This is a genomic window from Bacillus sp. 05T21 (assembly GCF_056396785.1).
Genome location: NZ_JBFTMD010000018.1, coordinates 55,842 through 96,697, shown reverse-complemented (window position 1 = coordinate 96,697; position 40,856 = coordinate 55,842). Strand labels below are relative to the sequence as shown.

Here is a 40,856-nt window from a genome sequence, read left to right as displayed (position 1 = left end):
AGAATTTTGCTGTTTGTCTTGAGAAGTATCATCTTGCTTAGAATTTTGCTGTTTGTCTTGAGAATTATCATCTTGCTTAGAATTTTGCTGTTTGTCTTGAGAAGTATCATCTTGCTTAGAGTTTTGATGCTTGTTTTGAGAAGTATCATCTTGCTTAGAACTTTGTTGTTTGTCTTGAGAAGTATCATCTTGCTTAGAATTTTGATGCTTGTTTTGAGAAGTATCATCTTGCTTAGAATTTTGCTGTTTGTCTTGAGAAGTATCATCTTGCTTAGAATTTTGCTGTTTGTCTTGAGAAGTATCATCTTGCTTAGAATTTTGCTGCTTGTTTTGAGAAGTATCATCTTGCTTAGAATTTTGCTGTTTGTCTTGAGAAGTATCATCAGTTTGTTCCGTACTTTTGGACTGGACATTCTTCTCTTTGTTATGTTCCTTTTGATCATCAGACTGTTGTTTCGAATCATCTGTCTCTTTTGTATTTGAGTTTTTTTTCTTACGTAACCAATTCCAAATCATATGTATGCCCTCTTTGATTGTGTAATATAGTGCTATTTTGTGGCTAATTTTGTATATTATTCATTTATTTATGAAAAGAAGGAGGAGATTGGTTTGCATAGAAAAAAACCTTTAGTAAGCAGTTCATAATATGACGGGAAGAAGGCGAGTCTGTGCAAATTGTAAAAAAGGAGAAGTTTGTTTTAACGGAGTTTGTGTTTGAAAATGGTAGGGAGATTCCTGTTCAAATGGGGTATGAGACGTACGGTACTTTAAATAGAGAAAGATCAAATGCGATTTTGGTTTGTCACTATTTTAGTGCAACAAGTCATGCGGCAGGAAAATATACAGAGCATGATGAGGGGGCTGGTTGGTGGGACGGATTAATTGGACCTGGGAAAGCAATTGATACAAATAAATATTTCATTATATGTACTGATAACCTTTGTAATGTACAAGTGAAGAACCCATATGTGATTACAACGGGGCCAAAATCGATAAATCCGATGACTGGTTTTGAGTATGCGATGGATTTTCCAGTTTTCACATTTTTAGATATAGCACGTATGCAATATGAGTTAATAAAAGATATGGGGATTGCTAGGTTACATGCTGTAATGGGGCCATCGGCAGGTGGGATGATTGCGCAGCAATGGACTGTCCACTATCCTCATATGGTGCAGCGAATGATTGGAGTTATTACGAATCCACAAAATCCAATTATAACGTCGGGAAATGTAGCGCAAAATGCGATTGAAGCAATTCAGCTTGATCCAAATTGGAAAGGTGGAAAGTACGGAGAGGAACAACCAACGAAGGGGCTTCATTTAGCGAATAAAATGATGTTTATGAACGCGTTCGATGAACATTTTTATGAAATGGCATTCCCGCGGAACAGTATAGAAATGGCACCTTATCAACAATTTTCTGCATTAACATCATTTGAGAAAGAAATAAATAAAGTGACATGTAAAAGTATAGATTTAGTAGATGCAAATTCATGGATGTATACTGCGAAAGCGGTCTTATTACATGATATTGCACATGGATTTTCTTCCTTAGAAGAGGCTCTTTCTAAGGTTGAAGCGAATGTACTCATGATTCCATGCAAACAAGATTTACTTCAGCCGCCTCGTTACAATTATAAAATGGTAGATATTTTGCAAAAGCAAGGGAAGTACGCAGAAGTATATGAGATAGAAAGTATAAATGGGCATATGGCAGGAGCGTTAGATGTTCATTTATTTGAAAAGAAAATTTATGAGTTTTTAAACCGGAAAGTATCTAGTTTTGTGTAGGAAATAATTAATGTGGAAAGGTGCATGATTTATAGTAGGCACCTTTTTTTACATGATTTGCAGACGGAAAATATATGAAGCGATTGATAAACCGAAGAAAGCTATACTAAGTAATAGAAATAAGAATGACATTTCTTGAGGGGATTTTATCTTTTTATTATTTTTCATACTAAGAGCAATAACTGCAAAAACTAAGAAAATGATGCCCATAATGAAAAGAAAAAGTGTCATTTTAACTGGCTCCTTTCATCAAACAAGTATATTGAGGATACAATGCGTCAGTTATGTTTGTAAAGAATAAGTTTTGCTGGAAAATTGAGAAATAAATGTTCCATTCTTTGCGTTCCTTCCTTCGCGTGCTAAAATTGATGAGAAATGATTGTTTAAAGAAGAAACTGAAGGTTTTATTGTATATAAGGAGGAACTACATATGACAGAAGTAAAAACAATTACTACAGAAGAAGTGCAAGAGCGTTTAGAAAATGGAGAAACATTATTTTTAGTAGATGTAAGGGAAGATGAAGAAGTAGCGGCAGGGAAAATTCCAGAAGCTGTACATATTAAAATGGGTGATATTCCAAATAAAGTAGATTTCTTTGAGAAAGAGAATGAATATATCTTTATTTGTCGTTCGGGAATGCGCAGTGAAAATGTATGCCATTATTTAAATGAACAAGGATTTAAAACAGTGAACATGGTTGGCGGTATGCTTCAATATGAAGGCGAAACTAAATAAGTAGCTGCAAAAACTTGAAACGAGTCTGTTTCAAGTTTTTTTCTTTTGCATACAGTATACAAAAGGGGGAGGGGTAAATGGGGATTAACATGCGTAAAGTAAAAATTATTAATAATACAGGGGCTGTTAATGTTGGCGACTGTTATAATATCGCACCTTTTGCTGTATCGAAAATATATGCGGGTGCTGGAGGATCGAGTGCGGCTGTTTTTTTAAATGGGAAACGACAGCCAGAAGCTGTGATTAGAACATCAGTGTTTCTTCCGCCATTAGCGACGAGTACACGTACATTAGGTTCATAAAGGAAAGGTAGAGTGTAAGTATGCCTGCACGTATTAAAGAATTTATTATCGTTAATAATACTGGGAATATATTTACAGGGGATAATTTGAGTGATACTTCATTTACTGCTTCGAAATCGTATAGTGGTTCAACGGGTTGCACTTGGATTGACGTTGTTACAGTAATAGGGACGGAGACGAAGCTTTGTTTACAACCGGGAGATTCGGTGACGACAACCTATACACGAGGTACCCCTGCTGGTACTGTAACGGGAACAAATATGGGGCAAGGTACAAATGTGTCGAGTATATCGCAAGCTGTCCCTAATACAGATAATATGGATTCAGTTGTTGGACTCCCTTAAGGAATTAAGGGAGTTTTTATTATTTAAAATAAAAATAGTCTTTGAGATTGTTTTTGTAAATACATATTAAGAAGAAGAGGTTTGTTTAAAGTAAAAAAGATGGTGTGTAGGTGGTGAAAGTGTGAAAGAGCGCGATAGACAAAATTCATTAAACTCTAATTTCAGAATTTCACCGAATCTTATTGGACCTACTTTTCCCCCCGTTCCAACGGGATTTACTGGCATTGGGATTACTGGTCCAACCGGTCCACAAGGCCCGACTGGCCCACAAGGACCAAGGGGATTTCAAGGTCCGATGGGGGCGATGGGCCCGACAGGACCTCAAGGAGTGCAAGGGATTCAAGGACCAGCTGGACAAATGGGTGCAACAGGACCAGAAGGACAGCAGGGACCACAAGGATTAAGGGGACCACAGGGAGAAACTGGAGCGACAGGACCTCAAGGAGTGCAAGGGTTACAAGGTCCAATTGGTCCAACCGGAGCGACTGGGGCACAAGGTATACAGGGGATACAGGGATTACAGGGGCCGATTGGAGCTACCGGGCCAGAGGGACCTCAAGGAATTCAAGGAGTGCAAGGGGTACCGGGTGCAACAGGTTCACAAGGAATACAAGGAGCTCAAGGGATACAAGGCCCACAAGGACCGAGTGGAAATACGGGAGCAACAGGAGCGACTGGTCAGGGGATTAGTGGTCCGACTGGAATAACAGGTCCAACAGGGATAACTGGCCCATCTGGAGGACCTCCAGGTCCGACTGGAGCAACTGGTGCGACAGGGCCAGGAGGTGGACCGAGTGGAAGTACAGGTGCGACGGGAGCGACTGGAAATACTGGAGTAACTGGAAGTGCGGGAGTGACTGGAAATACAGGTCCGAGTGGAAGTACAGGAGAAACAGGAGCACAGGGCCTGCAAGGAATACAAGGGGTTCAAGGGCCAATTGGACCAACGGGTCCAGAAGGTCCGCAAGGTATTCAAGGTATTCCTGGTCCGACGGGAGCAACTGGTGAGCAAGGAATCCAAGGGATTCAGGGAATTCAAGGGATAACGGGGGCAACAGGAGATCAAGGTCCGCAAGGTATACAAGGGGCCATAGGACCTCAAGGTATAACAGGAGCAACAGGAGATCAAGGCCCACAAGGAATACAAGGGGTACCTGGTCCAACCGGGGACACAGGCTCACAAGGAGTCCAAGGAATTCAAGGGCCAATGGGTGATATAGGACCAACAGGACCAGAAGGCCCAGAAGGACTTCAGGGTCCGCAAGGAATACAAGGAGTGCCAGGGCCAGCTGGAGCAACAGGTCCAGAGGGCCCACAAGGAATCCAAGGAATTCAAGGACCAATAGGAGTAACAGGTCCAGAAGGTCCACAAGGCATTCAGGGAATACAAGGGATTCAAGGTATAACAGGAGCAACCGGAGCACAAGGAGCAACTGGAGTTCAAGGTATTCAAGGGAATATAGGAGCAACAGGTCCAGAGGGCCCGCAAGGAGTGCAAGGTACTCAAGGGGATATAGGTCCAACAGGTCCAATGGGTCCACAGGGAGTTCAAGGAATACAAGGAATTCAAGGACCGACGGGTGCGCAAGGGGTGCAAGGCCCACAAGGAATTCAAGGAATCCAAGGGCCGACAGGAGTAACTGGAGATACGGGCACAACAGGGGCGACAGGGGAAGGGACTACAGGAGCAACTGGAGTAACGGGTCCATCAGGTGTAACGGGTCCATCAGGAGGCCCAGCCGGACCGACTGGCCCAACAGGTCCATCAGGTCCGACGGGAGTGACAGGTCCATCCGGTGGACCACCTGGCCCGACAGGAGCGACAGGTGTAACGGGAGGAATAGGAGATACGGGAGCAACAGGGGCGACGGGTGTGACCGGAGCAACTGGAGTAACTGGTGCAACCGGAGCAACGGGGCTGCAGGGTCCACAAGGAATACAAGGAGTACAAGGAGACATAGGCCCAACCGGTTCGCAAGGTGTTCAAGGTCCACAAGGGATCCAAGGTATAACGGGAGCAACGGGAGATCAAGGTCCGCAAGGAATTCAAGGCCCGCAAGGAATCCAAGGTCCAACAGGTCCTCAAGGAATCCAAGGAGGTCAAGGCCCACAAGGGATACAAGGGGCAACAGGTGCAACCGGAGCACAAGGCCCACAGGGAATTCAAGGGATACAAGGAGTGCAAGGTCCGACTGGTCCACAAGGCCCAACCGGAATACAAGGTGTGCAAGGAGAAATAGGTCCAACCGGTCCGCAAGGTGTGCAAGGTTTACAAGGTCCACAAGGCCCAACCGGGGACACGGGTCCAACAGGAGCGCAAGGCCCACAAGGAATTCAAGGTCCAACGGGAGCAACAGGGGCGACAGGTTCACAAGGAATTCAAGGTCCAACGGGAGCAACAGGGGCGACAGGTTCACAAGGAATTCAAGGTCCAACGGGGGCAACAGGAGCGACAGGTTCACAAGGAATTCAAGGTCCAACGGGGGCAACAGGAGCAACAGGAGCAACAGGAGCAACAGGTTCACAAGGAATTCAAGGTCCAACAGGAGCAACAGGAGCGACCGGGGTGACAGGAGTGACTGGAGTTAGTACAACTGCAACGTATGCATTTGCGAATAATACATCAGGAACCGCTATTTCCGTTTTATTAGGCGGTACGAATATCCCATTACCGAACAATCAAAATATTGGACCAGGAATAACCGTTAGTGGTGGAAATACTGTATTTACAGTTGCGAATGCAGGGAATTATTATATAGCCTATACAATTAATTTAACGGCAGGATTACTTGTCAGTTCTCGGATAACCGTAAATGGCAGTCCGCTTGCGGGAACGATAAACTCCCCGACAGTGGCTACTGGTTCATTTAGTGCACCAATAATTGCTAACTTGCCTGCTGGAGCTGCTATTAGTCTGCAGTTATTTGGATTAGTTGCAATAGCTACATTATCTACGACAACGCCAGGAGCTACTCTAACTATTATTAGATTAAGTTAATAAGCAAAAAAACCTTGGAACTTTTATGTTTCAAGGTTTTTTATCCCTCTATTTGTGGGCTAATAATCAGTGGGGATGGACAAAACCCCCACTGATTAAAGTTTCACTTTATTCACCTTAGCAAAAACATCGCGGTTCAAAAATATATTATAATAGAATGAAGAGAGGTATAAATTTGGCAGAAAGGGAGAGTGGCGATGCAGGAGAAGGTTAAAGATTTTTTCGGACGCCCACTTCAAGATTTACGCATCTCTGTCATTGATCGATGTAATTTACGGTGTACGTATTGTATGCCAGCGGAAGTGTTTGGTCCTGATTATGCTTTTTTGAAAGATGAGTTTTTACTGACATTTGATGAAATCGAGCGATTAGCAAAAGTATTTGTTAGCATCGGTGTACGGAAAATTAGACTTACTGGTGGTGAGCCCTTGCTCCGTAAGGATTTAACAAAACTTATCGAACGTCTCGTGAAAATTGACGGTTTAGTAGATATAGGATTAACGACAAATGCGATTCATTTAACGAAGCAAGCAAAGGCGTTAAAAGAAGCTGGGTTACACCGAGTAAATGTTAGTTTGGATGCGATAGATGATAATGTGTTCCGCGCAATTAATGGCCGGAATATGAATACGAAGCCGGTGTTAAAAGGGATTATGGCAGCGAAGGAAGCAGGCCTTGAAGTGAAAGTAAATATGGTTGTGAAAAAAGGGATGAACGATCATCAAGTACTTCCAGTTGCTGCGTATTTTAAAGAACAAGGAATCACGCTTAGGTTTATTGAGTTTATGGATGTTGGCAGTACGAATGGGTGGAATTTTGATCAAGTTATTACGAAAAGAGAATTAATTGATATGATTCATGGGGTGTATCCAATTGAGCCAGCTGAAGCTCATTATTTTGGTGAGGTTGCGAAGCGGTATCGATACGTTGGAACGAATGTAGAGGTTGGTTTTATTACCTCTGTTTCTGAGTCATTTTGTTCTTCTTGTACGAGAGCAAGAATTTCAGCAGATGGAAAGTTTTATACTTGCTTGTTTGCGACAGAAGGAATGGATTTAAGGAAACTTCTCAGGGAAAACCTTTCGGATAATGAGTTATTAAAAGCTATACAATATGTATGGAAGAATAGAAAAGATCGATATTCAGATGAACGGACAGAAGAAAGTGCGAAAAATCGTCCGAAAATTGAAATGTCTTATATAGGAGGATAAGAAAGGGGGATGTCGTATGCAAGAGCGATATTCAAGACAAATGTTATTTTCTGGTGTTGGGGAAGAAGGGCAACGGAAAATAAGAGGGAAGCATGTGCTCGTTATCGGTGCTGGTGCACTCGGAGCAGCGAATGCAGAAGCAATTGTTAGAGCAGGTGTTGGAAAAATAACAATTGCGGATCGTGATTATGTAGAATGGAGTAATTTACAAAGGCAACAATTATATACAGAAGAAGATGCAAAGCATTATAAACCGAAAGCAATAGCGGCAGCAGAACATTTAAAGGCAATTAATTCCGAAGTAGAAATTGTACCGGTTGTGACTGATGTAACGGTGCAAGAAATGGAAGAATTAATTAAAGGTGTAGATTTAATATTAGATGCGACAGATAATTTTGAAACGCGCCTTCTTATTAATGATATATCGCAGATGTATAACGTTCCGTGGATATACGGAGGATGCGTTGGAAGCTACGGAGTAACTTATACAATCTTGCCAGGAAAAACGCCGTGTTTTCGATGTTTAATGGAGCATCCAGCGAGCGGAGCGACATGTGATACGGCCGGTATTATACAGCCAGCAGTGCAATTAGTAGTTGCACATCAAATAACGGAAGCCTTGAAAATATTAGTAGAAGATTTTGAGGCACTTCGTGAAACGATGCTATCATTTGATCTTTGGAATAATCAGCAGATGGCATTTAAAGTGAATAGGCAGAAAAAGGATACATGTTTATCTTGTGGAAAGTTACGTACATATCCGAGTTTAACATTTGAAGCACAAACGAAAACAGAAGTATTATGTGGGCGAAATACAGTTCAAATCCGTCCAGGTGTGCGTCAGGGTTTTAATTTAGAAGAAATTAAAAAGCGCTTACAAAAAAGTGTGGATGTAAAAGCAACGCCGTATTTATTATCATTTCCAGTGGAAGAATATCGTTTTGTTTTATTTACAGATGGCAGGGCGTTTATTCATGGTACGAATGATATGAATGTTGCGAAACGACTATATGCAAGATATATAGGTTGAACCTAAAGGGGAGTCCTTTAGGTTCAAATGGAGAAGGTAGGATTAAGAATTTCTAATATAATCTCCATTTTTTCCGCCCGTTTTTTCAAGTAAGTACGTTTCGCCAATAATCATACCCTTATCAACGGCTTTACACATGTCATATACAGTAAGAGCGGTAGCGGAAGCAGCTGTTAAAGCTTCCATCTCAACGCCGGTACTACCTTCTGTTTTAACTTTTACTTCAATAAGTAGTCGATATTGTTCTTCTGATTGTTTCCAATTGAAAGAGACGTCAACACCTTTTAATAATAAAGGATGGCACATTGGGATAATATCAGAAGTACGTTTTGCAGCCATAATACCTGCGATTTGTGCGACGGCTAATACGTCACCTTTACCAATTTCGTTGCGTGAGATTTTATCAAAAATTTCTTTTGTAACGAGAATGCTAGAGCATGCTATTGCTGTTCGAACGGTTATTTTTTTGTCACTTATATCAACCATTTTAGCGCGCCCTTGGTCGTTGAAATGTGTGAATGAAGACATGGAATTCCTCCTTGAAGTAATTGCGATTTAATATATAAAGTGTAATCGAGATTAGATATTTTGCAAATATGAGGTGAGAAACAATGGTAGAAAAACGAATCCCGATTCAAGTTGCTGAGGCTGTAGAGCGGGTTATGAAATATGCTAAGCATGGTGAAGTAGAAGAAGTTTCTATTACAGAAAGTTACGGGAGGATTCTTGGAGAGGATGTTGTCTCAGATCACGACGTTCCTCACTTTGATCGTTCTCCTTACGATGGTTTCGCAATTCGAGCAGAAGACACGAAGGAAGCGGGTCAAGAGCATCCGATTGAATTTGAAGTAATAGGAGAGATCGGAGCAGGATCTGTTTTTGCAGAAGAAGTAGGGGCTTTTCAGGCGGTTCGTATTATGACAGGAGCAGCTATTCCAGAAGATTGCAATGCAGTCGTAATGCTAGAACTGACGGAAGGATTCGAGAGGAACGAAAGTACATATATGAAGTTAAAACGTCCTTTCCAAAACGGTGACAATGTGTCATTTAAAGGAGAAGATATAAAACAAAATCAAGTCCTCGTTAAGAAAGGTTTTGTAATCAATCCAGGTGTTGCCGCATTATTAGCGACGTTTGGATATAGCACTGTGAAAGTTGTAAAACAGCCTGTTGTCGGTATTGTAACGACGGGCAGCGAATTACTAGAAGTGCATGAGGCGTTAGAACCAGGAAAAATTAGAAATAGTAACTCTTACATGATTGCCGCTCAAATTATGAAAGCTGGCGGAAAAGTGCGTTACTATGGACAACTTGCTGATGAGTTAGATGCATGTTTTACAGCCGTTAAATCAGCGATGGGTGAGGTTGATATTTTAATTACAACGGGCGGTGTTTCAGTAGGAGATTACGACTACTTACCGGCTATTTATGCAAGGTTACAGGCGAATGTACTCTTTAATAAAATAGCGATGAGACCTGGAAGTGTAACGACAGTAGCTGAAGTTGATGGAAAGTTACTTTTCGGTTTATCAGGTAATCCGTCAGCTTGTTATGTAGGTTTCGAATTATTTGTACATCCAATTATGAAAACGTATTTGCATGCGAAGGAGCCTCACGTATATAGAACTGATGCTATTTTACAAAAAGATTTCCCGAAACCAAATCCGTTTACTCGTTTTGTAAGAGCGAAAGCGAGTATTGTTAATGGGGCACTACAAGCGATGCCAGTCGGTTTAGATAAATCGAGTGCGGTCTCTTCGCTTGCGGATGCAAATGCTTTTATCGTGCTGCCTGGAGGAACGAGAGGATTTGAAGCAGGAATGAAAGTGTCTGTATTATTGTTAGAATGCTCTGAGGGAAGTGATTGGCCGTGGGCAAAGCCTCTTCAATCTTACAAATAGTAGGGTATCAAAATAGCGGGAAAACAACACTTGTAGAGAAGATGGTGCATGCATTAACTGAAAGAGAAATGAAGGTTGCTACAATTAAACATCATGGTCACGGGGGCTTTCCTGAAGTAGCGCAAAAAGACAGTGAAAGACACAGAAAAGCTGGTGCTGTAGTAAGTAGTGTAGAAGGTGCTGGATTACTATCTTTGTCCTCTTTGCGAGATGAATGGTCCTTGCAAGAAATTATCCGCTTGTACGAATTTTTTGAAGTAGATACGATTTTAATAGAGGGCTATAAAGCTGAGAACTATCCGAAAGTAGTGTTACTTCGTTCTGCGGAAGACGCTGAACTTTTACATAAAGTAGAAAATATAGCGGCAGTTATTACGTGGTATGATGCTTCGTCAAATGTGCGAGAAGAATATAAAGTATTTCATATAACAGAAGAAAAATTGTATATAGACTGGTTTTTACAAACGGCTAGGGGTGCAAAATGATAAATACGTATTATGAAGTAATTGATACAGAAATCTCGATTGAAGAGGTGACAAAGAAAGTAGTTCGCCGTGAATGTGGTGCTGTTACAACATTTATCGGGACAGTTAGGGAGTTTACGAAAGGGCGTCGTACACTATACTTAGAGTATGTAGCTTATAAGACGATGGCAGAAAAGATGCTACAGAAAATTGGGTCAGAAGTGAAGGAGAAGTGGCCCGGTACACATGTTGCGATTACGCATCGCATCGGCACGCTACAAATTTCTGATATAGCGGTTGTTGTTGCTGTATCAACGCCTCATCGCAAAGAGGCTTATGAAGCGAATGAATATATTATGGAGCGTATTAAGCAAATTGTTCCAATTTGGAAAAAGGAATTTTGGGAAGATGGTGACTCATGGATTGGTGACCAATTAGAAAAAACACCATATCCAGCAGGAGAGCCTGGGAAGGAGTTATAAATATGATTCGAGTATTGTTATTTGCGAACTTGCAAGAAGAAGCAGGAACGAGTGAATTACAAATAGAGAAAGAAAATATTACTGTTGCAGAGTTAAAAGATATTGTTGCGAAAGAATATAATGTACCAGTGTCAGCGCCAATTATGGTTGCGATTAATGAAGAGTACGCGAATGAAGATGATACGATACAATCTGGTGATGTAGTTGCACTAATACCACCAGTGAGTGGTGGTTAATATTGGATTTATGCTATAAAAAACGACTTTCCTAAATAGGGAAAGTCGTTTTTTTATGGCATTTTGGAGAACACTATCTTATAGGAAAAGGAGGAAGTTATGAAAAAGATATGTGTAATGATTGCAATGATATGTTCTGTTTTTTTCTTTTCTCCAAGCAATTCTTTGGCAAAAGAATCGACGGAACAGCTTTTAGAAAGTGCGTTACTGAATCGATATTACTCGGTTATAAGGCAAGTGACAGAAGATCAATATGAATGTGACTCAGTTACAAATATAAAGCGTCTAGGCAAGAAAGATGAGTTTGTTCCTAGGTTTGAAGTTACGATACAATTTCTTACATTTCAAGGGGCACATAATCCGCCGAATGATAAAGTTACACTTACTTTGGAAGACAATTTAGATCACATAAAGATAAAGAAAGTGGAGCGAGAAAAGAATGTTTCTGGTGCTATTGTAGAAAAGATTTGTGCACGAAAAAACGAAAAAATAAAAGCTCACTCTAATGATTTAGAGCGATAACCTATGACATTTTGTAGAGAAAGGTAATGAGCGATGGATATACTTTTAGCGATTTTACCAGCTATATTTTGGGGGAGTATTGTGCTATTTAACGTGAAACTAGGCGGGGGACCGTATAGTCAAACGCTCGGTACAACGTTCGGTGCACTTATCTTCTCAATTGTCGTTTATATTTTTATGAAGCCGGTATTAACTCCGACCGTTATTGGAGTTGGAATTGTATCTGGCTTATTTTGGGCACTTGGTCAAGCGAATCAATTAAAAAGTATTGATTTAATGGGTGTTTCTAGAACGATGCCGATTTCAACAGGGCTTCAATTAGTCGCGACAACATTATTTGGGGTTATCGTGTTTCATGAATGGTCAACGACGATATCGGTCGTTCTTGGAGTTTTGGCGCTCGTTTGTATTATTATCGGGGTTATTTTAACATCGCTTCAAAGTAAAGAAGAGAAGAATGCAGAGCAAGCAGGAAATTTTAAAAAAGGAATTATTATTTTATTAATTTCAACAGTCGGTTATTTAGTTTACGTAGTAGTTATCCGGTTATTTAACGTGAACGGTTGGTCGGCTTTATTACCACAAGCGGTCGGTATGGTATTAGGCGGGATTTTACTCACATTTAAACATCATCCATTCAATAAATATGCGATTCGAAATATTCTTCCAGGATTGATTTGGGCAGCTGGAAATATGTTTTTATTCATTTCGCAGCCAAGAGTTGGGGTCGCAACAAGCTTTTCCCTTTCACAAATGGGAATTATTATTTCGACGCTTGGGGGGATTTTTATATTAGGTGAAAGGAAAACGAAGCGTCAATTAATTGGGATTGTTATTGGTATCGTTTTTATTATTGCAGCTGGAATTATGCTGGGGATTGCGAAAGGTTAAGGAGGTATTAAAATGTATAGCGATTTAGAAGGGAAAGTCGTCGTTATTACAGGGTCAGCAACTGGTCTTGGAAGAGCCATGGGAGTAAGATTTGCTAAAGAGAAGGCGAAAGTTGTTATTAACTACCGCTCAAGAGAGTCAGAAGCGAACGATGTATTAGAAGAAATAAAAAAGGTAGGTGGAGAAGCGATTGCTGTAAAAGGTGATGTGACGGTCGAGGCAGATGTTGTAAATCTCATTCAATCTGCTGTGAAAGAGTTTGGTACGCTCGACGTCATGATTAATAATGCAGGGATAGAAAACGCGGTACCGTCGCATGAAATGCCGTTAGAGGATTGGAATAAAGTAATTCATACAAATTTAACAGGTGCTTTTTTAGGAAGTCGTGAAGCGATTAAATATTTTGTGGAACACGATATTAAAGGTTCGGTTATTAATATGTCTAGTGTTCATGAGAAAATCCCGTGGCCATTATTTGTGCATTATGCGGCTAGTAAGGGGGGGATTAAGCTTATGACAGAAACGTTAGCGTTAGAATATGCACCAAAAGGTATTCGGGTAAATAATATTGGGCCTGGTGCAATTAATACGCCAATTAATGCTGAAAAATTTGCTGACCCGAAAAAACGTGACGACGTAGAAAGTATGATTCCAATGGGTTACATTGGAAAACCTGAAGAAATCGCAGCAGTAGCAACGTGGCTCGCTTCAGCAGAGGCAAGTTACGTAACTGGAATTACGTTATTTGCAGATGGTGGAATGACTTTATACCCATCGTTTCAAGCGGGGCGTGGGTAATATGAAAGGCCAAAGAGATTTAACTCTTTGGCCTTTTTTACGCAAAAAAAAATAGCGGTCGGCTATTTTTAAAATTAATGATTGATTGTATCTTGAAGAAATTCTGTTGCTTGATGTTCTGAAACATTCTGTACGAGCGCAACTTCACTAATAACCATTTTACGCGCATTATCTAGCATTTGTTTTTCGCTCGCATTTAATGCTCTTTCTTTATTGCGACGAAGTAAATCACGAACAACTTCTGCACTATCTTGAAGATTGCCGTTCTTCATTTTTTCCATATTCATTGTATATCTTTGTTTCCAAGAGAGTGAGGGGTCTGATTCCCCATGATGAAATTCAAGAAGTATACCATCTAACGTACCTTTATCGACGATATAACGTATACCTGATTTTTGTAATTGATTCATCGGAAGCATTACTTGCATATCTTTACTAATGATGCGTATAACACAATATTGACGCGTAGTGCCTAATATTTCTTTCTCTTCAATTGCTTCGATGATTCCTGCACCGTGCATTGGATAAACGATTTTATCACCAATTTGAAACAAATCATCCACCTCCGTATGTGGTAACTACTTTTAATGATAACATACTAGGATAAAAATGTCAAATTTTATATAATATCACATCTGATATGCTGTAGTCAATATATAAAAGTCGTTTTTTTGTTTGTTTTTTTGCTCTTATAAGTTGAATAAATAGGGGGAATTTTTTTAGAAAAATAGTACAGGCGCAGAAAGAGAGCATATCCACTTATTTTTAAGCATAAAATATAAAATCGCTAATACAATATACCTAAATCCGTTCTTTGCAAGGGAGGGAKAGAWGGTGGGGCGCACAATTARAATTGATATTACRAATAARGTWGTAGCWARATTTARRYMARATTATTTRGAATTATATACRARTAARTTTATGATAGGTAAGTTTTATGTCTATACTGAAGATAAACAATATGTGTTAGAAGACGGATATATATATGAAGATGGAAAGTTTTATCGCATCATAGATACGCACCGTGGCAATAAACAAGCGGCGGAGGGCTGCGATCTAGGATGGTGTTAACATGATTCGTGTGAAAGTGTTTGATGAAAGTCATGAAAAGGACTTAGAAGACGCTGTAAATGTATTTTTGAAAAAAATTGAAGATGGAAATTTTGTAGATATAAAGTATCAAGTTGGTGTTTCAATTAACGATGATGAAAATCAAATTTATTGTTTTTCAGCGATGATTGTTTATAAAGCATAAAAAAGAGCTGGGGAGCCAGCTCTTTTTTATGCTTTACGTTGGGACAACATGTGTCGGTAAAATATTCATAATAGATTGTGTTGCGCCTGTTTTCTTTTCCGTTAAAAGAACTTTTCCTGTTTCATGATCCTGAGCATCAGTGCACATACCGAGGTGATAACGATCACCTAAAAATGGATCAATATAAAAACCGTTTTTGAAAACTTTATCATTCGGGTGTTTTTCATGGTGAATTTCAGAACAGTTAATGCAATAGAACATAGCTTTCATCTCCTTTTTATTTTTGTTTAAAAAAGTGGGTCGGTAGTCATTTCGCTCCTAAGGAAATGTTGAGGAGAAGAGAAATAACTACCTACCCAAATGGCGGGCATACTCCTTCTGATCTTTACATATCTCGCGTATTGTCCCCGAGGGAAGGAGGAGAGACGAAGTACAGATGAGATAAGTTAGGCGCTTCTCTCAATAGGAGTGATAGGGTTCATGTTGAGGGAATTTTCTATTTTTCATTGCCTTTGTGAGTATATTATGAAGGAATGGTGAGAGGGTGTTTGTCCTGTTGAAAAAATGTTGAGAATTTCTCAACAGTGAAAAAGAGTCTTTCTTGACATGAAACCAAAAGGTGTTATATTGTTGAAGTGAAACTAAAAGGTGTTATATTTTAATGCCGAATAAAGGAGATATAAAATGGAACAACAAAATACATTAAATGATATTAAACAAACAATCGTTTTTAACGCGTCTATTCAAAAAGTATGGAATGTAGTATCAACTGCAGAAGGAATTGCGTCATGGTTTATGCCAAATGATTTTGAATTAGAGGTAGGACATGAGTTTCATGTGCAATCGCCATTTGGGCCATCACCATGTAAAGTGTTAGAAATTGATGAGCCAAACCATCTATCTTTCTCATGGGATACAGATGGCTGGGTCGTTTCATTTAATCTGAAAGACCTAGGAGATAGTAAAACAGAATTTACGTTAATTCACGGCGGCTGGAAACATCCTGATGAAATCCTCCCAAAACCAAATGCGAAGAGCTCTATTATTCACGAAAGAATGAGCGGCGGCTGGGTAGCGATTGTAAATGAAAAACTGAAAAAGGTTGTCGAAGGCTAAGTGTCCTCATCAGTAGCGAAATATGATGTATTTCAAGCAATTGCTGATCCAACCCGCCGAGAAGTAATACGGTTATTAAGTGACAAAGAGTTACCAATTTCAAAAATAACGGATCATTTTCCGATGAGTCGTACTGCTGTTGTAAAGCACCTTCATATTCTTTCAGAAGCGAATTTAGTGAGTGGAAGAAAGAGCGGAAGAGAGAAGATATATCGTTTGCATCCAGAACCATTAGAGGAATTACAGCAGTGGCTCTCGTACTATGAACGATTTTGGGATAATAAATTGTCCATGCTTAAACATATTGTGGAGAATGAAGAGTAGATTTTATGCAAAAAGGATGACCAAAATGGTCATCCTCTTTTTATTGTTCACTTGTTTGTTTAGTTGGCTTTAATAGGATCCAAGCGATAATTAATGTGAATACCGCTAATACGAAAGTGCTCATATAAATGACGTGTACACTTGATGCTAATGCGGATTGTGATTCGGTTGCTACGTTTGCTGTAGCCCCTCCATGTCCGCCAGAAGAAACAAGATCAAGGTTTTTAATGCCGCGTGCATGAATCATCGTATTGAAGATCGTTCCGAAGATTGCAGCTCCTAGTGTTTGACTAAATGTATTAATAAATGTATTTAAACCAACTGCCGTTCCGCGCGTATTCGCCGGTACAGCTGCTTGAATTGTTACCATGTAAATTGGTGTAACAAGCCCCATTCCTAAGCCGAATAATCCGACTGCAACATAAATAAGGAATGATGGTGAATCTGTTGATAATGTAAATAATAAGAAAGTAGCAACTGATAAAATGCTAGCTCCAAGTAAAATAATTTGTTTCGTTTGTAACTTGCCAACTAAGTTGCCGGAGAACATAGCACCGAATGTCCACATAACAGGAATCGGCATTAAAATGAGTCCAGCCTCTGTCGCATTTTTTCCTAAAACACCTTGGCTCCAAATTGGAAGATACACTGTAATACTAATAATCATTGCGCCAGCAATAAGTGTTAGTATGTTTATTGTAGATAATGTACGGTTAGAGAAAAGTGCTAGCGGAATTAATGGTTCCGGAGACTTTTTCTCGATGTATAAGAAAATAATGAATGAAACAGCGGCAAAGATTAATAGGCCGATAATTGAAATGTCTCCCCAGTTTTGCTTACTGCTACCTGTTAATAATGCGTATAGTAAAGCAATTGTACTTAATGAGAAAACTGTCGCACCAAGATAGTCGATATGTTGCTTAGCGGCGGACTTAACAGATTCCTTATAAGAAGTGGCAAACATTAAGCAAGCGATAATTCCAAAAGGAACGTTTAAGAAGAAAATATAGCGCCAAGAAAGAGAATCAACTAAAAATCCACCTACTAACGGCCCAATAACACCAGATACACCCCAAACTGCACTCATCCAGCCTTGTGCTTTCGCGCGGTCTTTCGCTTCGCTATATAGGTCTCCAATAATCGTCATTGTGATCGGCATAACAGCACCAGCCCCTATACCTTGAAGAGCACGGAAGAAGATTAATTGTTCCATTGATGTAACGACTCCGCAAAGTGCAGAACCGATTAAGAAGATTGTTGCTCCGATGAGCAGAACTTTTTTACGGCCGAATAAATCAGCTAGCTTTCCGTATATTGGAGTCGAAACAGCTGTTGCAAGCATATAGATTGCATATACCCAACTAACAAGTTCGACGCCTGACAAATCACTCGTTATACGAGGGATCGCTGTACTAACAATCGTTCCTTCTACCGCAGAAAGAAACGTCATTAGCATTAAAGACATCATGACTTTTTTTCTCATTTGTTTTCCCCTTACCCTTTTTCGAATATTCAACAATATAAAATATAAAGGTACTAAGGTATATAAAGCAACAAAAAAGCAATGGGAAGTTAGGAGGAAGGGATATTTTTGAAGAAACGGTCGACATATTTAAAGCATCGCCGATATAATTTCGTGTATTACTTTGCTATTCCAACATACTAAAAAAAGAAACAGGAGTCCCTGTTTCTTCTTTAATATTGCATTTTTGAATTTTGTCCAGCGGTTGTTCCGGCAATTCGGCCAGTAACAAGGGCAGATGTAATGTTATAGCCGCCAGTATAACCGTGAATATCAAGAACTTCTCCGCAGAAGTATAAACCATTCGTGAATTTCGAAGCCATTTCTTTCGGGTTAATTTCTTTAACGGATACACCTCCGCCAGTAACGAATGCTTTTTCAATTGACTGCGTACCATTTACATGGACGGTAAATTCTTTAAAGTCTTTCACAAGTGCGCGAATCTTCTCATGAGAAACTTGTCCAGCTTGTTCGCTACCGTCAATTTCATTTTTTTCTAATAAGAATAGGAAGTAACGTTCAGGAACATAGCCTTTTAAAACGTTTTTAATTCCTTTTTTCGGATCTTCTTTCATTTGTTTCAGCATGCGCTGGAACAGTTGCTCACTATTTTCTTCTGGCAATGCATCGATACTCATGTGCACTGTGTTCGTTTTAAACTTTTTCATCGCTTTCACAACGAATTGGCTACAGCGAAGAGCAGCAGGACCAGATAGGCCGAAGTGAGTGAAAAGCATGTCCATTTTATGAGAAATGATAACTTTTCCTTTCGGGTTTAATACACTTAAGTTTACATCTCGTAAAGCAAGACCTTGTAATGTGCGGTCACGAATAAACGGTTCGTTTGAAAGAATTGGTACTTCTGTTGGGAAAAGTTCTGTAATTGTATGCCCAGCTTTTTCAGCCCAAGCGTATCCGTCTCCAGTAGAACCAGTTTGAGGAACAGATTTTCCGCCAACAGCGATAACGACGTGATTCGTTTCTAACACTTCGCCTGTTTGTAATACAACTGCTTTCGTTTGACCGTTTTCATACTCAATCGTTTCGACAGGCGTATTCGTACGTATTTTCACACCTAAGTCTTTTAATCGTGTTAACAGTGCATCTACAACAGATTGCGCTTTATTTGATACGGGGAACATGCGGCCATGATCCTCTTCTTTCAGTTGTACACCGAGATTTTCGAAGAATGTAATAATATCTTCATTACTGAAAATAGAAAAAGCACTGTATAAGAAGCGACCATTTCCAGGTATATGTTTAACGATTTCATCAAGTGGTAGACGGTTCGTTACGTTACAACGACCACCACCAGAAATCGCAAGTTTACGTCCTAGTTTATTTCCTTTATCAAGAAGTAAGACGCTTGCGCCTTCTTCAGCAGCACCGATTGCAGCCATTAGCCCTGAAGGACCGCCGCCGATGACAATAACATCATAATGCATAATATATCGACCTCATTTTCTACATTTCCTGCCTAAAAGAATAGCATGTTTTCCCTTAAAAGAAAAATAGAGTGAAGTACTGCTTAAGAGGAGAATTGTGGTACAATACAAAAGTTAGAGTTCAGCATTATCCTGCTATTTATGGGCAATAAGACTACTATCTTAAGATTTATGAGAAGTAAAGAGGGAGTTGAAAAGGTCCGTAAATGCTCGAATGATTAGTAGGAGGGGAGTCTCCCACTAATTATAGTTTCACTTTATTGTAGATGTAGGAGGATTTTCGTATGTCCGATTCAAAATTTCTGCGCGGAACGCTTATTGTGACGTTAGGGACATTTTTAGTAAAGTTCTTAGGCATGATTTACGTTTTTCCGTTTCATGCATTAGTAGGCACAGAAGGCGGAACGCTCTATACATATGGATACATTCCATATACGATATTTTTAAGTATCGCAACGGCAGGAGTGCCGCTTGCTGTTTCTAAGTTTGTTTCCAAATATAATGCACTTGGAGATTATAAAACGAGCCGGAGAATGTTCCGCTCGGGAATGGTTATGATGATAGTAACAGGAGTTCTTTCCTTCTTAGTACTGTACATGACCGCACCATTATTTGCAGAAGCAATGCTTGGTAAACAAAGTTTACAAAATAAGATAGAAGAAGTTACGACGATTATTCGCCTCGTAAGTTTTGCGCTTATTGTTGTGCCGGCAGCAAGTTTGATTCGTGGTTATTTCCAAGGCCACCAATCGATGGGACCGACTACGGTTTCACAAATTATTGAGCAAATTATTCGTATCGTCTTTTTATTAGCGGGTAGTTTCATCGTTATTAAAGTACTTGGCGGTACAGTAGCAACGGCAGTTGGGGTTGCGACATTCGCTGCGTTCGTTTCAGCAGTTGGAGCACTTGGCGTATTAATTTGGTACTGGTTAAAACGTAAAAAATATTTGGATCAATATTTAATTGAGCAAACTGTACCAGAATCGACGGTAAGTACCGCTCAATTGTTTAAAGAGTTGTTTGCATATGCAATCCCTTATGTTGTAATTGGATTAACAATTCCTTTATATCAACAAATTGATACATTGACATTTAACTCTATTATGCAGGCGATTGGTCAAGGAGATATCGCAGAGCGAGCACTCGGTATTTTCACGATGTGGACGCATAAATTAATTATGATTCCAGTATCACTTGCAACAGCGTTTAGTTTAACGCTCGTGCCAGCGATTACAAAGTCATTTACTGAAAAGCAATACCGTTATTTGAAATTACAAATTACACAAACATTCCAGGCGAATATGTTTTTAACATTGCCAGCAGTTGTCGGTATTTCTACACTTGCATATCCGATTTACACTGCTTTCTACGATTCAGACCCACTAGGTGGACAAGTATTAATGTGGTATGCGCCAGTTGCATTGTTATTCGCTTTATTCACAGTAACAGCAGCAATTCTGCAAGGGATTAACCAGCAGAAACATGCGGTTATTGCGCTTGTGATGGGTGTTATTTTGAAATTTGCATGTAACGTAATCTTTATTCGTTATTTCGGTACAGTTGGGGCGATTTTGGCTACTGCAGTCGGCTTCTTAGCTTCCGTATGGTATACGAATAGACAAATCAAAAAACACGCACACTATTCATTTGGTGTTGTATATAAGAGAACATTCCAAATTGCAGTCTTAACACTTGTAATGGTTATTGCTGTAAAACTATCACAATGGCTTCTATCCTTCATGATTTCGCCTGATGGCCGTATTGGTGCTCTTATTACAGTTGCGATTTGTGCAGGTATTGGTGGTCTTGTTTACGGATTGTTAGCGATTCGCACAGGAGTACTAGAAAGAGTATTTGGCGGAGAAGCTTTAGAGAAAATCCAGCGTAAACTTGGTAGTAGATTCAAAATAAAGTTGAAATCAAAAGGGGCGTAAATACGTCCCCTTTTCTATGATAAATAAAGAAGGTGAAGAACATGAGATTAGATAAATTATTAGCGAATATGGGACACGGAAGTAGAAAAGAAGTAAAGAAATTACTGAAAGACGGCGTTGTGAAGATTGATGGAACGCCAGTGAAAGATGCGAAGTTTCATGTGAATGTAGAAGAGCAAGAGGTTATGATTCACGGTGAAGTTGTGGAATATAAAGAGTTTGTTTATTTAATGATGCATAAACCACAAGGTGTTATTTCAGCGACAGAAGATGATAACCACGAAACAGTAATAGATTTATTAGAATTAGAAGATGCGATTTTCGATCCATTCCCTGTTGGAAGGCTCGATATTGATACAGAAGGTTTCTTATTAATCACAAATGATGGGAAGTTAACGCATCAACTATTATCTCCGAAAAAGCATGTGCCGAAAAAATATTATGCACACATTTCAGGCGTTGTAACGGAAGAGGATGTAATAGAATTCGCTAAAGGTGTAATTTTAGAAGATGGCTATGAAACGAAGCCAGGCGAACTTACAATTTTAAAAAGTGATGATATTTCTGAGATTGAACTCGTTATTACAGAAGGAAAGTTCCATCAAGTGAAGCGTATGTTTGAAGCGGTAGGGAAAAAAGTAGTTTATTTAAAGAGAACAGAGATGGGACCTTTAATGTTAGATGAAGAGTTAGAACTTGGGCAATATCGTGAATTAACAGATGAAGAAGTAGAAATGTTAAAGACGTATCAAGTAGATAACGAAAAGTAACACCAATTTCAGAGCATAGAAAAGACCCCTTTCTAATGAGTTAGAAAGGGGTATGTATTTATTTACATACAATTATTTTTTATTATGAGGTCATTCTCACTTTCTTTCCTGTCGTTGTCCACTTGCCGCGGCAAGGGCTATACACGAGTTCATTAAACTGCAACACATTTAGATCACGTTGTATTGTTCGCGGTGTGATCCCGAACTCATCTACAAGGTCTTTCGTTGTTACCGTACCGTTTTCATTGATGTACATATAAATTGATTTAATGCGTGTTAGCATACGAGTAGTTGTAGGTTTCAAGAGAAAACCGCTCCTCTACTAGTTTTTTTGACCCCATTCAGGAAAGAAGGTCGTTACTACCATTGTACTCTACATGATAAAATTCATGCTTTAACTTACTTAAATTTTACAAAAGTTTAACAAATATTCATATAGAAAAATATTGGTAGTTGACATTTTATGTCTGGTCAGTCAACTAACTCATAAATTTCTACGTAAAACGCCAAATTCCTGCAAATTTTTTTAAAAAAATAAAAGAAAAACTAATAAGAAATATCTGAAATATTACAATTGTCCGTTATTAGGTTTTCATGTATGGCATAAGAGATTTTCGTTTGCTATGATGAAAGAGACAATATAGTGAAGGATGGATGCGTGATGTCGACGATTAATTGGACAGAAGAAGTTACAAAACGAAAAGATGATTTAATTCGTGATACACAAAAATTTTTACAAATTAAAAGTGTATGGGAAGAAGAATCTGCGAAAGAGGGCGCACCATTTGGTGAAGGTGTAGAAAAAGCCTTATCTTTCATGTTACATAAAGGAGAAGCAGAAGGTTTCGCTTCTAAAAATTTAGAAGGATATGCAGGTCATCTTGAAATGGGACAAGGAGAAGAACTAGTAGGTATTCTTTGTCACGTTGATGTTGTACCAGAAGGAGATGGCTGGACAACTCCTGCGTATAGTGCGGATATTCGCGACGGGAAGATTTTTGCACGCGGTGCAATTGATGATAAAGGGCCGACGATGGCAGCTTATTATGCGATGAAAATCGTTAAAGAATTAGGCTTACCTCTTTCAAAACGTGTTCGTATGATTTTAGGAACAGATGAGGAAAGTAATTGGAAGTGTGTAGATCATTATTTTAAAAATGAAGAAATGCCAACAATCGGTTTTGCGCCGGATGCAGATTTTCCGATTATTAATGCGGAAAAAGGAATTTATGACATACAAGTTGTGCAAAGTGGTGGCGAAGAGAAAGAAGGCACATTTAAGCTTATTTCATTTGAGTCAGGTCGTCGTTTAAATATGGTTCCTGATTTTGCAGAAGCAGTTATTACAGGAGAAGATGTAAATACACTTACAGTAGCATATGAAGAGTATTTACAAACTGCTAAAAAAATAGGTAAAGCAATTGTAGAAGGAAAGACGGTGACGTTGCAAATCAAAGGGATTTCAGCTCACGGATCTACTCCGGAAAAGGGAGAAAATGCAGGTTTATTATTGGTAAACTTCTTAACGAAAGTTTCTCTTGATGGAAAAGGGGCTTCATTTGCCTCGTTTGTAACAGAAACATTTACAGGTGATATTATTGGAGAAAAAGCTGGTATTTCTTATAAAGATGATATTAGCGGGCCGTTAACAGTGAATGTTGGTCGCTTGTCTTACTCGCAAGAAAACGGTGGTAATTTAGGATTAAATGTACGCTATCCAGTTACAACTAACTTTGAAGAAACAATTGCAAAGTTAAAAGAATATGTTGGTACTCATGGATTTGAAGTAGCGGATTATTCTAACTCTCGCCCGCATCACGTTGACAAAGATCATACGTTAATTCGTACTTTGCAACGTGTATATGAAGAACAAACTGGTGAAAAAGCTGAATTGTTAGCAATTGGTGGTGGTACTTATGCTCGTTCATTGAAAGCTGGCGTTGCATTTGGCCCGTTATTCCCAGGAAAAGAAGAACTTGCGCATCAAAAAGATGAGTACATTGAAATTGAAGATTTATTAAAAGCGACAGCGATTTATGCTCAGGCAATTCATGAATTAGCGAAATAAAAGATATGTAAATAATGACCGCTCTCTACTTTAGAGGGCGGATTCTTTTTAGCTGAATGAGATAAGGAAGAAAAGCAACAATAACATAAAGGAGACGATGTAGATGGTGCCGCATTATTTTGTCGCAGTAACTTTACCACGTCATATAAAAGAAATTCTTTCTAATTATAAAGAGGAAATGAAGGATGAATTACCATTTCGCTCGTGGGTACATGAAGAAGACTATCATATTACCCTTTCATTTTTAGGAAGTGCGGCGCAGGAACAGTTAGAAGGAATAAAGAATGGATTACAAACACTTACAGAAAAAACGGAATTATCGTTCACGTTACAAGGACTTTCTACATTCGGACAGGTGGACCAGCCTCGTATATTTTGGGCGGGGATAAGTGATAATCAAGATTTGTTTACTTTACAAAAGCAAGTGCATATAATTTGTGAAGAAAATGGCTTCTCTCTAGAGACACGTCCTTATCATCCACATATTACTGTTGCACGTAAATGGGTAGGAGAAAAAGTGTTTGATCTGACAAATGTAAAAGAGTTACCTGTAACATCATTTCAAGCAGATACGATTACTTTGTATGAATCTCACGTTAAGGAAACGCCGAAGTATAAATCGATTACTGAAATAAAACTACAAAAATAGAATGTATGAAAACGTTTTTTATACAGGTGAATATACTATAGGGAATAATGTGTTACTGTATAGAGCTTCGCTGATAAGAAAACCCTTATCACTTGCAGCTCGTTTCATTTTAATTTTGAGAATGATGGTGATTTTTTATGCTGAAAGTAAAACGTCCATTTGATGCCTATTTAGATGAAATGAATAAAATTACAATTTTGCTCCCGCATGCGTATGGAACAAGCCGGACATTTCGTTTACAAGAAGGAAGCAATGTGAAAGAGTTACCGATTGTTCATACTATTGCTCTTCCAGATGCAACGAAGTATGAATGTTTTATAGAAGAGCCGATAGATGTGGGGAAGTATTATACAGTACGGGATGAACGGAATGAAGAAACAGATTTACAAATAGGCGCTGTGATTCGAACAGTAGTTTTCGATGAAAAATATTATTACGAAGGTACTGACTTAGGTGCGGTGTATAAAAAAGAAGAAACAATATTTAAAGTATGGGCTCCGACTGCAAGGCTTGCCAAAGTACGGATTTATAAAAGTGATAAAGAATATATTGATTATGAAATGTGCAGAGAAGAAAACGGAGTGTGGATTCATACATTACAAGGTGATCATGATGGAGCACGATATACATTCCTTGTTTGTATTAATTTAATATGGAACGAAGCGGTTGACCCTTATGCAAAGTCTGCGACGATAAATGGAAAATACGGCGTCGTTATCGATTTGGAAAAAACGAATGTGACAAAACGAGTAGAATTATCACCATTACAGTCAATGACAGATGCCATATTGTATGAACTGCATATTCGTGACGCTACTATTCACCCAAACAGTGGAGTGAATAAAAAGGGAACATATAAAGGATTGATGGAAGAAGAGACAATGGGACGAAATGGGACATTAACAGGATTGTCTCATATAAAAGATTTAGGCGTTACACATGTTGAACTATTACCTTTACATTGTTTTGGTGGTGTAGATGAAGTGAATCCTGCTTCCGCATATAATTGGGGCTACAATCCGTTATATTACAATATGCCAACAGGATTTTATGTTACAAACCTTTCTGATCCATATAACAGGATAGTAGAGTGTAAACAACTAATTGAAACATTTCATGATCACGGCATCAGAGTGATTATAGATGTTGTATATAATCATGTTTATGAAAGAGAATTATCATCATTTGAGAAGCTTGTCCCGGGATATTATTTTCGTCATGGGGAAGACGGTATGCCTTCTAATGGGACGGGAGTTGGAAATGATATAGCATCTGAACGGAAAATGATGAGGAAATTTATTATAGAATCTGTTTTATATTGGCTTACTGAATACAATGTTGATGGATTCCGATTTGATTTAATGGGAATTTTAGATGTTGAAACGATGAATGAATTAGAAAAAGAAGTACGAAAAATAAAGCAGGATGCGCTGTTATTAGGTGAAGGATGGGATTTGCAAACACCGCTTCCTCTTGAAGAGAAAGCGACGTTAAATAATGCGAATAAAATGCCATGTATCGCACAGTTTAATGATCAATTTCGTGATGGAATAAAAGGAAGTACTTTTAATATTAATAAACGTGGCTTTGCATTTGGTGGGCATGTAGATTGTAATCATTTGCAGTATATAGTAGCTGGTAGCCTTTTAAGTATGAAAGAAACAGGATTGTTTCTAGAGCCAATGCAAAGCATCAACTATGTAGAATGTCATGACAATATGACGATGTGGGATAAACTAGTGCAAAGTAATCCAGAATCAGAAGAAATTTTGAAAAGGCGTCATCGTTTAGCAACTGCAATGGTTATTCTTTCACAAGGGATTCCTTTCTTACATGCGGGGCAAGAGTTTTATCGTACGAAGCAAGGGAATGAAAATAGTTATAATGCAAATGATGAAATTAATCAATTAGATTGGGATCAAAAAGAGAAAGAGATGGAGACCGTTAACTATATAAAAGGGTTAATTGCGATTCGCAAAGGGCACGGGGCATTCCGATTACAAAATGCAGACCTTATAAAAACGCATATGACTTTTTTGCAAACATCTACAGAAGTACTGGCATACCACCTAGAGCATGTAGAATTATTTGGACCGTGGAAAGAGATTGTAGTTTTATTTAATAGCGGTTTGGAAGCTAAAACGGTGCAGCTTCCAAAAGAAGAAACGTGGCATGTGTTAGTAAACGAAAAGCAAGCGAAAATAGAGCCAATTTCTTCATTTAGAGGAAAGGAACTTCAATTGGCTCCAATTAGCACGTATATATTGACGATAATGTGACAAATCGCTACTTGACGATGAGAATGTAATAAATGTAGAATTGACAAAGGTGACGATTTTCATAAGTTGTCATTCTATGATTGATTTTGTAAAATAAACTAGAAGAACAGGTGATTTATCCTGTTTTCGGCTTATGCCAAGTTTTTTCATTCAAATACAGTAAAATATATGAATCCACAACATGTGTAGAAATGTTGCGGTTTTTCTTTTCATAACTATAAAAGATAAGGATTTGTTAACGGGTAATGAATATGGAATGGTTGGAACAATTATTAGGAAAAGAGTGGAGTCTTATACCGGCTGGTGGAGTAACGGGCGATGCATATATTGCGCAAAACGGACAACAAAAGTTATTTTTAAAGCGGAATACATCGCCCTTTTTAGCGGTATTGTCAGCAGAAGGAATTGTTCCAAAATTACTTTGGACAAGAAGGGTAACGAACGGTGATGTAATTTCTGCTCAAAAATGGCTTCCGGGACAGAAGTTAGAGCCAGAGGATATGAAACTAGAACGTGTTGCGAAACTTTTGAAGAAAATACACTCCTCTAAAGCGCTTGTGCAGATGATTCAAAGGCTAGGAAAGCAGCCGCTTCATGCGCAAGAGTTATTACAACAATTACAGCTCGTTTTAAGAGGAGATATAAGAGTTGATGAAACAATTCAGCAAGGTCTTCAATATTTAACGGAGTCATTAAAAGATATTGAGTACAATGAATTCGTTGTATGCCATTGTGATGTAAACCATAACAATTGGATATTGTCGAACGAAGATGAATTGTTTTTAATTGATTGGGATGGGGCTGTTATTGCTGACCCAGCTTTAGATCTTGGTATGTTATTATATTGGTATGTTCCGCGCCATGAATGGAGTGAGTGGCTCGGATATTATGAGATTGAACTAGATGAATCATTGCTTAGGCGTATGAGATGGTATGTGATAGCACAAACGATTTTATCTATGCAATGGCACACAACAAAAAAGCAGCAAGCAGAAGCTAAATATTGGCATCAATATTTACAGCAACTACTTGCTTCAGAATAATACTTAAGAAAAATTGTCCATTCCAGCAATCCACTGAGTAAGTTGTTCTTGATTATTGGAAATATGGTTGTCCAAATTAGAGGAAGATTTACCCGATTGACTATAAGAATATACATCGTTTAGCATTACTTTAGTGTCACTACTTATACTATCGTTTGCGAGTAACGATTGAATGAGTCGCTCTAATTGCTCGCATTCAGAAACTGTCCCGCAGCAATCACTTTGATGGTTGATTAAAATATCTTTTAACACTTCTAATTGATGCTGTTGATTAATTGGCATGAACGGATCATCCTTTCGAGTGTTTTTCTCTCTCTAGAAATGTAAGAGAAAAAGCTATTTCGTCATGGAATGTTTAATGCTTTATGTAGTTTTTATCAAAATGGTACATCTTATACTTGAAAGAAACGGACCGAGTGCTCGTACGTACTTGGTTTTTTGTTTGATAGATTGATTAAAACAGAAAGAAGGAATTTTTCCTTTAAAATAGTTTTGTAAAGAGAGGGAGACATCTATGCGTTTAAGACATAAGCCTTATGCAATGGATCGAATTAATGAGTATTCACATATCGTAATTGGAAACCCAGAGGAGAGCGCTGGTAACTGGAAAGAAATATTTGGAAATGAACAGCCAATTCATATTGAAGTAGGTACAGGACGTGGCCGCTTTATGTATGATATGGCAAAAGCAAATCCGCATATTAACTATATTGGAATTGAAAAATTCACAAGTGTTGTTGTAGATGCACTTGATAAATTAATTGAAGAAGAAGTACCGAACTTAAAGTTAATTAATAAAGATGCTGAAGATTTAACAGTTTTCTTTGCGAAAGGTGAAATTGACCGCGTTTATTTAAACTTCTCAGATCCATGGCCGAAGAATCGTCATACGAAGCGTCGTTTAACGTATAAAACATTTTTACGCAATTATGAAGAAGTGTTAGTAGATGGCGGAGAAATTCATTTCAAAACTGATAACCAGGGATTATTTGAATATTCTCTTATGAGTATGGCTGAGTATGGTATGTTATTAACTTACCTTAGCCTAGATCTTCATAATAGTGATTATGAAGGAAACATTATGACAGAATACGAAGAGAAATTCTCTAGTAAAGGTCATCGTATTTACCGAGTTGAAGCAAAATATCGTACGGAGCCTATGCAGTAATGCATAGGTTTTTTATATGAAAAACAATCGGAATATTATGTTAAAATTAAATGAAAAAGGGGGATGGGATATGGAACAGTTACAAATTGGAAATATAAAAGTGACGTGGCTAAAAGGTGGGAATACACATTTAGATGGAGGCGCGATGTTTGGAGTTGTGCCAAAAGTACTTTGGTCACGAAAATATAAACATAATGATACAAATCATATTTATTTACGAACAGATCCGTTACTCTTACAAACGAAAGAAGGAAACATGCTTATTGATTCAGGGATAGGGAATGGTAAATTGAATGAGAAAATGAAGCGGAATCAAGGTGTAACAGAAGAATCATCAGTTAAGGAATCTTTAGAAAAATTGGGACTGCATACTGAAGATATTCATTACGTCTTAATGACGCATCTTCATTTTGACCATGCATCTGGTTTAACAAAATGGGAGGGAAATCACCTTGTTCCGGCGTTTCCGAACGCAACGATTTATGTAAGTGAGACTGAATGGAATGAAATGAAAAATCCGAATGTTAGATCGCGTAATACATATTGGAAGGAAAATTGGGAGCCAATCGTTGATAAGATTGTTACGTTCAAGCAAGAAATAGAAATTACGGATGAAATAAAGATGGTGCATACGGGTGGTCATAGCGATGGACATGCCGTTGTCGTCCTTGAAAGTCAGGGTGAAACGATGCTTCATTTAGCGGACATTTTACCGACGTATGCACATCAAAATGTATTATGGGTAATGGCATATGATGACTATCCAATGACATCGATTGAACATAAACAAAAGTGGATGAAGTATGGTGCTGAAAAAGAGGCGTGGTTTACTTTTTATCATGATGCATATTACCGTGCAGTAAAGTGGAATGAGGAAGGGCATATAGTGGAGAAGATAGAGAGAAAAACAAATATAGAAGCTTAATATTAATAAGAGGAAGGTGTCCAAAAATATTTATTGGAACAATCTCCACTTATTATGTATTGCTGTTATTATCAGCTTTTGTTGGTAATTCTAAAAAAAAAGAGGTTCACCTAATGGGAAACCTCTTTTTATGCTGCTATAACCTCTAAAACAGTACCTGTTTTAGCATCAACTAAAAATTCAAATCGTTCTTGTATTTCATCTAACATCGTTGTAAGACCGCCGCGATAAACTTCGTACGCGACATCATATTTTTCAAATGCCTCTGGAACCATATGTACCCAAGAGCCAGTAATTTCACCTTTATGACTTAATGCTTGTTTCACCATTTTCAATGCTTTTTCTGAAGAAATATGGGATTGTTCTTGTACTTTGTTTGCAACGAAATAACCAGCTGCGAACCCAACGCCAAGACCTGTGACTAAACCTTTCCAGCTCATATATTCACCTCAATTCTGTAAAATAAAAATAGTGTACCAATAATAATTATAATGCAAATGCAACTAAAAAAGAAGAAACTAGAAACATTTCGAAAATTTCGTTACAATAAAAGAGGTATTCTACTAAGGTTTGAAAGAAGGGGACTTCGTGAATAAAGAGACATTACAATTATTTCGTACGTTAACAGAATTACAAGGTACATCAGGTTTTGAACATGATGTGCGCAGTTTTATGAAGCAAGAATTAAGCAAATATGCTGATGAGATTGTGCAAGACGGTTTAGGTAGCGTATTTGGCCTGAAAAAAGGGGACGAAACTGGCCCGCGCGTTCTTGTAGCAGGTCATATGGATGAAGTAGGTTTCATGGTTACGCAAATTACGAAAAATGGGATGCTTCGTTTTCAAACGTTAGGTGGCTGGTGGAGCCAAGTACTATTAGCTCAGCGTGTACAAGTTATGACGAAGAATGGTCCTGTTATTGGGGTTGTTGGTTCCATTCCTCCTCATTTATTAAGTGATGCGCAACGTGCAAAACCGATGGATATAAAAAATATGTTAATTGATATAGGTGCAGATAGTTATGAAGATGCGATTGAAATTGGCATAAAGCCAGGGCAACAAATCGTTCCAATCTGCCCATTCACGCCAATGGCAAATGAAAAGAAAATTATGGCGAAAGCTTGGGACAACCGCTATGGATGTGGCCTTGCTATCGAATTGCTAAAAGAATTAAAAGATGAAACATTACCAAACACATTATACTCTGGTGCGACTGTACAAGAAGAAGTGGGTCTTCGCGGAGCACAAACTGCTGCAAATATGATTCAACCAGATATTTTCTATGCGCTTGATGCAAGTCCAGCAAATGATGCATCTGGTGATAAGACGCAGTTCGGTCAATTAGGAAAAGGCGCTCTTCTTCGTATTTATGACCGTACAATGGTAACACATAGAGGAATGCGCGAATTCATTTTAGATACAGCAGAAACACATAACATTCCGTACCAATACTTTATTTCACAAGGTGGTACAGATGCGGGCCGTGTGCATACAAGTAACTCTGGTATCCCATCAGCAGTAATTGGTGTTTGTGCACGCTACATTCATACACATGCTTCTATTTTACATGTTGATGATTATGCGGCAGCGAAGGAATTAATTACGAAGCTTGTGAGAGCGACGGACAAAACGACGTTAGAGACAATTAAGAATAACGCGTAAAGAGGAAGGGTGAAAAACCCTTCTTTTTTTAGGTTGAATAGATGACCCAGCGATGAATGGGAGCGGTCAGTGCCTAGTTGGTGCTCGAGCGATGTATTAAGACCGCGGATAGGAAGAGAGAGGAAGGCTGTTTTTGGAAAACCTTTTCTTTTTTTAGGTGGGAGAGATGACACAGAGATGCGTGTGTGCGGTCAGGCGCACTACGGTATAAATCTCAGTCATGAAGACTGATTTGGTGTTCGAGGCTAGTATTAGGATAGAATGATGAATTTATATAGAGGTGAATGAAATGAAGGTAGTAGTTGGATCGAAGAATAAGACGAAGGTTGGGGCTGTGGAGAAGGTTTGGGAAGATGCTGAAATTACATCTCTTTCTGTTCCATCAGGAGTAGCAAATCAGCCTTTTTCAGATGAAGAGACGATGCAAGGAGCAGTAAATAGAGCGAAGAGAGCATTGCAGGAAGGTGCAGCTTATATCGGCATTGGGCTAGAAGGCGGCGTTATGAAAACGGAGCATGGGTTATTTATGTGTAACTGGGGTGCTTTAGCGACGATTGAAGGTAAAACATTTGTTGCGGGCGGGGCGCGTATTAAGTTACCAGACGATTTTTTAGCACCGCTTGAAGAAGGAAAAGAGCTAAGTGAAGTGATGGAAGAGTTTGTAGAGCGAAAAGATATTCGTAGTCACGAAGGTGCTATCGGTATTTTTACAGATGATTATGTCGACCGAACGGAATTATTTGTACACGTTGTTAAGTTACTTGTTGGGCAATATAAGTATGATGAAAAGCAAGCATAAACCTTGCACCATGCGCGATGTATGGTAGTATAAAGAAAAGATTATAGTGTGAAAAAGTGCACTCGTTAGAGGAGGAAATATAGATGAAATCATTAGAAAGCATGGAACAATTCCAAGAATTAAAAAATGAAGAGAATGTAGTCTTCATGTTCTCAGCAGAATGGTGCCCAGATTGCCGTTTCGTTGATCCATTTATGCCAGAAGTAGAAGAGAAGTATAGTGATTTCTCATTTTACTATGTAGATCGTGATGAATTTATTGATTTATGCGTGAAAGTAGACGTATTTGGCATTCCAAGCTTTGTAGCGTACAATAAAGGTGAAGAAACTGGACGCTATGTAAATAAAGATCGTAAAACACAAGAGCAAATCGAAGAGTTTATTGAAGGTTTAAAATAAGACAATTAGCCAATTGAATTGTAAAAACAACCTCTACCTTCGCGGGGGAGGTTATTTTTTTGGAAGGGAGGAAAAAGAGATGAAAATGACAAGTAAAAAGATGAAAGACGAGTTAATGAAGAAATTATCTCGACCAGAATGGGACTGTCATTATGATAGCGAGAAAGAAGTTCTTCGTATTGAACAAACAGACTCGAAAAAAGGTATTAACGTATCACTTCCAGGAGTAGTTGCAAAATGGGAAGTGAACAAAGAAAAAGCAATTGAAGAGGTCGCTTATTACGTACAAGAAGCGCTAATTGCAATGCATAAAGAAGAAAATAGCACGGCGAAAATTTTACCTGTTATTCGCTCTACTTCTTTCCCGAAACAATCAGAAGAAGGAAATCCGTTTATTATGACGGACCATACGGCGGAAACACGTATTTACTATGCGCTAGATTCTAATAAAACGTATCGATTAATTGATGAGCGCTTATTGCAAAAATTAGAGCTTACAGAGGAACAAGTACGTGAAATGGCATTATTTAATGCTCGCTCATTAGGCTATGAATTTAAGCAGGAGACAGTAGCAGGTAATACATTCTACTTTTTAAACACAAATGATGGATACGATGCGAGTCGTATTTTAAACGAATCGTTACTACACTCTATGCGTGAAAAGATCTCTGGTGATATGGTTGTTGCAGTTCCTCACCAAGATGTATTAATTATTGCTGATATCGTCAACGAAATCGGTTATGATATTATTGCACAAATGACAATGAAATTTTTTGCCGAAGGGCATGTTCCGATTACATCACTTTCATTCGTATATGAAGATGGGGACTTCGAACCAATCTTTATTTTAGCGAAGAATCGGAAGAAGACAGATGGAAAAGAGAAAGGATGAACGAAGTGAACGTTTTTTACAACCTTGAAGGAATTGGTGACACTTTAATTGTTACCTTACAAGATATTACTTTAGAAAACCGTACATTTGACCGCAAAGGAGATGTTGCTCGCGTATACGATCGTGAAAGCAACGTAACAGCAGGATTCAACATCTTTAATGCGTCTTCTTATGTAGAAGTAACAGACAACGGAAACGTTACATTAACGAAAGAGTTTGTTGAAAAAATTAACGGAATTTTAGCGAAGAATGGCTTTGAAGAAAAAGTAGAAGCTGATTTCACGCCGAAATTTGTTGTAGGCTATGTAGCTGAAAAAGAGAAGCATCCAAATGCTGATAAATTAAACATTTGTACAGTAGAAATCGGTACAGAAACATTACAAATCGTATGTGGTGCACCAAACGTTGACGCAGGACAAAAAGTTGTTGTTGCAAAAATCGGTGCTGTAATGCCAAGTGGTATGTTAATTAAACCAGCTGAACTTCGCGGTGTTCCTTCTTCTGGAATGATTTGCTCTGCACGTGAGTTAGAGCTTCCAGATGCTCCAGAAGAAAAAGGTATTCTTGTATTAGAAGATAGCTTTGAAGTTGGACAAGAATTTAAATTTTAATTGATGTTAGAAAAAGTAGTCTCGCATATGTGAGGCTATTTTTTTGTGCGAAATTCCTAGGATTGTAACGTTTCCTCTCGAAATCTATATTGTATTTCAAAAGTGGATTAGGTAAAATTTAGAAAAAAGAAGGGGGTAGACGTATGAAACAACAACCAAAAATTGCAGAACTTCTGAAACGAATTGAAACTTCAAAACAGCAAGATATCGAACTAGGTTCCTATGAAATATATGTGTTTAGCGAAAATGAATTAGAAAAAGGACAAATCGGTTATCGATATGATAAACATAAAAATTCATTAATAAGTGAAGAAAGTGGAAAATGGCAAGAAGAATGGATTGTTATCGGATATGAAACGGATATGGGGGATCCTGTTTTCGTAAATGTAGCTGATGATGCTTATCTAGTCTATACCGCAGAGCGCGGTACGGAAACGTGGCAACCGATTTATATCGGAAGTATGGATGAGATTATAAAACAATTATAAGAAATACTTTGAGCCCGGTGCAAAGTGATAGGAGAGAAAAATGAAGTATATAAAAATAATGAGCGCTATTGCAGTCATTGGAATATATATGGGAGGTTGTTCGCAAGAAGAGCCGAAAAAAGAAACAACATCTTCTATACAAGAAAAAAACAAAGATAATAAGGAAGACGCACCGGTAGAAAAGCAGCAAGAAGAACAAGAAAAGAAAGAACAGGCACAAGCAATTCAAACGAATGAGAAAGTGGAACATAAGCAGGAGGAAGTGCCTACCGAGGAAAAGAAAGAGGAAACTACGCCGCTGCAGCCAACTGAGCAACCGCTGCAAAATAATGAACAAAAAGTAGAGAGTAATGAAAAACAAGAAAAGTTTCTCGTCGTTATTGATCCAGGGCATCAACAAAAAGCGAATTTAAATTTAGAGGCAATTGGTCCAGGAGCAACTACGCAAAAATATAAAGTAACAGACGGAACAGCGGGAGTTGTAACGAAAAAGAGGGAATCAGTTCTTGTATTAGAGATGGCTTTTATATTGAAAGAAAAACTGGAAGCAAAAGGTATACAAGTATTGATGACGAGAACGTCACATGAGGTTGATATAAGTAATAAGGAACGAGCAACATTCGCGAATGATCATAAAGCGAATTTATTTTTGCGCCTTCACGCAGATGGTTCTGAAAATCCAAATCAAAGTGGATTTGCTGTATTGACACCTGCAGAAGGAAGTCCGTATACGAAAGAGATTTATGCTGAAAGTCTTCAAATCTCTCAAATGATAGTAAATAAAATGAGAGAGAATCATCAAGTGAAAGTAAATGGAATTAAATTTAGGGATGATCTTTCTGGATTTAATTGGTCAAAAGTTCCAGGAGTACTATTAGAACTTGGATTTATGTCAAACCCTGAAGAAGACAAAAAATTATCTGACCCACAGTATGTAAATTCTTTATTGCAAAGTGTAACGGATAGTGTGGATGAATATCGGAAGGGTAAAGATTAAACGAGGTCTTACATGTAAGACCTCGTTTTTCATATAGAAAAACAATCGTGAATTAGAATATTATGGATAAAACTAATATGCTTAATTTTACCTGCACTTTTTGCCGAATGCTGATACAATAAAGGATGTTACTATTTAGTAGAAAGAGTGGTAAACATGTTAGATTGGATGAAAAAGCTGTTTAACAAAGAGGAAGAAAAAACAGTGATAAATAAAGAAGTACCGGCACAAATTGAAAGTCAGCCGAAAATTCCTCGTGTAAACCACTACACTGAAGCAAGAGAAGCACAAATGGCAAGTCGGAATGCAGGGAAATGTCGTTTTCCATTAATACCAGATAATGGCTTTGATGAGGAGGATGTAAGAGAACTGCCTAACTTTGAAGAACAACCTATTCAAAGAGGAGTATATGAAGAACAGCCTACTCAAAGAGGAATAAAAGTGGAAAGAAGCAGACGACCGTATGTGGAAACAGAAGCACCTACATATGAGGAACCGGAATTGCAATATGAACCGGAACCAGAGCCTGTCGTAAAAAAAGCATTCGTACCGTCGCAAGAAAGTAACCGTAGACCATTTCGTCCAACAGAAATGATTTCTCCGATTTATGGATATAACCGTCCTTCAGTAGAAACGAAGGTTGTGCAGGAGGAAGAAAAGGAAAGAGAAGATCTTGAAATATCTGTTGAAGGAAAAGCTGTTGTTGACGCATGGTTAGAGAAAAAGGGATATACATTATCCGACTTTTCGGGAGTTCTACAAGGAAGTTCATCTGTTAAGAACGGAGTGAACGAACGAAGTAATAAAGTAGAAGAAAAATCGGTTGTGGATACATGGTTAGAGAAAAACGGTTACGAAGTTGAACGTCAAGCCCCTTCATTAGAAGAAAGCCTAAGTAATGATTTGCTTCATAAAACAGTAGGACAGCATGTGGAAAAAGAGGCTACAATTGTACAAGCCTTGAAGCAGGAGCAAGATGTAGTGGCGTTATCATCTACAGAAGATAACGAAGAAACTTTACAAGAAGAGTCAATAGATTCTAAAGTAGAGCATGTGTATTCGATATTAACAGAAGAAAATGAATGTAATACAGAAATAGAAGAAACTGTTGCTGAAGTTGCAGCAAATCAAGTCGAAGAAGAAACCTTAGAAGATGTAGTGATTGTAAAAGCAGATGAAAAGCTTGAAGAAACAATTACTATAGAAATACCAGATGCTTTTGAAGAAGAAGCTAAGGAAGCAGAAGAAGTTGCAGAATTAGAGAGATTTGAGGAAGCGACAGAAGAAGTTGTGGAATTAGAGGAAGCTGAGGAAGCGACAGAAGAAGTTGTGGAATTAGAGGAAGCTGAGGAAGCAGCAGAAGAAGTTGTGGAGTTAGAAGCAACTGAGAAAGCAATAGAAGAAGTTGTGGAATTAGAAAAACCTGAGGAAGCGATAGAAGAAGTTGTGGAATTAGAGAAACCTGAGGAAGCAGCAGCAGAAGAAGTTGTAGAATTAGAGAAATCTGAGGAAGCGCCAGAAGAAGTTGTGGAATTAGAAGAAGCTAAGGAAGCGACAGAAGAAGTTGTGGAATTAGAGAAATCTGAGGAAGCGATAGAAGAAGTTGTGGAATTAGAAGAAGCTAAGGAAGCAGAAGAAATTGTGGAATTAGAAGAAACTAAGGAAGCGCCAGAAGAAGTTGTGGAATTAGAGGAATCTAAAGAAGCAGAAGAAGTTGTGGAGTTAGAAGAAGCTAAGGAAGCAGAAGAAGTTGTGGAATTAGAAGAATCAGAGGAAGCAGAAGAGGTTGCGGAGTTAGAGGAAGCTAAAGAAGCAGAAGAAGTTGTGGAATTAGAAGAATCTAAGGAAGCAGCAGAAGAAGTTGTGGAATTAGAAGAATCTGAGGAAGAAGCAGAAGCTGTGGAAGTTGAAGAATCAGAGGAAGCAGAAGAGGTTGCGGAGTTAGAAGAATCTAAGGAAGCAGAAGAAGTTGTAGAATTAGAGGAATCTAAGGAAATAGAATCAGTTACGGAATTCGCATTAGAGGGAACACCGCAAGAAGAAGTAATTGAAGAAACGATGAATACAGGGGCGTTAGAAAATATAGCAGTTGAAGAGCAACCAGTGATTTCTCAGCAAGAAACAATTGAGTTCATGGAAGAAAGTGAAGTATTCGTACCAGTTTCAGAAGCAGATGAGCAAACGAAGAAAGATGTTCAAAGCTTTGCGAATGTTTTAATTGAAGAAGCTGATGAAAAGAAACAAGTTGTCGAAGAACAGCCTGCAGCACAAAAAGAAGAGCCGAAACGCGAGAAAAAGCGTCATGTTCCATTTAACGTTGTCATGTTAAAACAAGACAGAAAGAAGTTAATGGAAAGACATGCGGTAAGAACGAACGTAACACAATCTACTGTCGGTGAACGAGTAACGGAAAAACCGATGCAGCAAGTGGTAGTAGAACCACAAGTGGAAGAAAAACCGATGCAGCAAGTGGTAGTGGAACCGCAAGTGGAAGAAAGTCCAGTGCAGCAAGTGATAGTAGAAGCTCAAGTGGAAGAAAAACCGATGCAACAAGTAGTGGTGGCTGGACAAGTACAAGAGCCAATTTCAAGTACGGAAGTACAAGAGAAAGCATATGTTGTAAATCAAAAAGAGAACGATATGCGCAACGTACTACAAGCGCCACCGAAGTATGAACTTCCGCCATTAACGTTGTTGTCAATTCCACAGCAGGCAGCATTAGATAATACGGAGTGGCTAGAAGAACAGGAAGAATTATTAAATACGACATTTAATAATTTCCATGTGGGAGCACATGTTATTAATGTGTCACAAGGGCCGGCGGTAACTCGTTTTGAAGTACAACCAGACCCAGGTGTGAAAGTAAATAAAATTACAAATTTAAGTGATGATATTAAGTTAAGTTTAGCTGCGAAAGATATTCGAATTGAAGCGCCAATTCCAGGGAAGAGTGCAATTGGAATTGAGGTTCCAAACAAGGAAAGTAAGCCAGTATTCCTGCGTGAAATTTTAAGAAGTCCTGTATTTACAAAGAGTGAATCACCGCTTACAGTTGCGCTGGGGCTTGATATTTCAGGTGATCCAATTGTAACGGATATTCGAAAAATGCCACATGGACTTATTGCGGGTGCAACTGGTTCAGGGAAAAGTGTGTGCATTAACGCGATTTTAACGAGCATTTTATATAAAGCGAAGCCGCATGAAGTGAAGTTGATACTAATTGATCCGAAGATGGTTGAGCTTGCACCATACAATTCTGTTCCACATCTTGTAGCACCTGTTATTACTGACGTAAAAGCAGCCACAGCTGCGTTAAAGTGGGCGGTTGAAGAGATGGAACGTCGTTATGAATTGTTTGCTCATGCTGGTGCTCGTGATTTAACTCGTTACAATACGATTGTAAGTGGTAGAGAAATCCCAGGTGAGACATTACCTTATATTGTAATTGTCATTGACGAGTTAGCGGACTTAATGATGGTTGCACCTGGTGATGTGGAGGAAGCGATTTGTCGTATTGCACAAAAAGCTCGTGCTTGTGGTATTCACTTATTAGTTGCGACGCAGCGTCCATCTGTAGACGTTATTACAGGTTTAATTAAATCAAACATTCCAACGCGTATTGCGTTTACAGTATCATCTCAAGTTGATTCGCGTACGATTATCGATATTGGGGGCGCGGAGAAGTTACTTGGTCGTGGTGATATGCTATTTTTAGGAAACGGCACATCTAAACCAGTTCGTGTACAAGGTGTATACGTATCAGATGATGAGATTGAAAGAACAGTTGATCATGTGAAAAAGCAAATGAAGCCAAACTACTTATTTAAGCAAGAGGATTTATTAGCAAAATCAGAGCAGAGTGAGTCTGAAGATGAACTATTTTTTGATGCATGTCAATTTGTTGTAGAGCAAGGGGGAGCGTCCACATCTTCTGTACAGAGAAAATTCCGCATAGGTTATAATCGCGCGGCACGTCTAATTGAAGAGATGGAGTCACAAGGGATTATTTCTGAAGGAAGAGGAACGAAACCGAGAGATGTCCTTATTTCTGAGGATGAATTCGCTGCTATGCAGGAAACAAATGTATAGGAAACGGTTTTGCTGTATACTAATAGAAAATGTTGGATAGTAAAGTAGGGAGTAAAGCGACATGAAAGAAATTGAATTAAAATTAAAAGGTGAAATAAATCGACTAACAAATAAAACATTTAAATTTGATGAACGTGTTGGAGAAGGCTGGTTCTCTGCCGTTTACTTTTTAAAAACTAGAGAAATCATTGAAGAATTTCGCCCGAAAAGTGTTGTAACAATGCAGTTTTTTCAAAAAGAACATGCAGTTCTTTGCGGAGCAGATGAGGTAATCGCATTGCTACAAACATTTGCCAAAAATCCTGAGGAATTAGAAATTCATTCTTTAAAGGATGGCGATAATATTAGTCCGTTTGAAACAGTTTTAACAATTCATGGTCCTTATGAATACTTCGGCTTTTTAGAAGGTGTAATTGATGGGATTTTAGCTCGTCGTACATCAGTTGCGACAAACGTATATAACGTTGTCCAAGCTGCACGTAGTGTAGATAAAGAAAAACCGGTTATTTTCATGGGAGATCGTGACGATCATTATACGCAACAAGCTGGTGACGGCTATGCGGCATACATCGGAGGTATGAGCGCGCAAGCGACGCATGCAATGAATGAATGGTGGGGCAGAAGTGGTATGGGGACGATGCCTCACGCTTTAATTCAAATGTTTAATGGTGATGTTGTTGAAGCTGCAAAGGCATATCATAAAAAATTCCC

General features: G+C 38.6%; 44 protein-coding genes and 1 pseudogene (1 of these 45 only partly in view). 35 read left to right on the top strand and 10 right to left on the bottom strand.

Features of this window, described 5'->3' with window-relative positions; genetic code table 11:
• Window positions 1-516 (bottom strand): annotated as a pseudogene (locus tag AC1DKZ_RS24180) (spore germination protein); the annotation flags it as partial.
• 152 nt (window positions 517-668) lie between these two features.
• On the opposite strand from AC1DKZ_RS24180, the gene AC1DKZ_RS24175 reads away from it, so the two are divergent.
• The gene (locus AC1DKZ_RS24175) at window positions 669-1,793 is read left to right on the top strand and encodes a homoserine O-acetyltransferase family protein (protein ID WP_476997217.1); all 1,125 of its coding nucleotides are present in this window, start codon (window positions 669-671) and stop codon (window positions 1,791-1,793) included.
• Window positions 1,794-1,841: 48 nt separating this feature from the next.
• On the opposite strand, the gene AC1DKZ_RS24170 is transcribed toward AC1DKZ_RS24175, so the two are convergent.
• Window positions 1,842-2,024: a hypothetical protein gene (locus tag AC1DKZ_RS24170; protein ID WP_002129493.1), complete on the bottom strand. Its 183-nt coding sequence runs from the start codon at window positions 2,022-2,024 to the stop codon at window positions 1,842-1,844.
• Between the two features lie 199 nt (window positions 2,025-2,223).
• Here AC1DKZ_RS24170 and AC1DKZ_RS24165 point away from each other — a divergent pair, with 199 nt between their 5' ends.
• The 6 genes from AC1DKZ_RS24165 to AC1DKZ_RS24140 all read left to right on the top strand — a co-directional run bounded on the left by AC1DKZ_RS24165 (window position 2,224) and on the right by AC1DKZ_RS24140 (window position 8,414).
• On the top strand, window positions 2,224-2,529 hold the full coding sequence (locus AC1DKZ_RS24165) for a rhodanese-like domain-containing protein (RefSeq protein WP_000141214.1): 306 nt from the start codon (window positions 2,224-2,226) through the stop codon (window positions 2,527-2,529).
• Between the two features lie 77 nt (window positions 2,530-2,606).
• A complete protein-coding gene (locus AC1DKZ_RS24160; RefSeq protein ID WP_113935770.1) occupies window positions 2,607-2,831 on the top strand; it encodes a spore germination protein in 225 nt (74 codons plus the stop codon).
• 20 nt (window positions 2,832-2,851) lie between these two features.
• The gene (locus AC1DKZ_RS24155; protein ID WP_242248663.1) at window positions 2,852-3,175 is read left to right on the top strand and encodes a hypothetical protein; all 324 of its coding nucleotides are present in this window, start codon (window positions 2,852-2,854) and stop codon (window positions 3,173-3,175) included.
• Window positions 3,176-3,296: 121 nt separating this feature from the next.
• Window positions 3,297-6,173, top strand: coding sequence for a BclA-related collagen-like exosporium protein (locus tag AC1DKZ_RS24150; RefSeq protein ID WP_476997216.1), 2,877 nt, complete (start codon window positions 3,297-3,299; stop codon window positions 6,171-6,173).
• Window positions 6,174-6,370: 197 nt separating this feature from the next.
• A complete protein-coding gene (gene moaA, locus AC1DKZ_RS24145) occupies window positions 6,371-7,384 on the top strand; it encodes a GTP 3',8-cyclase MoaA (RefSeq protein WP_427278845.1) in 1,014 nt (337 codons plus the stop codon).
• 16 nt (window positions 7,385-7,400) lie between these two features.
• Complete coding sequence (locus tag AC1DKZ_RS24140) at window positions 7,401-8,414, top strand: molybdopterin-synthase adenylyltransferase MoeB (RefSeq protein WP_002067678.1); 1,014 nt, start codon at window positions 7,401-7,403, stop codon at window positions 8,412-8,414.
• A 42-nt stretch (window positions 8,415-8,456) separates the two neighbouring features.
• Here the strand turns inward: AC1DKZ_RS24140 and moaC are convergent, their stop codons facing one another.
• Window positions 8,457-8,942, bottom strand: a complete 486-nt coding sequence (gene moaC / locus AC1DKZ_RS24135) for a cyclic pyranopterin monophosphate synthase MoaC (protein WP_016095969.1) — start codon at window positions 8,940-8,942, stop codon at window positions 8,457-8,459.
• Between the two features lie 83 nt (window positions 8,943-9,025).
• On the opposite strand from moaC, the gene AC1DKZ_RS24130 reads away from it, so the two are divergent.
• The 7 genes from AC1DKZ_RS24130 (at window position 9,026) to AC1DKZ_RS24100 (ending at window position 13,708) form a co-directional block, all read left to right on the top strand.
• Complete coding sequence (locus tag AC1DKZ_RS24130; RefSeq protein WP_002089068.1) at window positions 9,026-10,315, top strand: molybdopterin molybdotransferase MoeA; 1,290 nt, start codon at window positions 9,026-9,028, stop codon at window positions 10,313-10,315.
• Window positions 10,279-10,800 (top strand): molybdopterin-guanine dinucleotide biosynthesis protein B, encoded by a 522-nt coding sequence (mobB, locus tag AC1DKZ_RS24125; RefSeq protein ID WP_002089067.1) that lies wholly within the window; start codon window positions 10,279-10,281, stop codon window positions 10,798-10,800. The genes AC1DKZ_RS24130 and mobB overlap by 37 nt, the downstream gene beginning before the upstream one ends.
• Complete coding sequence (gene moaE / locus AC1DKZ_RS24120) at window positions 10,797-11,261, top strand: molybdopterin synthase catalytic subunit MoaE (RefSeq protein ID WP_002129479.1); 465 nt, start codon at window positions 10,797-10,799, stop codon at window positions 11,259-11,261. The genes mobB and moaE overlap by 4 nt, the downstream gene beginning before the upstream one ends.
• A gap of 2 nt (window positions 11,262-11,263) precedes the next feature.
• The gene (moaD, locus tag AC1DKZ_RS24115; protein ID WP_000621795.1) at window positions 11,264-11,497 is read left to right on the top strand and encodes a molybdopterin converting factor subunit 1; all 234 of its coding nucleotides are present in this window, start codon (window positions 11,264-11,266) and stop codon (window positions 11,495-11,497) included.
• A gap of 99 nt (window positions 11,498-11,596) precedes the next feature.
• Complete coding sequence (locus AC1DKZ_RS24110) at window positions 11,597-12,019, top strand: DUF3888 domain-containing protein (RefSeq protein WP_002089063.1); 423 nt, start codon at window positions 11,597-11,599, stop codon at window positions 12,017-12,019.
• A gap of 33 nt (window positions 12,020-12,052) precedes the next feature.
• On the top strand, window positions 12,053-12,910 hold the full coding sequence (gene glcU, locus AC1DKZ_RS24105) for a glucose uptake protein GlcU (protein ID WP_002129475.1): 858 nt from the start codon (window positions 12,053-12,055) through the stop codon (window positions 12,908-12,910).
• A 12-nt stretch (window positions 12,911-12,922) separates the two neighbouring features.
• Window positions 12,923-13,708 (top strand): glucose 1-dehydrogenase, encoded by a 786-nt coding sequence (locus tag AC1DKZ_RS24100; protein ID WP_002015659.1) that lies wholly within the window; start codon window positions 12,923-12,925, stop codon window positions 13,706-13,708.
• 74 nt (window positions 13,709-13,782) lie between these two features.
• Here AC1DKZ_RS24100 and AC1DKZ_RS24095 read toward each other — a convergent pair whose 3' ends face one another.
• Complete coding sequence (locus tag AC1DKZ_RS24095) at window positions 13,783-14,262, bottom strand: CarD family transcriptional regulator (protein ID WP_002089061.1); 480 nt, start codon at window positions 14,260-14,262, stop codon at window positions 13,783-13,785.
• Between the two features lie 280 nt (window positions 14,263-14,542).
• On the opposite strand from AC1DKZ_RS24095, the gene AC1DKZ_RS24090 reads away from it, so the two are divergent.
• On the top strand, window positions 14,543-14,779 hold the full coding sequence (locus AC1DKZ_RS24090; protein ID WP_476997215.1) for a DUF2553 family protein: 237 nt from the start codon (window positions 14,543-14,545) through the stop codon (window positions 14,777-14,779).
• A 1-nt stretch (window position 14,780) separates the two neighbouring features.
• On the top strand, window positions 14,781-14,963 hold the full coding sequence (locus tag AC1DKZ_RS24085) for a sporulation protein Cse60 (RefSeq protein WP_476997214.1): 183 nt from the start codon (window positions 14,781-14,783) through the stop codon (window positions 14,961-14,963).
• Between the two features lie 33 nt (window positions 14,964-14,996).
• On the opposite strand, the gene AC1DKZ_RS24080 is transcribed toward AC1DKZ_RS24085, so the two are convergent.
• The gene (locus AC1DKZ_RS24080; protein ID WP_002138690.1) at window positions 14,997-15,224 is read right to left on the bottom strand and encodes a DUF3973 domain-containing protein; all 228 of its coding nucleotides are present in this window, start codon (window positions 15,222-15,224) and stop codon (window positions 14,997-14,999) included.
• Between the two features lie 423 nt (window positions 15,225-15,647).
• Between AC1DKZ_RS24080 and AC1DKZ_RS24075 the strand changes: the two genes are divergently transcribed.
• Window positions 15,648-16,079, top strand: a complete 432-nt coding sequence (locus tag AC1DKZ_RS24075) for an SRPBCC family protein (protein ID WP_476997213.1) — start codon at window positions 15,648-15,650, stop codon at window positions 16,077-16,079.
• A complete protein-coding gene (locus tag AC1DKZ_RS24070) occupies window positions 16,080-16,403 on the top strand; it encodes an ArsR/SmtB family transcription factor (RefSeq protein WP_113935762.1) in 324 nt (107 codons plus the stop codon). It begins immediately after the preceding gene.
• A 40-nt stretch (window positions 16,404-16,443) separates the two neighbouring features.
• Here the strand turns inward: AC1DKZ_RS24070 and AC1DKZ_RS24065 are convergent, their stop codons facing one another.
• Complete coding sequence (locus AC1DKZ_RS24065) at window positions 16,444-17,886, bottom strand: MDR family MFS transporter (RefSeq protein WP_215551568.1); 1,443 nt, start codon at window positions 17,884-17,886, stop codon at window positions 16,444-16,446.
• A 212-nt stretch (window positions 17,887-18,098) separates the two neighbouring features.
• Window positions 18,099-19,370, bottom strand: a complete 1,272-nt coding sequence (locus AC1DKZ_RS24060) for a BaiN/RdsA family NAD(P)/FAD-dependent oxidoreductase (RefSeq protein ID WP_088040268.1) — start codon at window positions 19,368-19,370, stop codon at window positions 18,099-18,101.
• Window positions 19,371-19,654: 284 nt separating this feature from the next.
• Between AC1DKZ_RS24060 and AC1DKZ_RS24055 the strand changes: the two genes are divergently transcribed.
• Window positions 19,655-21,307, top strand: coding sequence for a putative polysaccharide biosynthesis protein (locus tag AC1DKZ_RS24055; protein ID WP_002089053.1), 1,653 nt, complete (start codon window positions 19,655-19,657; stop codon window positions 21,305-21,307).
• A gap of 41 nt (window positions 21,308-21,348) precedes the next feature.
• Window positions 21,349-22,077 (top strand): pseudouridine synthase, encoded by a 729-nt coding sequence (locus tag AC1DKZ_RS24050; protein WP_002034388.1) that lies wholly within the window; start codon window positions 21,349-21,351, stop codon window positions 22,075-22,077.
• 82 nt (window positions 22,078-22,159) lie between these two features.
• Here AC1DKZ_RS24050 and AC1DKZ_RS24045 read toward each other — a convergent pair whose 3' ends face one another.
• Complete coding sequence (locus tag AC1DKZ_RS24045; RefSeq protein WP_000805512.1) at window positions 22,160-22,381, bottom strand: DeoR family transcriptional regulator; 222 nt, start codon at window positions 22,379-22,381, stop codon at window positions 22,160-22,162.
• 357 nt (window positions 22,382-22,738) lie between these two features.
• Between AC1DKZ_RS24045 and pepV the strand changes: the two genes are divergently transcribed.
• The 4 genes from pepV (at window position 22,739) to AC1DKZ_RS24025 (ending at window position 28,116) form a co-directional block, all read left to right on the top strand.
• Complete coding sequence (gene pepV, locus AC1DKZ_RS24040) at window positions 22,739-24,145, top strand: dipeptidase PepV (protein WP_476997212.1); 1,407 nt, start codon at window positions 22,739-22,741, stop codon at window positions 24,143-24,145.
• 103 nt (window positions 24,146-24,248) lie between these two features.
• Window positions 24,249-24,794, top strand: coding sequence for an RNA 2',3'-cyclic phosphodiesterase (gene thpR / locus AC1DKZ_RS24035; protein ID WP_016092462.1), 546 nt, complete (start codon window positions 24,249-24,251; stop codon window positions 24,792-24,794).
• Between the two features lie 137 nt (window positions 24,795-24,931).
• Window positions 24,932-27,073, top strand: a complete 2,142-nt coding sequence (gene pulA, locus AC1DKZ_RS24030) for a type I pullulanase (RefSeq protein ID WP_476997211.1) — start codon at window positions 24,932-24,934, stop codon at window positions 27,071-27,073.
• Between the two features lie 245 nt (window positions 27,074-27,318).
• Entirely contained in the window at window positions 27,319-28,116 is a 798-nt protein-coding gene (locus AC1DKZ_RS24025) for a phosphotransferase (protein ID WP_476997210.1), read from the top strand.
• Window positions 28,117-28,119: 3 nt separating this feature from the next.
• Here AC1DKZ_RS24025 and AC1DKZ_RS24020 read toward each other — a convergent pair whose 3' ends face one another.
• A complete protein-coding gene (locus AC1DKZ_RS24020) occupies window positions 28,120-28,398 on the bottom strand; it encodes a YtzH-like family protein (RefSeq protein ID WP_002015625.1) in 279 nt (92 codons plus the stop codon).
• Between the two features lie 232 nt (window positions 28,399-28,630).
• Between AC1DKZ_RS24020 and trmB the strand changes: the two genes are divergently transcribed.
• The gene (gene trmB / locus AC1DKZ_RS24015; protein ID WP_002138679.1) at window positions 28,631-29,284 is read left to right on the top strand and encodes a tRNA (guanosine(46)-N7)-methyltransferase TrmB; all 654 of its coding nucleotides are present in this window, start codon (window positions 28,631-28,633) and stop codon (window positions 29,282-29,284) included.
• A 70-nt stretch (window positions 29,285-29,354) separates the two neighbouring features.
• Window positions 29,355-30,209 (top strand): YtnP family quorum-quenching lactonase, encoded by an 855-nt coding sequence (locus tag AC1DKZ_RS24010; RefSeq protein WP_431183423.1) that lies wholly within the window; start codon window positions 29,355-29,357, stop codon window positions 30,207-30,209.
• A gap of 128 nt (window positions 30,210-30,337) precedes the next feature.
• Here AC1DKZ_RS24010 and AC1DKZ_RS24005 read toward each other — a convergent pair whose 3' ends face one another.
• Window positions 30,338-30,649 (bottom strand): PepSY domain-containing protein, encoded by a 312-nt coding sequence (locus tag AC1DKZ_RS24005; protein ID WP_002015622.1) that lies wholly within the window; start codon window positions 30,647-30,649, stop codon window positions 30,338-30,340.
• 148 nt (window positions 30,650-30,797) lie between these two features.
• On the opposite strand from AC1DKZ_RS24005, the gene AC1DKZ_RS24000 reads away from it, so the two are divergent.
• The 9 genes from AC1DKZ_RS24000 to AC1DKZ_RS23960 all read left to right on the top strand — a co-directional run.
• The gene (locus AC1DKZ_RS24000) at window positions 30,798-31,871 is read left to right on the top strand and encodes a M42 family metallopeptidase (protein WP_078184718.1); all 1,074 of its coding nucleotides are present in this window, start codon (window positions 30,798-30,800) and stop codon (window positions 31,869-31,871) included.
• Window positions 31,872-32,160: 289 nt separating this feature from the next.
• The gene (locus AC1DKZ_RS23995; RefSeq protein WP_242248644.1) at window positions 32,161-32,670 is read left to right on the top strand and encodes a DUF84 family protein; all 510 of its coding nucleotides are present in this window, start codon (window positions 32,161-32,163) and stop codon (window positions 32,668-32,670) included.
• Between the two features lie 83 nt (window positions 32,671-32,753).
• Entirely contained in the window at window positions 32,754-33,068 is a 315-nt protein-coding gene (locus AC1DKZ_RS23990) for a thioredoxin family protein (protein WP_002015619.1), read from the top strand.
• Between the two features lie 79 nt (window positions 33,069-33,147).
• Window positions 33,148-33,960 carry a DUF1444 domain-containing protein gene (locus tag AC1DKZ_RS23985; RefSeq protein WP_002089043.1) on the top strand — a complete coding sequence of 271 codons (813 nt, stop codon included), beginning with the start codon at window positions 33,148-33,150 and terminating at the stop codon, window positions 33,958-33,960.
• On the top strand, window positions 33,957-34,571 hold the full coding sequence (gene ytpR / locus AC1DKZ_RS23980; protein ID WP_002089041.1) for a YtpR family tRNA-binding protein: 615 nt from the start codon (window positions 33,957-33,959) through the stop codon (window positions 34,569-34,571). The genes AC1DKZ_RS23985 and ytpR overlap by 4 nt, the downstream gene beginning before the upstream one ends.
• Window positions 34,572-34,714: 143 nt before the next feature.
• Complete coding sequence (locus AC1DKZ_RS23975; protein ID WP_431183421.1) at window positions 34,715-35,059, top strand: thiamine transporter; 345 nt, start codon at window positions 34,715-34,717, stop codon at window positions 35,057-35,059.
• Between the two features lie 40 nt (window positions 35,060-35,099).
• On the top strand, window positions 35,100-36,056 hold the full coding sequence (locus tag AC1DKZ_RS23970) for an N-acetylmuramoyl-L-alanine amidase (protein ID WP_476997209.1): 957 nt from the start codon (window positions 35,100-35,102) through the stop codon (window positions 36,054-36,056).
• A 156-nt stretch (window positions 36,057-36,212) separates the two neighbouring features.
• Window positions 36,213-40,145, top strand: coding sequence for a DNA translocase FtsK (locus AC1DKZ_RS23965; protein WP_476997208.1), 3,933 nt, complete (start codon window positions 36,213-36,215; stop codon window positions 40,143-40,145).
• A 61-nt stretch (window positions 40,146-40,206) separates the two neighbouring features.
• Window positions 40,207-40,856, top strand: partial view of a nicotinate phosphoribosyltransferase gene (locus AC1DKZ_RS23960; RefSeq protein ID WP_002015597.1) — the 5' portion only. The gene runs 469 nt beyond the window's last position; 650 of the gene's 1,119 nt are visible here — the first part of the coding sequence; it begins with the start codon at window positions 40,207-40,209; its stop codon lies off the right edge, out of view.

Excerpts from the sequence above, each read along its gene's own strand:
- AC1DKZ_RS24170 (WP_002129493.1), bottom strand. The coding sequence starts at position 2,024 with ATGACACTTTTTCTTTTCATTATGGGCATCATTTTCTTAGTTTTTGCA.
- moaC (WP_016095969.1), bottom strand. The coding sequence starts at position 8,942 with ATGTCTTCATTCACACATTTCAACGACCAAGGGCGCGCTAAAATGGTT.
- ytpR (WP_002089041.1), top strand. The coding sequence starts at position 33,957 with ATGAACGAAGTGAACGTTTTTTACAACCTTGAAGGAATTGGTGACACT.
- trmB (WP_002138679.1), top strand. The coding sequence starts at position 28,631 with ATGCGTTTAAGACATAAGCCTTATGCAATGGATCGAATTAATGAGTAT.
- AC1DKZ_RS24165 (WP_000141214.1), top strand. The coding sequence starts at position 2,224 with ATGACAGAAGTAAAAACAATTACTACAGAAGAAGTGCAAGAGCGTTTA.
- AC1DKZ_RS24110 (WP_002089063.1), top strand. The coding sequence starts at position 11,597 with ATGAAAAAGATATGTGTAATGATTGCAATGATATGTTCTGTTTTTTTC.
- AC1DKZ_RS24065 (WP_215551568.1), bottom strand. The coding sequence starts at position 17,886 with ATGAGAAAAAAAGTCATGATGTCTTTAATGCTAATGACGTTTCTTTCT.
- AC1DKZ_RS24050 (WP_002034388.1), top strand. The coding sequence starts at position 21,349 with ATGAGATTAGATAAATTATTAGCGAATATGGGACACGGAAGTAGAAAA.
- moaA (WP_427278845.1), top strand. The coding sequence starts at position 6,371 with ATGCAGGAGAAGGTTAAAGATTTTTTCGGACGCCCACTTCAAGATTTA.
- moaD (WP_000621795.1), top strand. The coding sequence starts at position 11,264 with ATGATTCGAGTATTGTTATTTGCGAACTTGCAAGAAGAAGCAGGAACG.
- AC1DKZ_RS24060 (WP_088040268.1), bottom strand. The coding sequence starts at position 19,370 with ATGCATTATGATGTTATTGTCATCGGCGGCGGTCCTTCAGGGCTAATG.
- AC1DKZ_RS24080 (WP_002138690.1), bottom strand. The coding sequence starts at position 15,224 with ATGTTCTATTGCATTAACTGTTCTGAAATTCACCATGAAAAACACCCG.
- thpR (WP_016092462.1), top strand. The coding sequence starts at position 24,249 with ATGGTGCCGCATTATTTTGTCGCAGTAACTTTACCACGTCATATAAAA.
- pulA (WP_476997211.1), top strand. The coding sequence starts at position 24,932 with ATGCTGAAAGTAAAACGTCCATTTGATGCCTATTTAGATGAAATGAAT.
- AC1DKZ_RS23995 (WP_242248644.1), top strand. The coding sequence starts at position 32,161 with ATGAAGGTAGTAGTTGGATCGAAGAATAAGACGAAGGTTGGGGCTGTG.
- glcU (WP_002129475.1), top strand. The coding sequence starts at position 12,053 with ATGGATATACTTTTAGCGATTTTACCAGCTATATTTTGGGGGAGTATT.
- AC1DKZ_RS24140 (WP_002067678.1), top strand. The coding sequence starts at position 7,401 with ATGCAAGAGCGATATTCAAGACAAATGTTATTTTCTGGTGTTGGGGAA.
- AC1DKZ_RS24020 (WP_002015625.1), bottom strand. The coding sequence starts at position 28,398 with ATGCCAATTAATCAACAGCATCAATTAGAAGTGTTAAAAGATATTTTA.
- AC1DKZ_RS24155 (WP_242248663.1), top strand. The coding sequence starts at position 2,852 with ATGCCTGCACGTATTAAAGAATTTATTATCGTTAATAATACTGGGAAT.
- AC1DKZ_RS24160 (WP_113935770.1), top strand. The coding sequence starts at position 2,607 with ATGGGGATTAACATGCGTAAAGTAAAAATTATTAATAATACAGGGGCT.
- AC1DKZ_RS24055 (WP_002089053.1), top strand. The coding sequence starts at position 19,655 with ATGTCCGATTCAAAATTTCTGCGCGGAACGCTTATTGTGACGTTAGGG.
- AC1DKZ_RS23970 (WP_476997209.1), top strand. The coding sequence starts at position 35,100 with ATGAAGTATATAAAAATAATGAGCGCTATTGCAGTCATTGGAATATAT.
- AC1DKZ_RS24100 (WP_002015659.1), top strand. The coding sequence starts at position 12,923 with ATGTATAGCGATTTAGAAGGGAAAGTCGTCGTTATTACAGGGTCAGCA.
- pepV (WP_476997212.1), top strand. The coding sequence starts at position 22,739 with ATGTCGACGATTAATTGGACAGAAGAAGTTACAAAACGAAAAGATGAT.
- AC1DKZ_RS23990 (WP_002015619.1), top strand. The coding sequence starts at position 32,754 with ATGAAATCATTAGAAAGCATGGAACAATTCCAAGAATTAAAAAATGAA.
- moaE (WP_002129479.1), top strand. The coding sequence starts at position 10,797 with ATGATAAATACGTATTATGAAGTAATTGATACAGAAATCTCGATTGAA.
- AC1DKZ_RS24085 (WP_476997214.1), top strand. The coding sequence starts at position 14,781 with ATGATTCGTGTGAAAGTGTTTGATGAAAGTCATGAAAAGGACTTAGAA.
- AC1DKZ_RS24025 (WP_476997210.1), top strand. The coding sequence starts at position 27,319 with ATGAATATGGAATGGTTGGAACAATTATTAGGAAAAGAGTGGAGTCTT.
- AC1DKZ_RS23975 (WP_431183421.1), top strand. The coding sequence starts at position 34,715 with ATGAAACAACAACCAAAAATTGCAGAACTTCTGAAACGAATTGAAACT.
- AC1DKZ_RS24130 (WP_002089068.1), top strand. The coding sequence starts at position 9,026 with ATGGTAGAAAAACGAATCCCGATTCAAGTTGCTGAGGCTGTAGAGCGG.
- AC1DKZ_RS24005 (WP_002015622.1), bottom strand. The coding sequence starts at position 30,649 with ATGAGCTGGAAAGGTTTAGTCACAGGTCTTGGCGTTGGGTTCGCAGCT.
- AC1DKZ_RS23985 (WP_002089043.1), top strand. The coding sequence starts at position 33,148 with ATGAAAATGACAAGTAAAAAGATGAAAGACGAGTTAATGAAGAAATTA.
- AC1DKZ_RS24075 (WP_476997213.1), top strand. The coding sequence starts at position 15,648 with ATGGAACAACAAAATACATTAAATGATATTAAACAAACAATCGTTTTT.
- AC1DKZ_RS24010 (WP_431183423.1), top strand. The coding sequence starts at position 29,355 with ATGGAACAGTTACAAATTGGAAATATAAAAGTGACGTGGCTAAAAGGT.
- AC1DKZ_RS23965 (WP_476997208.1), top strand. The coding sequence starts at position 36,213 with ATGTTAGATTGGATGAAAAAGCTGTTTAACAAAGAGGAAGAAAAAACA.